We start from the raw sequence: 56,080 nt of genomic DNA on the forward strand, positions 1-56,080 counted from the left end.
AGAAACTGTTGTATATTTCAATACATATTTTTTACCTGGGTTTATGATTCCGTATGCAGCCTGGCACATTAAAGTTGCTTCGTGGAAACCACAAAGAATTAACTTTAATTTTCCTGGGTAAGTGTTGATATCACCAATTGCGAAGATTCCCGGAATGTTAGTTTGGTAATCTAATGCGTTGTTTACTTTAATTGCATTTTTCTCTATTTCTAATCCCCAGTCTCCAATTGGACCTAATTTTGGAGTTAATCCGAAAAGCGGAATAAAGAAATCAGTTTCGATTTTACGGTGTGCACCGTTTTCTTCGATATCTAATGATTCAACATGCTCAGCACCATTGATTCCGATAACTTCTGCCGGCGTAATTAATTTAATTTTCCCGGCTGTTTTTAATTCCTGTACTTTTTCTACAGAATCTAAAGCTCCTCTAAATTCGTTTCTACGGTGAATTAAAGTTACTTCTGAAGCTACGTTTGCTAAGAAAATTGACCAGTCTAACGCTGAATCTCCTCCTCCTGCAATTACAACTCTTTTATTTCTGAATTTCTCAGGATTTTTGATAAAGTATTTTACTCCTTTATCTTCATAAAACTCGATATCTTCGATAAGTGGTTTACGAGGCTCAAAACTTCCTAAACCTCCTGCGATTGCAATAACAGGCGCGTGGAATTTAGTTCCTTTGTTTGAAGTTACAATAAAAGATCCGTCTTCTTGTTTGTCAATGGTTTCAGCACGTTCTCCTAATGTATAACCTGGCTCAAATTGCTTAATTTGTTCTTGCAAATTATCAATTAAATCTCCTGCTAAAACTTCTGGGAATCCCGGAATATCGTAAATAGGCTTTTTTGGATATAACTCTGATAGTTGTCCTCCTGCTTGTGGCAATGCATCTAAAATGTGACATTTTAATTTTAACAATCCTGCCTCGAAAACGGCAAATAAACCTGTTGGGCCTGCTCCAATTATAAGTATATCTGTTTTAATCATTATGTTTGTTGTTTATAATCATTCTTAATAATACAAAGAAACGAATAATTTATTCTCCTGACAATGATTTTTATCATTATTCATTTCTTCTCATTCATCCATCGGGTTGAAACCCGACGCTACAATATAAATCGTTCCTTCGAAATCATCGGGTTAAAACCCGACGCTACAATATGTAACGTTCCTTCGGAACTTTTTTATTATTCTTTATTCTTCAATGAATCGGTTATTTCGTTCATCCTTTTTACCTTTTCTTCAAAATTTCCTTTTAAGGTTTTGCGATATTCATTGAGATTTTCTACCATCTGATTTATGTCTTCCGGAATTACTTCTTCAAAAAATTCCCGAAGCCTTTTTGCCGTTGTCGGCGATTTTCCATTGGTTGAAATAGCAATCTTTACATTTCCTTTTGTTACTATTCCGCCTAAATAATAATCACACAAATCTGGCGTATCGGCTATATTGCAAATCAAATAACGCTTTCTCGATAATTCGTAAACCTTTTTATTCACTTTCAAATCGTCAGTACAGGCAATTACCATGTGACGTTTTTTGAGCATTTTCTTTTTAAACTTCGATTTTGTCAATTTTATCGAAGGATGGTTTTCTGCTAAAACTTTAATTTCTAAATGAAATTCTTTTGCTACTACCTCAACATTTGCATTCGGACTTGATTTCAACAAGAAAGAAAGCTTTTCCAGACCTACATTTCCTCCGCCTACAATCAGTACATTTAAATTGTGAAGCTTTAGAAATATTGGATATAATTCGTTTTGTTCCATTTTAATTTATTTTCATCTAACCAAAATTAGATGATTTTTTGATGCATATTGAATTAAATATCCATGCGTTCCCGAGGTTGAAACCTCGGGCTATGTTTTCCAATCTCTCGTTTATTCCCCGGATTAAAATCCGGCGCTACAATATGAATCGTTCCTTCGGAATTTTATCTTGAAACTTCTTTTGATAAAAATTCTTCGTAAAATCCTTTTAGTTTGCTGCTTTCGCGGACAACTTCGCCTAAAACAATAATGGCTGGTGAACCTAATTCTTTTTCTTTTACAATATTTAGAATAGAATTTACTGTTCCTACGCCTACTTTTTCTTCTGCTGTTGTTCCGTTTTGAATGATCGCAACGGGTAAGCTTCCTTTATTTTCTTTCTGAAATAAATCGATGATTTGAGGCAATTTGTGCATTCCCATCAAAATCACAACTGTTGCAGAAGATTGTGCTGCCAAAGCTACATCTGAAGATAATTTTCTATCAGAAGTTGTTCCGGTAATTGCCCAAAAGCTTTCAGAAACTCCTCGTTTTGTAATCGAAATTCCCTGACTTGCAGGAACAGCAACTACAGAGGAAATTCCGGGAACTACGATGGTCTCAATTCCGAAGCTTTCTGCAAATTCCACTTCTTCGCTTCCTCTTCCAAAAATAAACGGATCTCCGCCTTTTAGCCGAACTACATTTCCGTAAGTCAAAGCATTATCGACAATCAGTTGATTGATTTGATCTTGCGTATAAGCATGATTTCCGATTCTTTTTCCAACAAAAATTCGGATGGCATTTTTAGGCGCATAATCCAGAATTTCTTCGTTGGCCAAAGCGTCATATAAAACCACATTTGCTTCAGCCAATGCTTTTACAGCTTTTAGCGTAAGTAAGTCAGGATCGCCCGGACCTGCACCGACTAAAGTTATTTTGGGTTTGATATTAAGCATTTTCTAATTCCTGAGCTCTGAATGTTTCGATTTTGTCAAAGAAAACTACTGCCTGAGCAATGTAATTTTTAGCGAAAGCTTCTGATGGTTCTTTTTTATTGATTTGGTAAACCAAATTTTTAAAAGTTGAGTTTAATTCTATTTTATTAGTATCGATAAAAACAGTGTCAAACAAATCTACAATTCCTGCGTGGTGGTTTGTTTTTTGGTTTTCTGCCAATAACAATGCTTTTGCACCGTTTACAAATCCTGCGTAAGCATGATAGATTGCATCTGACCATTTTTTCTCGTCGAAAGATTCCTGAGCTAAAAACAATTTTTCTTTAGCTTCAAACAATAATGTCGCTACTAAATCGATCACCACTCCGGCACATTCTCCAACTCCAACTGCTTTTACGTAATTGTCTGCATTACCCCAATCTACAAAATCAGCTTCTGTTAAATTGGTTACATCTGCGAAAGGTTTCAAAATTTCGTAGAAATATTTCTCTCCTTTTAGATCGTAATAGTTTAGGAATTTTTCTCCGTTTGCATTCGCATTAAAATCATTTAAAATTGTACGCAAAGCATCTGGACCTCTTCTACTCGGAATTTTAATTACTTTATCAGCAAAACGTCCTGCTCCATTTCCTAATCTTCCTCCGCCTAATAAAACCTGCAATGCCGGAGCAACCAGTTTACCTGAGTTGATAGACATTCCCTGGAATCCAATTGCCGACATATTATGTTGTCCGCAGGCATTCATACAACCTGAAATTTTAATTTCGATTTCGCGGTTGTTTAAATACTGAGGATATTCAGCAGTTAAAACTCTTTCTAATTCTTCTGCAATACCGGTACTACTTGCAATCCCCAAATTACAAGTATCAGTACCCGGACATGCCGTAATATCTCCTGTAGAATTATATCCTAATTGAACAAAATCCAGTTTGGCTAATTCCTGATAAAAGAATGGTAAATTCTCTTCTTTTACGTGACGTATTACAATATTTTGACGCAATGAAAAACGTAATTCATTTGCTGCGTAATTTTTAATTAATGCGGCTAATAATCGTGCCTTATCAGTATAAAAATCTCCTAATAAAACTTTGATTCCAATTGCATAATAACCATCTTGTTTTTGCTTGATTACATTCGATTTTTTCCAAGCTTCATAAGCTGCAGTATCTTCGATTGTAACTTGCGGAACTTCTAATAATGGCTCTGTAATTGGTCCGTCAAAAGCAGTTGTATCTATTTCATGTGTTTCAAAAGCAATGGCTTTTTTCTCTTGTTCAACCAAATCAAGGAAAACATCTCTTCCCATTTCTTTGATTAAGAATTTCATACGCGCTTTCATTCTTTTTGCACGCTCTCCATATCTGTCGAAAATACGAATGATTCCTTCTGCTGTTGGAATGATTTCGTTTACCGGAACGAATTCTGAAAGCAATTCTGCATGTGCCGGCTGAGATCCTAAACCTCCTCCAAACATGATTTTAAATCCGCGTTCACCGTCTTTAATTTTCGGAATAAATCCTAAATCGTGTAAATAACTCAAAGCCGTATCTTCGTCTGAAGAAGAGAACGAAATTTTGAATTTACGTCCCATTTCCTGACAAATTGGGTTTCTTAACAAATATTGAAAAAGTCCGTGTGCATAAGGCGAAACATCAAATGGTTCGTTTACGTCAACTCCAGCCAATTCGCTTCCTGTGATATTTCTAACGGTGTTTCCACAAGCTTCGCGAAGCGTGATATCGTCTTTAGCCAAATCTGCCCAAAGTTCTGGTGTTCTGTCTAAACTCACGTAGTGAATCTGGATATCCTGACGCGTCGTAATGTGCAAACGTCCTGTAGAATATTCATCAGAAACTTGCGTGATACGCACTAATTGCTCGCTGGTAACTTTACCATATGGCAATTTGATACGGATCATCTGAACGCCTTCCTGACGTTGCCCATAAATTCCACGCGCTAAACGAAGACTACGAAAACGCTCATCATCAATTTTTCCTCCACGGAATAAATGAATCTTTTTTTCTAATTCGATAATCTCTCTTTGAACTACCGGATTTTCTATTTCTGTTCTAAAACTTTCCATTTGTTTTGATGCTTTAGGCTTTAAGCTGTAGGCTATAAGCTTTTTAAACTTTGTGTCTTTCCTCATTTAAGCTTAAGGCTTATTGCTTAAAGCTTATTGCAGGTTTACCTAATAAATCCTACTCCTGCTGTTGTGTTTGTTGCTGTATCAATTAAGATAAAAGCTCCGTTTGATTTGTTTTCGTTGTAAGCGTCAAAATATAAAGGTTTGCTTAATTTGATGCTTACTTCTCCTATTTCGTTGATGGCTAATTGTGAAGCTTCTTTTGTTCCGGAATAGTCTGTTGAGATGGTATTTTTGATACTTTCTACTTTGGCTAAAACCGAATTTGTATTGTGCTGTACAATATATTTTGTTCCTGCAACCAGTTTTTTGCTGTCCATCCAGCAAACTGTTGTTGTGATCTCTTTTTCAATTTTTGGAAGTTCTGATGATTTTACAATCATGTCGCCTCTCGTTACATTGATATCATTTTCTAATTCGATGGTAATTGATGAACCTGCAACGGCTTCGTCAAATGTTTTATCGAAAAAGTGAATTTTAGATACTTTTGATTCTGTTAAAGAAGGAAGAACTGTTACAGCATCTCCAACTTTAATAGAGTTTCCGTATAATTTCCCTGCGTAACCTCTAAAATCGTGGTATTCTTCTGTTTTTGGACGAATCACAGTTTGAACTGGGAAACGTGCTTTTCCTGCTTCAAAAACATCATGAGCATGTAATCCTTCTAAATGTTCTAAAACCGTTTGACCTGTATACCAAGGCATATCTTTTGACTGATCAACTACGTTTCCGCCATTGATTGCGCTTAACGGAATGTAACTTACGTTTTGTTCCTTGAAAGTACTTTTTGCATTTAATGCCTGAAAATCAGCTTTGATTTTATTGAAAACTTCTTCAGAATAATCCACTAAATCCATTTTATTAATCGCAACAATTACTTCTTTTACTCGCAATAAATTATTGATAAAAAAATGACGGTACGTTTGCTCAATAACTCCTTTTCTGGCATCAATTAAAATAATCGAAACCTGAGAAGTCGAAGCTCCTGTAACCATGTTTCTAGTATATTCTACGTGACCTGGAGTATCGGCAATAATGTAACTTTTCTTTGCTGTCGAAAAATAAATGTGCGCAACATCAATCGTGATTCCTTGTTCTCTTTCAGCCACTAAACCATCTGTTGCTAATGAGAAATCCAGATAATCATATCCTTTTTGTTTACTGCTTTTTTCGATTGCTTCTATCTTATCAGTCGTCAATGATTTTGTGTCATACAATAATCTCCCGATCAAAGTACTTTTTCCGTCATCTACACTTCCTGCTGTTGCTATTTTTAAAACTTCCATTCTTGTATATTGTTTCAGGTTTAAAGTTTCAGGTTTCATGTTCTCTCGAAACTTATAAATCTGTATGTTTTTGTTTTTTTGATTTCCTTTTTAATTACTTCCTGAATTGCCTTCATAATTCACAATTCATAACTCATAATTATTAAAAATAACCTTGTTGTTTTCTCTTTTCCATTGCAGCTTCAGAACGTTTGTCATCGATTCTGGCTCCTCTTTCAGAAATCGTTGATTCTCTAATTTCGCCTACAACTTCTTCGATTGTTGCTGCGTAAGATTCAACCGCTGCTGTACAACTCATATCTCCAACGGTTCTGAAGCGAACAATTCTTTCTTCGATTTGTTCGTCTTCTTCTTGGTACACAAAAGGAGAATGCGACCAGATTAAACCGTCTCTCAAAAAAACTTTTCTTTTATGTGAAAAATAGATTGACGGAATTTCGATGTGTTCTTTTTCGATATAACTCCAAACATCTAATTCTGTCCAGTTTGAAATTGGGAAAACACGAACGTTTTGTCCATTTTCAATTTTTCCATTTAAGATATCAAACAATTCTGGTCTTTGATTTTTTTCGTCCCATTGTCCGAAATCATCACGAACTGAGAAAATACGTTCTTTAGCTCTTGCTTTTTCTTCATCACGACGCGCACCGCCAATACAAGCATCAAACTTAAATTCTTCAATTGCATCTAAAAGTGTTGTCGTTTGCAGGCTGTTTCTACTAGAATATTTTCCTGTTTCTTCAACCACTTTTCCTTCATCAATAGCATCCTGAACATTACGAACGATCAACTCTAAACCTAATTCTTCTACCAATTTATCTCTGAAAGCAATTGTTTCTGGGAAATTGTGTCCCGTATCAACGTGTAAAAGAGGAAACGGAATCTTAGCAGGAAAAAATGCTTTTTGCGCCAAACGCACTAATGTTATAGAATCTTTTCCTCCTGAGAAAAGTAAAACCGGTTTGTCAAACTGTGAAATTACTTCTCTGAAAATGTATATCGCTTCACTCTCTAAAGCGTTTGTTTTTAATACTGAACTCATTGTTTTTTGTTTGATATTTTTTAGTTTCAAGTTTCAGGTTTTAAGTTGTGAGTTACTCTAAAACTTTCCGCTATTTATTCTGTTTTCTATTCTTCCCCGGATTAAAATCCGGCGCTACAATATGGATCGTTCCTTCGGAACTTTAAATCTATATTCTTTATTCTATTCTCTATTTTCTTGTCTCTTGCTTCTTGCCTCTAAAAATCTAGACTTACTCTTTTTTAGCGCTATGCAAACCACACTCTTTATGGCTTGATTCCCACCACCATCTTCCGGCTCTGATATCTTCACCCGGAAAAATTGCTCTTGTACAAGGTGCGCAGCCAATACTTACGAAACCTTGTTTGTGTAAAGCATTTTGAGGTACATTATTTTCTGAAAGATACGTTTCAACTTCTTCTAAAGTCCATTTTAGTAACGGATTGAATTTTATAATTTCGAAGTTTCCATCGTATTCAAACAAATGCAAATCCTGTCTGTTTTCTGATTGTTCGGCTCTTAAACCTGTAATCCAAACTGAATTTCCTGCTAAAGCTTTTCGTAACGGAACTACTTTTCGAATAAAACAACATTCTTTTCTGTTTTCAACTGAATCGTAAAAGCTGTTTGGTCCTTTTTCTTTTAGAAGATTTTCTACCGCTGTTGCTTCTGGAAAAAAAACTTCAATAGGTCTTTTATACTTTTTTAATGTTTTGTGAAAAACGTCGTAAGTTTCCTGAAATAATCTTCCGGTGTCTAAAGTAAAAACAGTAATATCAGTATTGCTTTTTGCAATAAAATCTGTAATTACCTGATCTTCCTGTCCAAAAGAAGTGGAAAAAATTACTTTTCCCGGAAACTCTTTTGCTAAAAAAACTAAGGTTTCGTCCAGCGAAAAATCTTTTGTTTTCTCTAATAATTCTTGTACAATAATCGCACTCATAATCTCTTTCTCCTAATCTAAAGAATTATAATAATTTAGATAATGTTTTTAAACTCAATAATATAATTAGAATTCCAACGGCAACCATCATTGGTTTTCTTTTGATTTTATTTACCAAATATGCTGCTAATGGCGCTGAAATAACTCCTCCTAAAATCAATCCGATGATTACCTGCCAGCCATGAATTCCTCCAAAAAGCATAAAAGTAATACCACTTGCAAATGAAATTGCAAACTCCGCTGCATTTACTGAACCAATTGTATATCTCGGGTTTCTTCCTCTTCCTAATAATGTTGAAGTTACGATTGGTCCCCAGCCTCCGCCGCCAACCGAATCCATAAAACCTCCAAATACAGCTAAAGCGCCTAATCTTTTCGTTTTCTTCTTTACAATTGTTTTTTTCAATGCTTTTCTGATGATAACAAGTGCTAAAATAATCATGTAAACTGCAATAAATGGCTTAATAACATCTCCATTAATAATATCAGATAATAAATAAGCTCCTGTAATTGAACCTAAAACACCTGGGATTAATAAATGTTTTGTCAATTTTTTATTGATGTTCCCAAATCTATGATGTGAAAGTGCCGATGCTCCCGTTGTAAACATTTCAGATACGTGAACTGCCGTACTACTTACAACCGGCGGAACTCCGTAAGCCAATAAAAATGACGTTGAAGTTGCTCCATAACCCATTCCTAAAGTTCCGTCAACTAATTGAGCGAAAACTCCAATGGCGAAAAACACTAAAAATTCTTCATTAAATCCTTCTACAAATCCATTCCACGAAAATTCAGCGTGGTGATTGTATATTAATACAGTTAATAAACTTACTAGTAAAACAACAGGAATTCCAATCCATAGCTTTTCTTTAAAAGAATCGGCGGTATTTATTTTCAGTTCTCTTTCCATATTAAATGATTGAATTTGTTTTCAAAACCTATTACCCTATCGGGTTAATAGATTACTTTGCAAAAATACTATTTATTTCTAAAAATCAAAACAAATATTATCGTTTTTTTAAACCTTTAACTTACTCTGGATCACGTTGAAACAAATAATTGAATTAATTTCACAAATAATGATCTATAACACCATATTTAAACAATATATTCCTCTGAAATGTTTGGTTATATAAATATATCTTAATCTCTACAATTTCCATAGGATAATTATAAAAATGTCGTTATTTTAGCGATAAATTTTTTTATATGGATTTTCAAATAGGTCTTGTAATTGCAGGATTAGCAGTAGGTTTTATTGTTGGATTGACTGGAGTTGGAGGCGGATCTTTAATGACTCCAATTTTATTATATTTCCGTATTTCTCCAACAACAGCTGTAGGTACAGATTTGCTTTATGCTGCTTTTACCAAAATGGGAGGCGTTTTTGTACATAATAAAAAAGGTAACATCAACTGGAAAATTACAGGCTGGTTAACACTTGGCAGCGTTCCTGCTTCCTTACTAACTTTATGGATCTTAAACAGTATTAAAACAGATATTGAGACTATTAATGCTGTTATTAAATACAGTTTAGGCTGGGCATTATTATTTACATCGGTTGCTATTATTTTCAAAAAGAAACTTCTTGTTTTTTCTCAGAAACATGCAGGAGATAAATTTCATAACGAAAGCACTACTCAAAATATGCTGACTATAGGAATTGGAATTTTATTGGGTGCAACCGTAACTTTAACTTCTATTGGAGCCGGAGCATTGGGAACGGTAACTTTGTTTTTCCTTTATCCCCTTTTGCCAACACCTCGTTTAGTAGGGACTGAAATTGCTCACGCTGTTCCGTTGACTTTAGTTGCAGGAATTGGCCACGCTTCTATGGGAAATTTAGATTTAATGCTATTAGGACAATTATTACTAGGATCTCTTCCCGGAATTTGTATTGGAAGCAGTTTAAGCGGAAAAGTACCGGATCTATTTCTTAGAAATGCTATCGCTGTAATGCTTTTCCTGGCAGGATATAAATTGATTTTTTAAAATATTTTTTTTTCACCATATAAGTTATATAAGTTCATTTTAGTAGAGACGCATAGCAGCGTGTCTAAATTTAAACGATGATAAATTAAATGAACTTATATAACTTATATGGTGAAAAATTAAAATGCAATATCTGCAAGCGAATTACTTTCTAATATTTTAAGTGTATTATCTCTTACTTCTGTCATTAAACGTCGTGCTGCGCAGGTAGATTCATCATCGCAGTCATCGCATTTTTCGTAGAAATTATGACTTGCGCATGGAAGCAGTGCAATTGGTCCTTCAAGAATTCGGTATACTTTGGCCATACTGATATCTTTTGGATCTTTTATCAGATAATAACCGCCGCCTTTTCCTTTTTTTGCTCCAAGAAATCCGGAGTTTCTCAATAATAATAAAATACTTTCCAGAAATTTTATCGAAATATGTTCACTTTTTGCAATTTCTGCTATTTGTACAGGTTCGTTATTTTCTCGTCTGGCTAAATAGGTTAAAGCTTTAATTCCGTATTTTGTTTTCTTTGAAAGCATCTTTAAATTTTAGATTTCAGACTGTAAATTTTAGATTATTTCTAAAATAAACAAGCTTCATATTATTCTGCAACAAAAATAGGCTTTTTAAATGAGAAAAATAACAGAACAAAATTATATTCTACTTATTCTATCAATTTAGTTCGGTGTTTCCTATTAAATTGAATTCGTGAAATAGTTTTACTTCGTTTTCAAGATCTTTTTTATTGACAACGTAGGTGTTAGAAATAGAATCATGCCAGTCTCTGGACGGACTGCCTAAAAAAGAGAATATCTCAAAAGGAATCAATCTGCATAAACTTCTTTTCAAAATAATTCCCCAACCGGGTTTGTTTCCGTTTTCATCAACTACCACAGTTCCTGTAATAAATTTTCCCACGGTACTTCCAAACACACCTTCTGCCACAACATAATAAGCTGTGATCATCAAAACACTTAAAAATATTATCATCCAGCTTCCTGCATTAAAAACCCAAAATCCAAATCCTGTTAATCCAACAGAATCTAAAACTTTTACGAGTGCAGGTATAACAAGACCTAATACCGTTGAGGCTGCATATGTAAAAATGTAATCTATCAAATAATTTAAAAATCTTATTTTTCGAGAAGAAATCAAGTCTTCTTCTAAAACATAAACAGATTCACTCATAGAATTTATTTTTTTGGTTTCTTTAAATTCTATTTTATTAAATCGTTTCGGTGTTACCGATTAAATTGAATTCGTGAAAAGTTTTCATATTTTCTTCTAATCCCTTTTTACTAACAACATATGTATTAGAAATTGAATCATGCCAGCCTCTTGAACCGCCTAGAAAAGTAAATGCATCAAAAGGAATTAAACGGCATAAGCTTCTTTTAAAAGCAACGCCTAAAGTTGGTTTTTCTCCATTTTCATCTACAACAATAGTTCCTGTAATAAACTTACCAATTGATCTTCCAAATAAGCCTTCCGTTAAAGTATAGTACATCATAGATACGGTTATAACGATAACATTCCAGCCTAAATCGCCTAAATTATCAACCCATACCCCAAGCCCATTCAGTCCAAATAATGCAATGAGAATACCAAGTAAAACTCCAATTACAATTAAAATGATCACAAAAACGGCCAGATCAATTATATAGTTTAAAAAACGCGCTCCTGCGGATGCTAATAATGTATCATCTAAAATGTAAGTAGAGTTACTCATGGTTGGTTAGTTTATTAAATTGATTATTATAGATTTAAATTTATAACGAAAACAAAAATATATTTTTTGTTCAAATAACCATCAAAAAAGAATGACGATTTTTAACAGTAATAAATTTACAGTCAAAAATCGTCATTATACGGTTTAGAAATCTAATATCTAAAATCAGAAATCTAAAATTATTTAATCCAGTGCTTGCTTTAAATCGGCAATTACATCTGCGACTGTTTCTAAACCTACAGAAACACGAACCAGACCTTGTGTGATTCCAACTGCAAGTTGATCTCCTTCAGATAATTTGCTGTGTGTTGTTGATGCTGGATGTGTTACAATCGTTTTTACGTCACCAATATTTGCCGAAAGAGAACATAATTTAATCTTATCCAAAAATTTTCTTCCTGCTTCAAGACCGCCTTTAATTTCGATCGCAATAATGTTACCGCCTAAAAGCATTTGTTTTTTGGCAATTTCATATTTTGGATGTGATTTCAAGAATGGATATTTCACACTGTTTACGTTTGGGTGACTTTCTAAAAATTCCGCCACTTTTAAAGCATTTTCACAATGTCTGTCCACACGAACAGCCAATGTTTCTAAACTTTTTGACAAAACCCATGCATTAAATGGCGACATTGCCGGTCCTGTATTTCTTGAAAACAAGTATATTTTACGAATTAACTCCGCTTCTCCAACTGCAACTCCTCCTAAAACACGACCTTGTCCGTCTATTAATTTTGTTGCTGAATGAATTACGATATGCGCACCGTATTTAATAGGCTGCTGAATGTATGGCGTAGCAAAACAGTTGTCAATTATTAAAATCAAATTGTGCTTTTTTGCAATTTGTCCTAACAATTCCAAATCTACTACATCTACACCAGGATTTGTTGGTGTTTCAGCATATAAAATTTTAGTGTTTGGCTTAATAAAACTTTCAATTGTTTCCGGTTTATTGATATCAAAATAAGAAGTTTCAATTTTCCATTTTGGGAAATACGTCATGAACAATGCATGAGTTGATCCAAAAACACTTCCTGCAGAAACAATATGATCTCCAGATTCTAACAATGCTGCAAACGTAGAATATATAGCTGCCATTCCGGTTGCAAAAGCATAACCGGCTTCGGCTCCTTCCATTGCACAAACTTTGTCTACAAATTCTGTTGTATTTGGGTTGCTGAAACGAGAGTAAATATTGCGGACTTTTTCTTCCGTGAAAGAAGCTCTCATATCCTCTGCATCTTCAAATATAAAACTTGATGATAAATACAAAGGAGTTGAATGTTCCTGAAATTGTGTTTTTTCTAAATGTGTACGTATGGCTTTAGTTTCAAAACCAAATTCTTCTATATTCATTATGTTGTGTGTTTAAAAGAGTTATTTCGCAGAGTTTCACAAAGTGATCACAGAGTTTCGCAAAATAATCTTTCATTATTTAATAGTTAGTCCAAAGAATTATCTAATTGACTAATTTTCTAATTGAATGTTGTTTAAAACAACTTTGTAATTGATTGTTGCTGTTGGTTCTACAGTTTTGGCAACGGAACAGTATTTCTCGAAAGAAAGCTGTGCGGCACGTTGTGCTTTTTCTGGATTGATATCACCTTCTAAATAAAAAACCACATCGATTTCTTTAAAAGGTTTTGCTTCGTCAATCTGTACGCGCGTTCCATCAACCTCAGCGTTAAAAGAAGTGATTTCCTGACGCTGCTTTTTCAAAATCGAAATCATATCAATTGCACTGCATCCGGCAACGCCCATTAATACCAACTCCATTGGACTTGCGCCTAAATCGCTTCCTCCAAATTCAGCTCTGCTGTCAACATCAACTACATGTCCGCGTTCATTTTTAAGTTTAAAATGAAAAGCGTCATTTACTCTGTTCAAAGTTACTTTCATGTTATTTTTCTTTTTTTTATTTGTTAGAGTTCAGCAATCTAAACTCTAAAATCTGCAATCTAAAATTCTAATTATCCTTTATCAGATAATCTCAAAATATCTCCAAAAACTCCTCTTGCCGTTACCGCAGAGCCTGCACCAGCTCCCTGAATAACAATTGGACGATCTCCGTAAGATTCTGTGTAAATTTCGAAGAAAGAATCAGACCCTTTTAAACCGCCAAGAGCAGTGTCTGAAGGAACAGAAACTAATTTTACTTCTAGATTTCCTTTATCATTTTGTAAATCACCAGACAATTCACCAATGTATCTTAATACATGATTTGGTTTTTGGTCGGCTTTAATTTTCTCGTAAATTGGGTCGAATTCTTTTAATTTCGTTAAGAAATCAGCAACATTTCCTTCGCGTAAATGTTCCGGAATCAGGTTTTGAATGGAGATTTCTTCAAACTCATTTTGTAAATCTAATTCTCTTGCCAAAATCAATAATTTTCTTCCCACATCATTTCCGCATAAATCCTCACGCGGGTCTGGTTCTGTATATCCGTTATCAATTGCTTCTTTCAGAATTTCGCTAAACGGAACATCTTTTGCAGAGAAATTATTGAATAAATAACTTAATGTTCCTGAGAAAACGCCTTTAATTTTTGTGATGTTTTCACCAGAAAGATGTAATAATTTAATCGTATCAATTAATGGCAAACCTGCACCAACATTAGTTTCGTACAAATAATTCTTTTGGTTTTCTGCCAAAGCTTTTCTCAATTCTTTATAAAAACCATACGTCAATGTATTCGCCACTTTATTTGAAGAAATTAAGTCGAAACTGCTTTCTACAAGCGGAACATAATTTTCTACGAATGATGCACTTGCCGTATTATCAATCGCAATTAAGTTTTCTAAATGATACTCATTTGCATAAGCGATAATGTCTTTGATTGTATACGGTTCACCTTTAGTTTCAATGTCATTTTTCCAGCTTGAAGTTACGCCATTTTTATTTAAAAGAAGCTTTTTAGAATTGGCAATTGCAAAAACATTCAGCTTAATATCTTTACGTTTTTCAATTGATGAAGCCGATTCTAAAATTTGATTAATCAAAGTTCCTCCCACTAATCCGTGACCGAAAATGGCGATGTTGATTTTTTTAGAAACTCCAAAAATCTCTCCGTGAATTACGTTTAAAGCTTTGTTTAGTTCTTCTTTCTTCACAACTAAACTCACGTTTTTACCCGTAACAGTGTTGTTGAATAAAATGGGAACTATTTTATTTTTGATTAAAGCTGTATAAGGTTTATGAAACGTACTTAAATCCTGCCCGATAATTGAAATTACCGAAACATTATCTGTTACTGTTATTTGGTTTACATCTTTAGAATAAAAGTCGTTTTCAAACTCTTTTTCTAATTCAACCATTGCAAGCGTTGCTTTTTCTTTTGCCACAACCAATCCAATTCCTCTTTCTGAAGAACCTTGCGAAATGATGCTTACACTGATATTGTGATCACCCATTACTTTAAAAATACGGGCATCAACGCCAGATTTCCCTAGTAATCCACGGCCTTCAAGGTTTACAAGCGAAACATTTTCTAAAACAGAAAGTGTTTTAATTCCTTCTTTTTGAGAATTTGAAGTGATTAATGTTCCGTGGTTTTCGTGATTGAATGTGTTTAAAATACGAAGTGGAATATTTTTTTCCAATAATGGAATTATCGTTTTGGCGTGCAGAATTGTTGCGCCAAAATTGGCTAATTCGTTTGCTTCATTAAACGATAAATATTCGATTTTTTTAGCATCAGCAACTAAATCCGGGTTTGCTGTGTAAATTCCGTCAACGTGTGTAAAGTTTTGAAGTTCTTCGGCATCCAGATAATTAGCAATTAACGAAGCGGTATAATTGCTTCCGTTTCTTCCTAAAGTTGTGGTGTCGTTGTTGTTATTTGAACCAATGAAACCTGTAACGATATTTACTGTTTCACCGTTATGAAGTTTGAAATAGTTGATAACGTTTTTCTTTGAAAGTTGTTCCAAAGGCTGAGCGTCACCAAATTTAGAATCGGTTTTTAATAATTCTCTTGTGTCAACGAAATTGGCAGGAATTCCTTTTTCTACTAAAATTGAAGTCAATAATTTAGCCGAAAGCAATTCGCCTTTAGACAAAATCTGATCTTTGATTTTGTTGCTATAATCGCCAATTAAGCTTACTCCTTCGAATAATTTATCTAAAATATTAAATTCTTCAGATAAATCAACTTTCGGATAATCTGAAGTCTGGTATGCTTTAAAGCTTTCTAAAAGCGGTTTGTAGTTTCCGTTTTTGGCAGCAATTCTTAAAATATCTTCTAATTCATCTGTCGCATTTCCGCGTGCAGAAACAACCACGGCAATTTTTTCGCCTTGATTTACTTTATCAGAAATGATTGAAACTACTTTGTTAAGCCCTTCTCCGTTTGATAATGATTTACCACCAAATTTTAATATTTTCATTTTATTTTGCTATTGTTTCTGCCTTAAAAATATCGGCAAGTAAATGATCTAATTGTTTGTACTCGATTAAAAAAGCGTCATGTCCGTGAACCGAATCAATTTCGCTGTAAAAAACATTGTTTTTAAATTTCTTTAATTCATTGTAGGTTTCCAGATTTTCTTTTGGCGTAAAAAATAAATCTGAATTAATGGCTACGATATGAATCGCAGCGTTTGATTTGGATATTAACGTTTCAAAATCCTCACTATTTCTCGTAATATCTATGGTTTTAAGCAGCTGATTCATCAATTTGTATGATGCTAATTGATAGCGCTGCTGTAGTTTTTTTCCGTGATGTGCCAGCCAGCTTTCAATATTAAAAATCAAAAGATCCTGATTGATTGTTCGTTGGAATTTTTCTTTGAATGATTCCGGAGATCGATAACACAACATGGCGTGAATTCTGGCATCTTCAATTGGTTTTGAAGAATTATTCAGAATTTGTTCTTGCAGAAAACAGTTTGCAATCATCCAATCAGTCGATTTCCAGTCGGTTGCAATAGGAATTAAATGTTCTGTGATGTTGGGTTCCAAAGCCAGGATTTCCCATGCAATTCCACCACCAACAGAACCGCCGATAATGGCAAATACCTGCTCAATACTTAAAGCTTTTAATCCTTTGATGAAAAGTTTAGCAATGTCTCTGGTTGTAAAATCCTGATAATTTTCGATTATAAACGAATCGTTTCCGTTTCCGGGAACATTAAATGCCAGAATGGTGTATTGATTGGTATCGATGGTTTTTGCTTCGCCTATTAAATCATTCCACCAGCCGTTTTCTCCGGTAACATCAGCGTTTCCGGTTAAGGCGTGATTTACCAAAACAATTGGCGCTGTATACAGTGGTTTCCCGGAAAGTGTAAAACTTAACGGTAACGACGGATACAGTGCACCACTTTCGGTGATGAAATCTTGAATTATAATGGGACTTGGTATATTTTCCAATTTCAAATCTATTTATTATTGATTTGTATGTGGAAATATTAGAAAGAAAGTCTAGAGTTGAAACTAGAAAAATTCTTGTTGTTATCTTTCCACGTTTGGGCGTGGTAGAATGCAGCACCTTCTTCGAATTAACGAAGGGTTGCTAAGGATTCATCGGGTCTAATCCCTCGTCCTTTCTTTATAACATTTCAATACGTTTTTGAACTTAACGGTGCAAATTAACTACTAATTTCTTAAACTAACAAATTTTAATGAAACTGATTACTCAATTTCTTAAACATAATTCAATCAGAAACTTTTGTACGCACAAAAATACCGAACGTTATGCCCAGTAAAGTCATGCAGGTTTTAACCTATTTTATGGCTGCTTTTCAAGTTAGATGAAAAGGGTTTCATTTTCTTTTGAATACATCAAAAACAATAATGAATTTGGTGCTTTTTTCTCCGCTTTTTTATCTGTTTCAGTTACACCGAAACTTGGGTGGATTAATTCGTTAACAGGCGGCGGGTTGTTTCTTTCAGCTTTTGCACTTCTGAACCCTGTAAGTTTTTTTCTTAAGTAAGTTATTGCGCTCATATTATTAAGTTTAAGTTAGTTATTGTAATCTTTATGTTTCCTTTAATTCTTTGTTATGTTTACCAAATGGAATAAAAAAACCCTTTTGGATTTTAATACCAAAAGGGTTTAAGTTTTTATAGAACTTATATATACTTTTAGTATCAACAGACGTGTACACAAATACGTGCGACATTAAACATCATGTTCATCTGTAAGGACTTATTCATTTGCGATTTGACAGTTATTTTAAAAAAATCTTGCATTTACTTTTCTTTAAAAGCTTTTTTTTAGATGTGATTAGGATCTCAAAAGCTGTATTTATTTTAACAATTAATCATCTGTTTTAGCAGATTTTACTTGTCTTACAAATGTGCGAATATTTTTTCAATATTCCAAGTTACAAAACCTTATTTTTTCTTAAAAAACGTTAAAAAACAGCTTTTTATCGTTAAAAAACATCTTACAAAATCACAATTTGAATCAAAAGAGGTATAATCTTACAAAAAATAACTTTACTTTTAGTTTCAATCTGTCAAAGAACTACTAATATTACAACCACTTATAGCCAGACTGCTTCCTTATTTTTAATCTTTTCAGCTACTTTTAAAATATCTGTAATTAAACCTCTAGAAATAGCCTGTTTGCATGGCGACGCACTTTGAAGTACAATTGGTGTACTGGCATAAGATTGGGTATAAATCTCAAAAATAGAATCGGAACCTTTTAATTGTCCTATTGCTGAAGTTATAGGTTCTGAAACTAATTTGACTTCTAAGGTATTTTTCTCGACATCAAATTCTCCAATATATCTTAAAACATGATTGTCTTTCTGGGTTATTTTGGCAATTTTAAACGATCGGTCAATGGCATCTTTATTAAGGATTCCGTTTTTCTCTAAATGCTCTTCTCCAATAAGCGGATTAATTTTAATATCAGAGAGTTCGAATTCTTTACCAATTTCACGGGTTAAAATCAACAATTTTCTGGCGGTATCATTTCCTGATAAATCTTCTTTAAAAGTAGATCGCATTAATCCGAGAAGGCTTGCATCTTTTAAAATAGATGAAAATGTGTTTTCTTCGGAAGAAAAACGATTAAAGACATAACTCAGATTATCTGAAAATACGCCTCTGATTTTGGTAATTTTTTCTCCTGAGAAATACAAATCCCTTAAAGTCTGCAAAACAGGAAAACCGGTATCGACTGAGGTTTCATACAAAAACTCTTTGTCGTACTTTTTAAGATTTTCTCTAAGCTGCTTATAAAGATCAATTGGAAGTGTATTTGCCTTTTTATTGACGGCAACAATATTAAATCCGTTTTCGATCAACGTATTATAATGACCAATAAGTTCATCACTTGCGGTTGCATCAACAGCGATTAGATTTTCGAATTCGTTTTCTTTTGCAAATTCGATAATATCCTGCACTCTAAAAGGAACAGCCAATTCTCTAAAATTAGTTTCCCACGCATATCCTACGCCTTCTTTCTCGAAAAAGGCAACGGTAGAATTGGTAATTATTGGAAAGTGAAAATCGACGTTTTTACTTTGCAGAAAAAACTCCTGACTTTCGATAATCTGATTGATTAATGTACTTCCTATATTTCCAATTCCAAAAAGGATAATATTTATTTTAAGCTTTGACATAATTTTAATTTTTTAAAACATATCTGTAATTAGTAAACCATATAAGTTATATAAGTTCATTTAATTATCAACGTTTATAATTTTAGACGTACCGTGTTTTCGAGTTAGACGCACTGCTGTGCGTCTCTACATCGGTGCATCGATTAGACGCACTGCGGTGCGTCTCTACTAAATGAACTTATATAACTTATATGGTGAAATCTTTTTTCATAAAAAATCACCTCTAGCAGAACTCACGCTGCTAAAGGCAATTTTTCAAACAAAAAACAAAAAAACCTAATTTTTATTAATACTGTACTGTGACTGAGTTACGCTTTCAAAAACCGATTGTAAGTCGGCAATTAAATCCTCTACATCTTCTATTCCAACAGAAAGTCGGACTAAATCTTTTGAAACTCCAGTAGCCAATTGCTCTTCTTCTGACAATTGCTGGTGTGTCGTGCTCGCCGGGTGGATAATCAGCGATTTTGTATCACCAATATTAGCCAGAAGTGAGAACAATCTTGTTTCGTCTACCACTTTTTTAGCGGCATCAAAACCTCCTTTTAACCCAAAAGTGATCACGCCGCTTTGTCCTTCAGGAAGATATTGTTTCGCTAAATCATAATATTTACTTGATTTTAAACCTGGGTAATTTACCCAAACCACCTCATCTTGTTTCTCTAACCATTCGGCCAGAACCAAAGCATTTTCGCTGTGTTTTTTAATTCGGATTGGTAAGGTTTCTAATCCCTGAATAATCTGGAAAGCATTAAATGGACTTAAAGCTGCTCCAAAATCACGTAATCCTTCAATTCTTGCTTTTGCAATAAACGCGGCATTTCCTAAAGCTTCGTGATATACTAATCCGTGATATCCTGCAGAAGGTTCTGTAAATTCAGGGAATTTTCCGTTAGACCAGTCAAAAGTTCCGGCGTCGATAATCGCGCCTCCTAATGAAGTTCCATTTCCGGCAATATATTTTGTCAAGGAGTGAATTACAATATCGGCACCATATTTAATTGGGTTTAATAAATAAGGTGTCGCAACTGTATTATCTACTATAAATGGCACTTTGAATGCTTTGGCTTCCGCCGAAATTCCTTTTAAATCTAATACATCCAGTTTTGGATTCCCCAGTGATTCTACAAAGAATGCTCTGGTATTTTCTTTTGCTGCTTTTGTGAAGTTTTCAGGCTTTGAAGGATCTACAAAAGTGGTTGTAATTCCTAATCGCGGTAATGTTACACTTAATAAGTTGTACGTTCCGCCGTATAAACTATTTGATGCTACGATATGATCGCCAGTTCTTAGCAAAGTCAAAAAAGTTGTTGAAATTGCCGATGCTCCAGATGCTGTAACTACAGCTCCAATTCCGCCTTCGAGTGCTGCTAATCTCTGTTCTAAAACATCATTTGTTGGGTTATTTAATCTAGTGTAGATAAATCCGGCTTCGGCAAGACCAAATAAATTAGCTGCATGATCTGCGTTATTAAATACGTATGATGATGTTTGATAAATAGGCACCGCTCTTGTTCCAGAATTTTTAGTTACATCATGTCCTGCGTGTAATGCGTTTGTTGCAAATTTTTGTGTACTCATGATTTCTTAGTTTTTAAATATTGTTAATACTATATATAAAGTGGTATTTGACTTTGAAATTGATTTTTGAAATTGAAATGATCAATTGATTTATGCAAAAGGAAGTTCTCCTTCTATTTCAAGATCATACATTTGAAACAATAATGATTTTTGACTTTTTCTATCTTGCTCCGTTTTTATTCTGATAACTTCTTTTGTGATCTCTTCTGATCTATTATTGTTTGTTTGAGAATCGTTTCTCAATAAATACTCTATGGCGATTGAATTTAGTGTTTTCATGATTTTAAAATTTTAAGTGTGGAAATGAAAAAAGCCCTTTCGGATGGCGACCAAAAGGGCTTATAGGTTAACTATAACAAAGATTTTATCTTTCACTTTTGGCAACAGCAAGGTTGGATGCACATTTGCATCATGCTACAACACATCATATTATTTCTTGCTATTGTTTTCATTTTAATTTAAAATTTAATTCTTTTTTAAACTCGACTAATTCGATAGAGTAAATGTAATATTTATTTATTTAACTGCCAAATAAAATTTTGATATTTAACATTAAAATTTTTATAGGTCGCGTAAATACTGGCTTTCTTTTTAAAAATTGACCACAGATTTTACGGATTAAACGAATTAGCACGGGTTTTCTTTTTTATTTAATGTAAATACTAAACCTATTATTTACATCAGTTCAAAACTTTAGCCACAGATTAAAAAGATTACATTGATTTTTAAAAATCAGTGCTAATTCGTTTAATCCGTATAATCTGTGGCCTATTCTTTTTAGAATTTAAAGCTCAAACGAGCAAATCCAAATCTTCCGTTTAATCCAAATTGCGATACGGCTCTTGAATACGCAAATTGATTTGCATTTGTCAAGTCTGTACTTGGCGCTGGAGATAAAGTTGGAGTTGTGTTAGTGAAAGCCGGAGTTGACGGATTATTTCTGTCCGGATAAACGTCTCCTATATTATTAAAACCAACTGTTGCTCTAAAATGTTCGTTGATTTGATATCCGAAAGATAAATCGGTAACCAGTTTTGCGCTGTATTCTGGATGTTCGTAAACAGAAGCAAATCCATCTAAATTAACATCAGTTGCTCCCGGATCCGTTACTTTTCCGAAATAACTGTTTCTTAAATAAATATCCAGTTTTTTAATACTGAAAGTTGTAGTTAAGTTCGCTTTTAATTTCGGAATTGCTTCTTCTAAATAAACTCGGCTTGACTCCGGAAAAAATGAATATATATAAGGATCTCCTCCTGCATTCACAATAGACTGCGGAATATGTAAATCTCCTACTCTTTTGGTTTGATTATAACTTAAAGCAAAATCATTTCTGATTACAAAATCCTGAATTACATCATATTTTTGAGAAATTACGACATCAATTCCTTTCGTTTCAGAGTCAATTCCGTTTGTCCAGAATGAAGCTCTTTCTACACCTTTCAAATCAAATGCTTGTTGAAACAATGTCAAGGCATCTTTTTGTGTTTGCGATGTAGCAGCATTTATCTGCGCATCTGTAGGTCTTGCATATTGTCCAGACAAAACAATTCTGTCGTTGATTCTTGTAAAATAAGCATCGGTTGCGATTGTGATATTGGCTTCCGGGATTTTAAATGTAAATCCTGTGCTGATACTTTTTGATTTCTCTGGTTTTAAATTTTCTACACCAATACTTTTTGCTGCCTGAGAATCGTTTGTAAAATATCCAACCTGATATGGAGATCCATTAATGAACTGAGTTGAACTTGCTTCAAAGTATTTTTGTTGTAAAGATGGCGCTCTAAAACCTGTTTGTCCAGAAATTCTCCAGTTGATATTATCGTTTAGTTTTAAAAGAGAAGCTAATTTAAAAGTAACCGTGCTTCCGAAATCTGAGTAGTTTTCATAACGTGCCGCTCCGTTTAAAAGCCAGTTTTCGGTTGCATTTAATTCTAAATCAATGTAAGCTGCACCACTTCGTCTGTCTCTTTCTTTAGCATCCGAAGGCTGAAATCCTGAGAATCCCTGCGCTCCTGCCCCGCGTTTGTTTCCAAAGAAATCAGTTACGATTAAAGGTGAAGTAGTTGGTAAAACTCCCGAAACTAAAGCTCCGTTTACATCATATAATCCGTATGAAGCTTCTTCTCCTTGTTTAATTTGATAATTTTCATATCTGAATTCTCCACCAAATGCAACGTTTAAACCTGCAAGGAAATCAAATTTTCTGCTGAAATCTAAATTCGTTGTACTTTGTAAAAAGGAAACTTTTCCGGCATCAAAACTAGATGGAGAATTTACGCCCAAAGTTGCATTTATGGTATTATTTACATCATATTTAAAAGAGTTTGTTCCAAGGTTTGAGCTCAAATCAGTATCAAATCCAAACAATTGTGTATTTACTCCAAGTGCTGCAGAAGCATCTAAAATTCCTGATTCTATTTCTGGTAAAAATCCGTTTTCATACACTTGCGTGAAAGTTCCTGAACCATTTGGAAGTCTGTTGAAAGCATACGATTTTCCATCTCTATACGATACTCCACCAAAAGAATACAATGAAGTTGTTTCTGTTAAAGGATATTTTGCATTATAATACGCTTGTCCCGAAGCCAGTTCTGACTGACCAACACTCATATTATAATCTGCTCTTTCTTGTCCGCGGTATGCTAACTCATTATTCGTAACATCAAAATTAAGCGCTGTCTGCAATTGCGTAATTGTTGTTGCAGATGAAATAGCAGTTTGCTGTGCCGGCGTGAAATAACTTACCTGTGGCGCATATTGCTGAATCGAACTTATAATTTGTGCCGAATTTGGAGTAGTATTAATATTACTGAAAAGTGAGTTGATCTGAACTCCGTTTTGAGCCGCTCTGTTTTCTACGGCATTATAAGCATTAAAAATTCCGTTATTTCTAATTCCTGCACGGCTTGTTGCTTGTCTTGTTACGGCAGTTCCGGTAACATTCAAGAAACTTCCCGGTTTACCTAATGAAGTTCCGTAGTTTAAATCGACTTGTACCGTTTGTCCATCGGCTCCGCCTTTAAAATTATTAGAGCCTGATGATAAATTAGTTCCGTATTGAATTCCTCCCGAAAGATATTTGGCATTCTTTTTCAATACTATATTAATTACTCCGGCAATGGCATCAGAACCGTATTGTGCCGCGGCACCATCTCTTAAAACTTCGATTCTTTCAATGGCAAAAGATGGAATTGCATTTAAATCTGTTCCTACAGATCCTCTTCCCGGCGATCCGTTTATGTTTACTAAAGCACTGGTGTGTCTTCGTTTTCCGTTTACTAAAATTAAAACCTGATCTGGCCCTAAACCTCTTAATTGTGCCGGATCTACGTGGTCTGTTGCATCGGCAGTTGATGTTGCGTTACTGGTAAATGATGGTGCAACGTAATTTAAAATTTGAGTTACGCTGGTTTGCGGCGCTCCTTTTGTTATTTCAGAAATATTAAAAACATCAACCGGAACCGGTACATCTGTTTTTACTCTATTTTTATTACGGGTTCCAATTACGGTAACTTCCGATAGTTCATTATTCTTTAAAGTATCCTGCTCAGTCTTATTATCCTGAGCATACAGGCCTGAAAATGTCAAAAGACCTAAAACGATTAGTACATTTTTTTTCATTTCTTTTTTACTGATTAATTAGTGTTTTTGGCTTAAAAAAAATTCTTACAAGTTTAATTTTGGAACAAAAAAAACCTCTGCGGCTGGCAGAGGTTCTATATATGTTGTTGAAAATAAACTACAATAGAGTCTCTGCGGAGGATTCCGGCATCTTACAAGACATCATATTGCAAATTGTAATTTTCATTTTGTTCTGTTATTTTAACGAGGCAAATGTGCAAACTATTTTTTAACTGACCAAACAAAAACAAAAATATTTTCTATTACCCTATCAAATTAGTATGTTACTGTTAAATTTCTGCTATAAAAAATAAAAAAAGTTGAACTTTAATTTGCAAATCAAAATGGTTTTATACCTTTGCACGCGAATACAGAGGAAAAATTTGAACTGATTGCAACCTCTTCATAATGAAATAATTCGTTATGAATACCGAAACCAAGATTTCGGTAGTAAAAAATGCTAAAGCAGGAATTCTCCTTTAGCACTTTCAGCAATTACTTTTCCTCGCTTAATGTTAATTTAATAAATTATTATGGCTTATTTATTTACGTCAGAATCTGTTAGTGAAGGGCATCCAGACAAAGTTGCAGATCAAATTTCGGATGCTTTAATTGATAACTTTCTGGCATTTGATGCTGACTCAAAAGTAGCTTGCGAAACTCTAGTTACTACAGGTCAGGTTATTTTAGCAGGTGAAGTAAAATCGAATACTTATCTTGATGTACAACAAATTGCACGTGAGGTAATCCGTAAAATTGGATATACTAAAAGTGAATATATGTTTGAAGCGAATTCTTGTGGAATTCTTTCAGCAATTCACGAGCAGTCTGCAGACATTAACCAAGGTGTTGACAGAGCTAAGCCAGAAGAGCAAGGTGCAGGTGATCAGGGAATGATGTTTGGTTACGCTACAAACGAAACTGAAAACTACATGCCTCTAGCTCTTGATTTATCTCATAAATTATTACAAGAGTTAGCTATTTTAAGACGTGAAAACAAAGAAATCACGTATTTACGTCCAGATGCTAAATCTCAGGTAACTTTAGAATACAGCGACGATAACAAACCAACTCGTATTGATGCGATTGTTATTTCAACTCAGCATGATGATTTTGATGAAGAAGCTGCAATGCTTGCTAAAATCAAAAAAGATATTATCGAAATTCTTATTCCTAGAATTATCGCTAAAAACCCAACTCACGCGCATTTATTCAACGATAAAATCAACTACCATATTAACCCAACAGGAAAATTCGTTATTGGAGGACCTCACGGAGATACTGGTTTAACTGGAAGAAAAATCATCGTTGATACTTACGGTGGAAAAGGTGCTCACGGTGGTGGTGCATTCTCTGGAAAAGATCCAAGTAAAGTAGACAGAAGTGCTGCTTATGCTACACGTCATATCGCTAAAAACTTAGTTGCTGCAGGTGTTGCTGACGAAATCTTAGTTCAGGTTTCTTACGCTATTGGAGTTGCTCAGCCAATGGGTATTTTCATTGAAACTTACGGAACTTCTAAAGTAAACTTAACTAACGGTGAAATCGCTAAAAAAGTAGAAGCTATTTTTGATATGCGTCCTTACTTTATCGAGCAGCGTTTGAAATTAAGAAATCCTATTTATAGTGAAACTGCTGCTTACGGACACATGGGACGTAAACCAGAAACGGTTACTAAAACTTTTTCTGCTCCAGGTGGAAACGAAAAAACAGTTACTGTTGAATTGTTTACATGGGAAAAACTTGATTTTGTTGATAAGGTTAAAGCTGCTTTTGGACTATAATTCATAGCTGATACGATTAATATTTTTTAATCTTACTTATATATTACCCCGAATTCTATTCGTTTAGAGTTCGGGGTTTTTATTTGGTTATTTGATGGTATTTGCTTTTCTTAGTACAAATTAACTGACCAAAAAATGAGTAAACTTCCTTCGTTACAAAACGTCCTGAATGCGACGAAAAAAACTATTCTGAGATTTCCTTTAGAAATTATAACCGCTGTTTTAGGTACTGTTTTCGCTATTTTATTTATTAGACAAGATCGTGTATATGATGACAAATTCTATATAAAAGCCATTATGAGCTGCTCATTGTGCCTTGTATGGTTTGTTTCTGCAAGTTTGTTTTTTGCTGCAAAACACAAAAACGGTATAATACGGTTTGTCGTTAGTTTATTGGTTAGTGTACCATTAGTCGCTTTTGTATTCAATTTTGGAGAAAGAATCTCAGATGTAGAAGCGCAGCAATTTTTTGTATTCAGCCTTGCTTTGCATTTACTGGTTTCTTTTGCAGGTTTTTTACCAAGAACTTATAATCAGGAAGAATTTTGGGAATTTAACAAACAGCTTTTTCTACGAATACTTACCTCAGGGTTATACAGCATCGTTCTTTACGGCGGTTTAGCTTTAGCCATATTAGCTGTAGATCAATTATTTAAAGTTAAATTAGATGATAAAATCTATGGATATCTATTTTTTACTATTGCCGGAATATTTAATACTATTTTCTTTTTAAGCGGTGTTCCTGAAACTAATAATAAAGAATATCCGCTTCGTTTAAGCTATCCTAAAGGACTTAAAAATTTCACTCAGTTTGTATTATTACCTTTAATAAGTATTTATTTAGTGATTTTGATTTGTTATGAAACCAAAATCCTTATCACGCTTTCACTGCCTGTCGGCTGGGTTTCTTATCTGGTTTTGGCGTTTGCTATTGTTGGAATTCTTTCTTTTTTACTGGTTCATCCTATTGCGAACGAAAACGGAAATTTATGGATGCGAACTTTCAATCGCTGGTTTTATTTCTTATTAATTCCGTTGTTAGTATTATTGTTTTGGGCGATTTTATATCGAATCAATCTTTACGGATTTACACACGAACGTTATTATGTTTTACTGTTGTCAATTTGGCTCACGATTGTTGTGGCTTATTTCCTGATTTCAAAACATCCAAAAATAAAATTCATTCCCGTAAGTATGTGCCTTGCCGGATTGTTTTCTATTGTGGGTCCGCAAAGTGCCAGTTCTGTTTCAAAATACAGTCAGTTATCCCGATTTGAAAGTTATCTGCAAAAAGGTGAAAACAAAAAATTGACTTTTGAACAAGAACAGGAATTAAGCAGTATAGTTGATTTTTTAGATCGAAATTATACACTTGAAGATATGCTTCCGTATGCAGATAAGAAATTAGATGCGTTATACAAAAAAGATAAAGATCCCGGATCATATAAGATTATGGAAAGCTTAGGCTATGAGTACCGATCCAGATATGATCGAAAAGATGATGCTGACGATATTTTTAATTATTATTTCTATGAAGATACTGATGAAATAGTAGATATACACGGTTATGATTTCATAATCGTTTTATACAAAAATAGTCCATACGAGTGCAAAAGCTGTTTAACTATTGATAAGACTATTTATTCGATTAAATCAAAAGCTAGGGATTATGGTCAGGATTTAATAATCAATCAAGATATTATTCCGCTGAAAATAAACGATTTCATCAATTCATCTTCTGGCTTTACTAACAATAACTCAGACAAAAAAATTGAACAGCGAATTGAGAATTCAAAATACACTATTTTACTAACTTATTTGAGTGCAAATGGGGATATTGAAAACAAGAAAAAAATTCCTGAAAATTACCAGATCAAAGTAATGGTAGGAATTAAAAAATAAAAAAAGAACCCGACAAAATTTAAAATCTTGTCGGGTTTTCTTTTTTAATGGAATCCAAAGTTTAATACGTTCCGTTTTGCATTTTTGAAAGCGTTTCTTTTATATCGCTTGCCGTTACTTCTTCAACTTCCGGAGTTAAATATTTTACTGCCAAAGTCTGCGTTGCAATTGCTTTTTCTTTTTGACCGTCTTTATAATATAACTGCGCTAAAGTGTCTAAATAATACGGATTGTTTTTTGTTACTACCAAACTGTATTCTGACCAAACAATAGCACTTTTTATAAATGAAGCATTCTGCGGTTTTAAAACCACAGTCCATGCCGTAGAATTACAAAGATTTGAATGATAATCTTTAAATGAATTCCATCCGTCATAAGAATAACTTGAAGTTGGATCTAATGAAGTGTATATGGCATCTAATTTTTCAATTGGACTTCCTTTTTCTGAAGCTAAGTTGGAGTCAAAATAGCTGCTGAAATCTTTTAGGAAATTCGTATTTGAACCGTCTTTATCTTCAATTTGGCTTAAATAATCAAAATAGTTTCGGTACGATTCAAAATTTCCTTTTCCTAAAGCAATGATCTTTTTATAAATAGAAATATTCTTTTCCTTATTTACTTCTCCCGAAGTTCCTTCCTGAGAAATATAAGTGTTTTGCTGTAATGCAGAAGAAATCTCAGAAACTACATTTCCTAAAACATGTATTTCTCCTTCTTTACTATTGAACGCTGTACGTTCAGCTTCAATTGCATCAGAATGTTTTAAAAGATAATCTATCGCTAAATAATCTGTATCGTTTAAGATTCTGTCTTCACTAAAAAGCTGTTTTGTAAAACCTTGGTTTTTGATTTCTTTTACAATTGTTTCAACCAAATACAAGTTTGGTTTTGCATCTTTTTGATGTGCTTCAATTAGTTTTTTCCAGGTTTGAGCAATCTCTTTTTTATCTACAGCTGTTTTTGTTATTGTAAACTCCGTTGGATTATCTTCAGTGACAACATAATCTGAATCATAATCATACGAAGATTCTAAAACCGAAGCTCTGTTAAAAGCTCTTATCAAATCTGCATCGGCCGCTTTTTTGTTTTTGAAGATTTTATCAATCGTTACAAAAGCATCTGCACGCAAAAGTTTTCTGTAAAGGTCTCCATAATAATTAAAGTGATATGATTTGTCTGATAAATCAGATTTTGCAATGGCTAATACATCTCCGTTTCCGTTTAAAACAACTACGCTTGGGTCGTTTGTAATTTTATTGTTTTTCAACCACTTTTTATCATCGGCTCCAGCCAGATAATAATTATAAACATCATATTGCGGATTATATGCTTCGTACATATTATATCCGGTTTGCGTTTCCTGATCTTTTACAAAAGCATCGAAACTTTGTTTTGCCGATTTATTTTTGTCATTTGCCAAAACAACTAAATACTTATTGGTACTTGCTCCTTTAGTAGATTCAATTGCTTTTTTAAGGTTGTTTTCGATCTTTAATTTAAAATCAAATTTTACAACAGTTGGATCAACTGTATAATCAATCGTAGCCGCTGCAGTATCAACAGCAACACCGGTTCCAAAATCTTCGTTTAAATAATCAACTTTACCCGGATAAGTCCATTTTGAAACGGTTTGACTTTCAAGAGGCGTAACTTTTGATTTTTTTACAGGCTGCGGCTCTTTTTCATTTAAAAATACCAACGGATTTTTTCCTCCTTTTTCAGAGATTTTTAATTCATTTGTTTTCTTGTCATAAAATCCGGCAAGTTTTAAATCGCCTAAAACTTCCAATTCGTAATTAATCGTTATTTCGGCAGCATCTTTTGGTAAAGCATATTTTTCTATATTGCTATTTCCATCATATTCCTCATAAACTAAGTATAAAAAATCTGCTTTGTCGATTTCAAATTCTAAATCCGTTTTTGTCCATTCAGGGTCCTGTTTCGTTTTAATATCCGAAATTCTTTGGTATTGAATTTCCTCTGTACCGTTTTGAGTTCCTATATAAAAAGAATAATACGAAGGATCTAAAAATTTAATCTTGATGTTTTTTGCTTTTTTATCAGTAACAAATGACAGATCAAATCGGTTTTCTGCAGTTGGATTTCTACTAAAAACTAACGAGTCGCCTTTAATTTCATAACCTCCTGTATAAAAAACCAGTTCGTATTTATTATCGTTTAATAAGTTTAGCTTGATTTTCTGACCTTTGTTGGCAGACAAATAAGTCCCTTTTTCGATGCCTTTCGTTTGAGAAAAAGACATAAAAATTCCCGAAGTAAATAGCAATAAACTCCAAATAGAATTGCGCATAATATAAAAATTTGGCTGTTAATATTCATGTAAAGATATTCTATTCTTACTAAAATAAACTCCTAAATTTTAAATTAAGTCAATCTATTATAAATTATATTTCATTGAAAAGATGATGTAGCGAGGCTGAACCGTATATTGAGAAACTCTTGTGGAGAACTGCGTAAAGTTATCATCATTAAGATATCTGGTGTTTAATAAATTGGTTGCCGATACTTTATATTCCCATTTGCTGTTTTTCTTTTGATAAATTAAACTGGCACTTAAAAAATCATATTCGTTGTCGACCGTTTTATCTCCGTTATAATAATGGTAGAATTCATATTCTGAAACAAAAGAAAAACTATCTAAAAAGTAATAATCTAATCTGGCAAAAGGTTTGTCTGTATAAAAGGTAGAACCGCTGTATTTGTTAACCAAAAGATTATAACCAAACTCAATATTCGGCAGGTTTTTGTAATTTGTCGAAGCTTTAACGGTATAACTCTGCACGAAACTTTCAGTTGTTCTTTGTTCGTTATTTTGAATGTTATTGAACTTTGACCAGTTAATACTTCCATTTACAGAAGCTTTGTAGTTTTTCAAAAACGAACGCCCGTAAGCTCCCATTCCAGAAAAAGTTTCATCGGCTAAATTGGAATTATATGGAACCGAAGACTGATTAATTCCATCAAAATTAGCTTCTGTTTTAATCGCATCTACTTTTCTTGTATAGGTTGCGTTGGCAAAAATGTTCTCAAAATTAAACATGTTATATTTAAAATAGCGGAGAGAATGCACTTGTGATGTTGCATTTTCTAAAGTACGATCTCCACGAAATAAACTACTGTAATCAGACAAAACGTAACCAGCAGCCAATTGATTAATATCGGTAAAATCATTTGTCAAAGAGAAATTATACGTCAATGTTTCTGATTTTTTGATTTGATATAACGCAAAAAAGTCTGGCAGTATTTTAGTGAAACTTTGAGAATAATTTGAACCCAATTGTCCATTTGTCATTTGATAAGAATGCAGACTAACTCCAGGCGTCAAAGTAAATTTTCCTGTTAGAATTTTATAATGGAATCCTAAAAAAGCATCGTTAAAACGATAATCTACATCATTATTATTTTCTGAATTATTCAAATCATTTCTGTCTCCATTATCCAACATTTGAAAAATATGAGAGTTGAAGTTTTGATACGAATAGGTATTTCCCACTGTAACATTGAAATTACTTTTTGGTGTTACCATATAATAGTAATCTAGTTTTGCGTCTAGTTTATTGGTTTTCACAAAGCGATCTTGATTGTAATCGTTTCGATCCTGACCCGGAATATATCCTGACAAATTAAAAGGAAGTGTTCGCAGATTCGCATTATAAAATGGATTTTCGTCTTGATATAAATGCTGCATTTCAAAAGCAAAAATATTCTTTTCGCTTTGTGTATAATACAAACTCAAATTTTGATCAACCGAAGTTGGATCTTGTTTCTTAGTTGTAAAAATAGTTTCTGAGTCAGGAATTTTATTTACAACTTGTTCACGAAGTAAATCGGTATCTTCTTCCTGCTTTGATAATTTGGTCAGAATATCATAATCAAACTGAAATTTATCATTTGGCTTATAAGTTGAACTTAGTTTAAACAATCCTAAATTGTTTTTTTGATGCGTTAATTCGTCTCTTTTCTGCTGATCTCCAGAATCTAAAATCGTAGTCTGAGATTTGGTTTCTAAATCTGTTTTTGAAGTCGAAAGAATTCCGAAACCGCTTATATTCCATGTTTTTGTTGGAGAATAAGAGAAATTTGTTGCGCCAAATTTGGTTTCAATTTCTTTTGCCCGATTATTTCTTAAAACCGAAATTCCTAAATCATTGGAGGAAACATTAAAAGAACTTCCGCCTTTTTTCATCATATTTTTAAATCCACCCGTAAACTTAAAATAGTCCTGCGCAGTGAGAGGTAATTCTCCAATATTATTAAAATTGGTAATTAAATTAATACTGTATTTCGGACTGTAATAAAACAGTTTTGGATTTATAATATAACGGCTGTCGAGTTCTGCAACGCCAATTCCGGCTGTCATATCTCCAAACCAAAAGTTCTTTTTACCTTCTTTCAGTTTAATATTCATCGCCACATTTTCCTGATCGTTTTCAAGACCTTTTAAAGCACTTACTTCGTTGTAATTTCTTAAAACCTGAACTTTATCAATAGCATCAGCAGGAATATTTTTAACTCCGAGTTTGGTATCTCCGTCAAAAAAATCTTTTCCCTCAACCATCAATTTGCTTACTTTTTTGCCTTCAACTTCAATTTCTCCATCTGCATTTACCTCAACGCCGGGAAGCTTTTTCAGGACATCTTCAAGCTTTTTTTCGGTTCCCGATTTAAACGAATCGGCGTTGTAAACAATAGTGTCGCCTTTTATAGAAACCGGCATTTCACGAACGATTTCAACTCCTTCGAGTTCTATTCCGGTGCCGTCCATAACAATGTTTTGAACTATATTTTCTGTTTTCGTCGAAATGGCAATTTCTTTCGATTTCATTCCCAAATAACTTACTTTAACCGTATACGAAGCATTTGGTTTTAAAGTCAATTGAAATTTACCTTTATCATTGGTAATTCCGTACGAATCCATTGCTTTTGTGGCATTGTTGACTGCCATAATATTGGCCATCTCCAACGGATTTTTTTGCTCATCCTGAATAAATCCATCGAAACGAACACTTTGAGAAAAACATATAGAAGTAAAAAGTAAGGCAAATAAAAAAAGTGTCTTATTCATTATCAGAATATTGGAAGTTGAACCCGAGCGAAAGCGAACGGGCGAAGCAATTTTGGAATTTTAAATTTGAAACTTTATAGATTATCCCCCGATTGGCATTGCAGCGCCGGACGTACGTCCACGGCTCATTTCTCTAAATTCTTCCATTTTTTTAATCACCGTTTCATCGTACTCTTTTTGAGAAACTACTTTCCCTTTTTTAGATGGTTTTATTTCGACTTTATCTTTAGCATTCAAAACAATTTTAGAACATAAAATAACCGTTTTTCCATCATTTACTTCTAAAATCAAACCTGGTAATCCCCAATAATTTTCTGGCCCCTGATTAACCGGAATTTCCGGCGTATACCAAGCTGTAACAGTAATTTCTTTTGGGATTTCAAAATTGTCTTCAAAATTAGTTTTTGTCTCTCCGGATGTTTTTTTGGCTTCATCCTTTTTATCATTATTTTTAGGTCTGAAGTTTCTAAAATCGGTTTTGCTGGCTTCTTTTACAGCCGTTGCTTTGAAGCAATTGTAACCGCCAATTTGTTTGGTTTCCTGCTCCAGTTTCCAGTTTAATTTTGGAAGAGAATCAACAACAAGGAATTCTTTTCCCATAAATTCTTTATCAACGGTATAGGACTTTGCTTTTACATCTTTGTAAAAAGTTCCGCCGCCGCCCATCATCGAACTCACCATAACTCGAAAACCGCCTTGTTGTCCCGGAGTTTCCAGTTTTTCTTCTTCTTTATAAATCGAAGCTGTTTTATCAAAATTCAATATGAAAGTTTTCTCCAGCATTTGTTTCATACGCTCTTCCATACTTTTTTGCATTTCTGGCGTAATGTCCCGATTTCCAGCTCGCATTCCTTCAAATTTAGGAGGCTGAGTTTTAGATTCATAAACAGCCATTCCCTGAAAATCCTTTTGGGCGTGTACTTGTGCAAAAGCAAATATTAAGAGTAAATAAGATAGTTTTTTCATGTGGTTATATTTAAAAGATTGTGAAGTCTCGTAAAACTTACAATTCAAATTTATTACTAATTTTAAAATACTGAAAATTAAATATATCAATGCCAGAATGGTATCGACAAAATCTAATCTTTGTAAGACTACTCTAATTTACAAAGGTTTAAACTGAAAAAACTGCCAAAACTCTAATTTTAAGATATTCTTTAGCGTAGTTTTTGTACTTTGGCTTATGAAATTATACTATTATGAGTAAAACAATACGCCAAATTTTATTACTGCTGTTTATTGCGTGTTCGTTTTCGACTTTTTTTGGGCAAAGCCAAAAAATAAATGTTGCTGTAATTTCAAAATTCAAAATTGATGCCGATGAATTTATTGGTTACGACTCTTTTGGATATTCTTATCAAATAAAAAATAATGTTTTTAGCAAAATAAAAGGAAGTGAAGTCTTTGAATACAAGAATGTTTCGTTAGGAAATATTACAAAAGTTGATATTCAGAATCCGCTTAAAATTGTTTTGTTCTATGAAGATTTCAACATTGTTATTTTATTGGATAATCAGCTAAATAAAATGACGGAAATTAATTTTTCGCAAAATACAAATCCAATTGTTGTGAGCGCCATTGGGATGTCAACGCAAAACCAGCTTTGGATTTTTAATACTTTAAATCAGCAGATTTGTCTTTTTGATTATTTAAAAAATGAATACAAAACGGTTTCGATTCCGTTAACCGAAGGCATAAAATATTACCAAACCGACTTTAATACTTTTTATTGGATTGATAGAAAAAACAATTGGTTTTCATGTGATATCTTTGGAAAAATTTCAAGTTTGGGCAATGTTTCTGATTTTGATAAAATGGAAATAATTTCTTCTCAAAAATTCATTTTCAGTAAAGCTAACTCATTGTATTTGAGAGAAAATACTAACACAATTTCTGAAATTGAAGTTTTAGAAAAAACGTTTGACAAATTCTATTACAAAGACCAAATTTTATCTATTTTTACAACTAAAGAAATTGTAAATTATAAAATCGTAACACCATAATGCACATAGCAATAGCAGGAAATATAGGCGCAGGAAAAACTACATTAACTAAATTATTAGCCAAACATTTTAAATGGGAGCCTCATTATGAAGATGTGGTTGATAATCCGTACTTAGACGATTTTTACCATCAAATGGAACGCTGGTCGTTTAACTTACAAATCTATTTCTTGAATAGTCGTTTTCGTCAGGTTTTGCAAATTCGCGAAAGCGGTAAAAAAATCATTCAGGACAGAACGATTTATGAAGATGCGCATATTTTTGCTCCCAATTTATATGCAATGGGATTGATGACAAGCCGTGATTTTGAAAATTACACGTCTTTATTCGAATTAATGGAATCGTTGGTAAAAGCACCGGATTTATTAATTTATTTGAGAAGTTCTATTCCTAATCTTGTTGGACAAATTCACAAACGCGGACGCGAATATGAAAACTCTATTTCTATCGATTATTTAAGCCGTTTGAACGAAAGATATGAAGCATGGATTCAGACTTACACGAAAGGAAAATTATTGATTATTGATGTTGATAATATCAATTTTGTTGATAATCCTGAGGATTTAGGAAATATCATTAATAGAATTGATGCTGAATTGAATGGGTTGTTCTAGAACACGAATTTCACAGATTTGCACGAAATAAAAAAAATGCCTCTAAAATATTTTTAGAGGCATTTTTAGTTTTATGAAATTTTGGCAAAAATTTACAGTCAGGATTATTATTTAATATTTGTTAGATTGAATCGTAATGTATAGTCCCTACGGGACATTATTCCAACGGGTTTTTATTTTTTCTACCGATATTTAACTCCTAAAGGAGTATGATTTTTATTCTTTAAAATACTTAATTTTTAAATGAGTATGATCGTTTATCTTTATGTTTTCTCAAATATTAATCTCTAAAATATGTGTATCTCGTAGAGATTACATATCGGTAGAACATTATTGCACCTTCTAACGTTTGTCCCGTAGGGACTATACCAAACGAGATGATTCTTTATCAAATATTTTATTCCTAAAAGTATATATCTCGTAGAGATTACATATCGGTAGAACATTATCCCACCATCTAACATTTGTCCCGTAGGGACTATACCAAAGGATCAAGTTTCTTACTCAATTCGAAATTCATTAAATAAAAAAATGCCTCTAAATAATTTTAGAGGCATTTTTATTTTATAAAACTTTGACTAAGTTATTTTTATTTTGCAGTTGCTGCACTAATTTTCGCTTCAACTTCTTCTTCTGTTCCTTCGTAAACTTCTGTGGTTGTTTTACCATTTTCAGTTTTGGTTACAATTCCAGTCGTTTTTCCGTTGTCATTTCTTAGGTCAACGCGAACAGATTTTTTCTCGTATTTACTTGTATCGAAACAATCTGTTTTTTGATATTTTCCGGTTTTATCAAAATGCGCTAAACATTTTGCTGTTTCTTCTTCAGTACAGCCTTTTTCTTTACACATTTTAATACATTCTTCTTTTGTCATTCCTGATAAATCTCCGCATTTAGAAATTCCTCCAGCATGCATTTCAGTTTTCGCACAGCAAGACGCTTTTCCTGCAATATTTGATTCAGAATGTCCATCACCTAAAATTGGTGCAATTACTAATCCAATCAAACAAGTTAATTTAATCAAGATGTTCATTGATGGCCCAGATGTATCTTTAAACGGATCTCCAACTGTATCTCCGGTTACGGCAGCTTTATGCGCATCAGAACCTTTATAAGTCATTTCGCCGTTGATCATAACTCCGGCTTCAAAAGATTTTTTAGCATTGTCCCAGGCACCTCCGGCATTGTTTTGGAAAACTGCCCAAAGCACTCCAGAAACCGTAACTCCAGCCATATATCCTCCTAACATTTCAGCAATTAACTGATTGTTGTCTGAATAAACTAATTTTCCTAAAAGTACAATTGCAATTGGGAAACCTATCGTTAAAATTCCCGGAAGCATCATTTCACGTAAAGCGGCTTTTGTAGAAATTTCAACACATTTTCCGTACTCCGGTTTTCCGGTTCCTTCCATAATTCCCGGAATTTCCTTAAACTGGCGACGTACTTCATACACCATATCCATCGCTGCTTTTCCAACAGAATTCATCGCTAAAGCAGAGAAAACCACCGGAATCATTCCACCGACAAATAACATCGCTAAAACTGGCGCTTTGAAGATATTGATTCCATCAATTCCAGTAAACGTTACATAAGCTGCAAATAATGCCAATGAAGTTAGAGCTGCAGAAGCAATGGCAAAACCTTTTCCCGTTGCTGCAGTTGTGTTTCCAACAGAATCTAAAATATCGGTTCTTGTACGAACTTCTTTTGGTAATTCGCTCATTTCAGCGATTCCTCCAGCATTATCAGAAATTGGCCCAAAAGCATCAATTGCTAATTGCATTGCTGTTGTTGCCATCATTGCAGAAGCCGCTAAAGCAACTCCGTAAAATCCAGCCAAAGCATATGAAATCCAGATTGCACCAGCAAACAATAATACAGTTGGGAAAGTCGAAATCATTCCCGTTGCTAAACCTGCGATTACGTTTGTTCCTGCTCCTGTAGATGATTTTTGAACGATCGCCAAAACTGGTTTTGTTCCTAATCCTGTATAATATTCAGTTACGGATGAAATAGCTCCACCAACAACTAATCCGACTAATGTTGCATAGAAAACACGCAATGATGAAATGTCTTTTGATCCTTCTCCAAAGAAAGTCATCTGCATAGTTTCAGGAAGCATATATTGTACTAAAAAGAAACAAGCTACGGCCGTTAAAGCAATAGAAACCCAGTTTCCTATATTTAATGCTTTTTGAACTTGTGCTTCTTTTGCATTGTCATCTGAAATTTTTACTAAAGTTGTCCCGATAATGGAGAATAAAATTCCGAAACCGGCAATTGCCATTGGAAGTAAAATTGGACCAATTCCGCCAAAAGCGTCATTAATACTTCCGCCCATATCTTTTATCACATAGTTTCCTAGTACCATTGCTGCTAAAACCGTTGCAACATAAGACCCGAATAAATCGGCACCCATACCGGCAACGTCACCCACATTATCTCCCACGTTATCTGCAATTGTTGCAGGGTTTCTTGGATCATCTTCCGGAATTCCGGCTTCTACTTTACCTACTAAATCAGCACCAACATCGGCCGCTTTTGTGTAGATTCCGCCTCCAACTCTGGCAAACAATGCAATTGATTCTGCACCAAGAGAAAATCCAGCTAACGTTTCTAAAACAACCGTCATTGTTTCAGTATCTTTCCAAACTCCGTCAGAAAATAAATTAAAGAAAATTATAAAAAAAGTAGTTAACCCCAGAACTGCAAGACCTGCAACGCCCAGTCCCATTACGGTTCCGCCGCCAAAAGATACTTTTAATGCCTGTGGCAAACTTGTACGTGCTGCCTGTGTTGTTCTAACGTTTGTTTTGGTTGCGATTTTCATACCTATATTACCTGCATAAGCTGAAAATAATGCGCCAAAAATAAATGCAATTACGATCAATAAATGTGTTTTTACACCCGGAATAAAAGTAATTCCTGCCAAAGCTAAACTTGCAATAATAACGAAGATGGTTAATAGTTTATATTCGGCTTTTAAGAAGGCTAAGGCTCCTTCGTAGATGTAATCTGAAATCTCTTTCATTTTACCGTCTCCGGCGTCTTGTTTTAAAACCCAAGTCCTTTTTATTCCCATGAAAAGTAATCCTAAAACTGCCATGACAATTGGCAGGTAAATCATAAATGCATTCATAATATATTAATGGTTTTGGTTAATAGTCAACAATCTAACAAAAACGAATTTAAACAAAAAAGCAATACTCCTGACGGAGTATTGCTTTTTTTATAATAAAATAGGGTATAAATTATTTAATACTAAATAATCCCTCTGGTTTGTTTTCGATATCATCAAAACGCTTCGTACACTCAGCAATAATTGCAAATGCTTCGTTTACATCTCCCCATCCTTCTACATCTACTTTTTTGTTTTCAAGATCTTTGTAAACCTGGAAGAAATGCTCGATTTCTTTTACTAAGTGTGGGTTAATATCTGAAAGGTCAGTTAAAGAATTCCAGATTGGATCTGAAACTGGTACACAAATAATTTTTTCATCTGGTCCTTTATCATCTGCCATATGGAAAACACCAATTGGTTTTACTTCCATAACACATCCTGGAAAAGTTGGTTCGTTTACTAAAACCAATACATCAAGAGGGTCACCGTCAAGTGCTAAAGTTTCAGGAATAAATCCGTAATCTGCAGGGTACATCATTGAAGAGAATAACATTCTGTCGAAACGCATTCTTTTGATTTCAAAATCGTACTCATATTTATTTCTGCTTCCTCTTGGTATTTCGATTAATACATCGAAAGTTGTTAGTTTGTCTGCGGTCATTTTCGTTTTTTATTATATCTATAATTTCGACTGCAAAAGTAACTAAACAATCCTTTTTTACAATGAAAAAAGTATATTAATCTCTGTATTTATACATTAATTAATATACTTTTCTTTTTATATAACAGACAGTTAATATATAATTTTCCTATTTCGCTTACTTAGGTAATAATGCCACAGCAAATATGTCGCATAAGATCGGTACGGGCTCCATTGTTCTGCATGGATTTCCATCTCTTGTTTGTCATGAATATCAAGTAATTCTTTGATCGTATTTATGACTGCAATATCGCCCAGCGGAATCAAATCCGGCTCCTGAAGACAGAACATTAAATAGATGTCAATTGTCCAGTTTCCGATTCCTTTTAGTTTAATCAGCTCTTCGCGAACTTGTTTTGCCGATTTCGAAGCCAGACTTTCTACATCCAGTTCTTTGTTTAAAATTGCTTCGGACAAAATCTTGATGTATTTTGTTTTTTGACGGCTTACGCCAAGACTTCTATATTCTTCGTCTGACAAAATCGCCATCGTTTCAGGGTTGCAGGTTGTATAGGATTTTATTTTTAAGAATGTGGCTTTCGCCGAATCTACAGAAACCTGCTGTTCGAGAATTAATAATACTAAAGTCTCAAAACCCTGCGGTCGCTTTGGTATGGGCGGAAGCCCATATTTTTCGATTATTTCCCGAAATACTGGATTTTTATTGGTTAGAAAATCTATTGCTTCTTGCATGATGGAAACTTTTTACCCTGATATATATTTACCATAAGGTAATTTATTAATAGAATATATAATCACAGTAGAGATCAACAGACAAATTAAAGTTACTAAGGGAATTGCAAATACAGGATTTACAAAATCATAATCTATTTTAACTTTCCACATCAATCGTAAAATTAAAACATGGATCAAATAAATTCCATAACTATATTTACTAATAAAATTAGTGATTTGTACTACTACAGAATTAGTGATCTCCAGATTCTTAAAAAGAATAAAAAGACCAACTGAAACCATCAAAATGTTTAGAGAATTATAATTATAAAAATACTCTTCAAAACTATTGCTTTCGCGGGATAAAAAATAAGTTCCAAATATTGTAATACTAACTCCAATTAACACCAAAAATACAGCGGTCCCAATAATTATTGTTTTAGGAAACGAAAAAGATTTAATTGATAAATAATATCCTAAAACCAAATATCCTATAAACCCCGAAAAATAGGTTAAATCAACATTAATTCTAAATCTACATAAAGCTGGCTGATTAATAAACAGAGTGAATATCCATATAATTATAAAATATAAAATCTCTTTTTCTGTCGCATTTTGAATCCATTTACTCATGATTGGCACAAATAAATATATTCCAATAATCATATAAATATACCAGAGATGATAGGAACTGCCATTTAGTAATAGATGGATTACCCATTCAATAATTTCCCCAAAAGACATTTCATGACCTGCAGAAATATTATCGTTTAGTGCAAACATTGCATAAACAAAACTCCAAAATAAGAAAGGTAAAACTATTCGTGAAAATCTTTTTTTAAGGAATTCGCTTAATTCATATGTTCTGCTTAACATCAATACTCCTGTTAACATCACAAATACAGGCACACAAAAACGCACAAAACTATCATAAACATTCCCTGTCCACCAAACAAAATTTGAGACATAACCATATTGATATAAAATCTCCGCTGTTACATGTACAAGAATTACACTAATTGTTGCTACAACTCTTAGATTAGTTGTCCAGCTCATTTTATTACCCACTTGGTTTTCACTCATAAAATATTATTTGTTAATTATAATTATGAAAGCGAAGAATCTAAATGATGGTTAGAAATAAAATCCGAAAGATCCTTTTATAGCAAATTTATGGGCGTCAGGCATATCTAAATAATTTCCTCTCCATGAAAAATCAAGTCGGAAAACTTTGAAGATATTTCCAATTCCTGCATTGTATTCCCAGTATACATTTTCTGGAGCATTATAAGGAAGTCCAGAAGCATTTATTTCACGATTTGCTTTAGAAATTGTTCCATGAACTGCTCTTACTCCTATAAATTCTCTCCAATTCAATTTTCTCATAAATGGAACTCTGGCGAATAATCTTCCTCCAAAATCATGATTCCATTGTAATGTTGTATACTGATCCGTAACGAATTCGTAGAAATTCAGGTTGCTAAACGTATTTTCAATGGTAAAATAAGTCTGGTTACCCGGAATTACACTCATTAATCCTAACGGAATTGTTCCGAATGTTTTTCCTGTTTCTATAATAATGTTAGATCTTCCTAAAGGCCCAATAATAATAGGCTGCTTATAGAATATCTGTATTTTTTCGTAGGCAAAATCACTGTCAAAAACTCCTTTTAAACCATAACTAAAGTTAACAAAGAAATGACTAAACGGACTATCAACCAAATCTCTTTCTACTCCGTAACCAATAGTTTTACGGTTTGGCATATATTCAAACTGAATATTGGCTTCTGATTGTTTTACATCGCTTTTTACAACTCCCATAGGGTCTGCTGCGGTTGGCAATGTTGTATAATAATCTAAACTAAATGTTTTTGATGCCGATTCTAATGTTCGATAAGAAAACCCTGCCTGAACAACAAAATTCTTTTTAGGTTCCATTTCTACCGAAATATTACTCAAATTAATATTGGTCAATTTTCCGTTACTTCCCGTTGTAAATAAAGCAGAAGACGCAAAACTTCGTCCAAGAATATCATTTGTCGTGGTTAAACTGGCTCCAATCTGTTCAATATCACGCCTGTTTCCTCCAGAAATAATCACACGTTTTTTCTTGTCGACCATCCATTTTCCAGAAACTCCGTATTTGAATTTACTGTCATCAAATCCATAAGCTGTATAAGCTTGTATACGCCAAGGGTCGTTTGGTCCGAAATACGTTCGCCCTCCTACTCTCAGCCTTAAACCCTCGACTTCATTATATCCAAATGTGGAAAAAATAGGTCCATAATCGAAGTTTTTAAATTCGACATAACCACTTCCCAGAATAGAGACGAGATTATACAATTGCTTAAATCGCTTGACCGTCTGCAAAGTATCGAGCATTTTATAAATCCCCGCTTCGTCTTTATTTAATTTCTCAAAACGATTTTCTTCCCAAAATTCCGGCGGTCGTTCGTAGACCGCATTGTCTATAAAATTGACTTCTTCTTTATAGAATTTCTCCGGTTTTTGAATATTGAATTTATGGTTTCGAAATAAGGTCGTTCGTTTTCCATAAACTCCTTTTGATTTTTCTTTTTTATTTAAAGCAAAATCAGACATCATATAATCGCGGGTCAATAGAAAAACAGAATCGTTATCTACTTCAAATTCCTGTTCGATATAAATATCTTTTACCCAGTTAATATTGGCACTTTTAGTTACGCCCATATTAATTTTCTTGATCGCAAAAGTGGTATCGTTTACCCAAAAATCTCCTTTAAAAGTCAATTCGTTTTTACGCCTCGGATAAAAAACAATATTAAAACACCATTTTTTATCAATAAAAGCACTGTCTTTCAATACATAATTGTAAACATCAATTCCTGTTCTTGAAAGTGGACTTGTAAAACTTTTATCAAAAAATTTAAGGTGATTATCGTAAATATTATAATCTGAATAAAGATCTTTTACGAAAGCTAAAATCTGCTGATTTCCGTTGAAACCAGACATTTTATTTCCCGTAATATTTTCTTTTACTTTCTTTAATTTATTATCTCCGTAAACGTCATAAACAGATTCGTTGATAAAAATTGGCAGATATGTTTTTCCGGTAACATCTGAAGTATCAACATGATTAAACACAAACTCCATTCCTTTAAAGAGTTTGTTTTTCATAAAAGCACTATCAATCGTGTTCATGTCAAACTCGACTTTTTCGTACTTCTGCATTTGATATTGATTGAATTGGTAAAGTCCGTTTTTACGTTTTCTTTCCCATATTTTCCTCAAGATATCAAGTGCTGGATTGTTCTTTTTTGATGTTTTTCCGGTATAAATTACAACTTCGTTTAATGCCTGAGGTTCACTCAAAACAATTTTAAAATCATAATTTACTGCTTTTTCCAAAGGAACTTCTCTATCTGAAAATCCGGCAGAACTAACTAGTAAAGCGGTATAAGTATTTGGAGATTCGAGATAAAAACGACCATCTTCGTTAGAAACGATTCCGGTGTTTGATCCTTTAAAAACAACATTTGCAAAAGGTATCGGCTGATTAGACTTGTCTAAAACAATTCCACTCACTTTCGTTTGTGCAGTAGCAATAGCCGCAAATGCGAATACAAAAAATAGGCTGAGTAAAATTATTCTTTTCATTGTCTAAACAAAAAAAAACTTCATCAATTAACAGTGAATGATGAAGTTTTATGAGTATTCTAAATGTGTACTATTTGTATAACACTTTTTTAACTGCTTTTACTACATCACCTGCATTTGGCAACCAGTCTTTTAATAAAACTGGAGAGTAAGGTGCAGGAGTATCTGCAGTTGTAATACGTTGAATTGGTGCATCAAGGAAATCAAATGCTTGCTCCTGAACGATATATGTGATTTCAGAAGAAATACTTGCAAATGGCCAAGCTTCTTCAAGAATTACTAAACGGTTTGTTTTTTTAACAGATTTAAGAATAGCATCTTTATCCATAGGACGAACTGTTCTTAAGTCGATAATCTCACAAGAAATTCCTTCTTTAGCTAGTTCATCAGCAGCGATAAAAGCTTCTTTGATGATTTTCCCAAAAGAAACAATCGTTACATCTTTTCCTTCACGTTTAACATCAGCAACTCCTAATGGAATTGTGTATTCTCCGTCTGGCACTTCACCTTTATCACCATACATTTGCTCAGATTCCATAAAAATTACAGGATCATTATCACGAATTGCAGATTTTAAAAGTCCTTTTGCATCATATGGAGTTGAAGGTACGACAACTTTAAGACCCGGAGTATTTGCAAACCAGTTTTCTAAAGCTTGTGAGTGAGTTGCTCCTAATTGACCTGCAGAAGCAGTTGGTCCGCGGAAAACGATTGGCACATTAAATTGTCCACCAGTCATTTGACGCATTTTAGCAGCATTATTTATAATTTGATCAATACCAACTAAACAGAAGTTGAAAGTCATATATTCTACAATCGGTCTGTTACCATTCATTGCAGAACCTACTGCAATTCCTGTAAAACCCAGCTCAGCGATTGGAGTATCGATTACTCTTTTTTCACCAAACTCAGCAAGCATTCCTTTTGAAGCTTTGTATGCTCCGTTGTATTCTGCAACTTCTTCGCCCATTAAATATATGGATTCATCGTGACGCATTTCTTCGCTCATCGCTTCACAAATGGCCTCTCTAAATTGTATTGTTCTCATATTTTATATTGTATGTTGAATTTTCTGAAGAGCAAAAATAAATATTTTAAATAACTTAAAAGCATAAATTGAATTTAAAATCGCATGAAGTTCTTTCTCTCTTTAGCTTTTAACTTTTTAAAGATTATTGTGATATTTACGAAATCGATATAATAGACATGTGGCTCACATTTAATTTGCTAAATCTATTTTTTAGACAAACTTTAATCTATTTGTTTAATTCCTAATTTCTCCGAAATTCTTTCATAAGAACGAGGAAATTCAAAAATTAGTATTTATGAGGCTAAACTTTAACCATTGTTTAACCTTCGAAAATTGCAAAATTACTAACAATCAGGCAAAATGAATGCTTTTTCATTTTCAGATTCCGATGAAAACCACCTCAAAACATATAATCTTCGAAATCGTAATAGTTTTAAAAAATATTATGCATGCATAGTATAATTATTCCAAATTAAATTCTAAATTTGTAAAAGCATATTACAAATTCAAAATATATACTTTATGAAAATATTAGTTTGCATCAGCCATGTGCCTGATACTACTTCAAAAATTAACTTCTCCAATGGTGATTCAGAATTTGACACCAATGGTGTACAATATGTAATTAATCCTAATGATGAGTTTGGACTTACGCGTGCAATCTGGTTTCAAGAGCAGCAAGGTGCAAATGTAACAGTTGTAAACGTCGGAGGCCCTGATACTGAACCAACATTGCGTAAAGCATTGGCAATTGGTGCAAACGAAGCAATTCGTATTAATGCAAACCCAACTGACGGATTTTTTGTTGCAAAACAATTAGCTGAAGTAATTAAAAATGGCGGATACGATCTTGTAATTGCAGGAAAAGAATCTCTTGATTATAATGGTGGAATGGTTCCTGGAATGATTGCAGGAATTTTAGGTTCTAACTTTTTAAATTCTTGTACCTCTTTAACTGTTGATGGAAACAATGTAAAAGCAGTTCGTGAAATCGACGGTGGAAAAGAAACGGTAAGCACTACCCTTCCTTTAATTATTGGTGGTCAAAAAGGTCTTGTTGAAGAAAAAGATTTACGTATCCCAAACATGAGAGGAATCATGACTGCAAGAACTAAAGCTTTAACTATTCTTGAACCAGTTGATGCTCCTGTAAATACAAAAGCGGTGAAATTTGAAAAACCAGCTCCAAAATCAGCAGTGAAATTAATTTCTGCAGATAATTTAGATGAGTTAGTTAATTTATTACACAACGAGGCTAAGGTGATCTAAGATTGTAGAGTTTAGATTTTAGATTGCTGATTGAACACAGCTCTAAAATCTTCCTCATTCAAATCAAAAATCATTTAATCTGAAATAAGAATCATTTTTAGAATTCATTTTCAAAAATCTGAAATCTAAAATCTAAAATCTAAAATTGTTATGTCAATATTAATATATGCAGAATCTGCAGAAGGAAAATTTAAAAAAGTAGCTTTCGAATTAGCTTCTTATGCAAAAAAAGTAGCTGAATCTTTAGGTACGACAGTTACAGCTTTAACTGTAAACATTAGCGACGTAAGCGAATTGTCTAAATACGGAGTTGATAAAGTTTTAAAAGTAAACAACGATAAATTAGCTGGTTTTACTGCAAAGGCTTATGCCGATGTAATTAAACAGGCTGCTGAAAAAGAAGGAACAAAAGTAGTTTTACTTTCTTCTACAACAGACAGTATTTATCTTTCATCATTAGTTGCAGTGGCTTTAAATGCTGGTTTTGCATCAAATGTTGTTGGATTACCAATTAGCACTTCACCTTTTCAGGTAAAAAGAAATGCTTTTTCAAACAAAGCTTTCAATATCACAGAAATTTCTACAGATGTAAAAGTTCTTGGTTTAGCTAAAAACTCTTACGGAATTTTCGAAAACGCAGGATCTGCTTCTGAAGAAGATTTTAATCCAACAATTGGAGACAATGACTTTGGAGTAAAAGTAGAATCTGTAGAAAAAGTAACTGGAAAAGTTTCTATCGCTGATGCTGATATCGTAGTTTCTGGCGGACGTGGATTAAAAGGTCCTGAAAACTGGGGATTAGTTGAAGATCTTGCTGCTGTTTTAGGCGCTGCAACTGCGTGCTCTAAACCGGTTTCAGATTTAGGATGGAGACCTCACAGTGAGCACGTTGGACAAACAGGAAAACCAGTTGCAACTAACTTATATATTGCAATAGGAATTTCTGGAGCTATTCAGCATATTGCAGGTATTAACTCTTCAAAAGTAAAAGTAGTAATCAATAATGACCCTGAAGCTCCTTTCTTTAAAGTGGCTGATTATGGTATTGTTGGCGACGCTTTTGAAATTGTTCCTAAATTAACAGAGAAATTAAAAGCTTTTAAAGCGCAACATTCTTAATTAAAAATTCTCTTCAAAAATATAGCTGCCTAAAAACAAGATATTGTATCTTTGTTTATAGGCAGCTTTTTTGTTCCATATTTTTTGATTAAAATTGCACTTTTATTTTTCAATCAAAAAATCATAAAAATAAGGCGCTAAGTGCCTTTTTTACAAACATATATGAGTCTAGTTAAATTATCTATAAAAGGAATTTCATACAGTCAAACTCAAAATGGCGCTTATGCCTTAATTTTGAATGAAGTTGATGGTGAAAGAAAATTACCTATCGTTATTGGTGCTTTTGAGGCCCAATCGATCGCTATTGCCTTAGAAAAAGAAATAAAACCACCACGTCCGTTAACACACGATTTATTTAAAAACTTTGCTGAAAGATTTGACATAGTTGTAAAACAAGTTATCATTCACAAATTAGTTGACGGTGTTTTTTACTCGAGTTTAATCTGCGAAAGAGATAAAATCGAAGAAATTATCGATGCCAGAACTTCTGATGCAATCGCTTTGGCTTTGCGTTTCAACGCTCCAATTTTTACTTATAAAAACATTTTGGACAAAGCCGGAATTTATCTAAAATCAAATACTTCAGATTCTGATCAGGGTTCACAGGAAATTGACGATGTTCTTTCTAATCCTGAAACTTTTGGTCACGAAGAAGAAACGAATCAATCTGGAGACGTTTACGCAAAACATAGTCTGCAAGAACTAAACGAGCTTTTAGATCAGGCTGTTTCTCAGGAAGATTACGAAAAAGCAGCAAAAATCAGAGACGAAATCTCGAAAAGATAAAAATTATTGTTTAATCGTTGATTTGTTTATTCGTTAAATCGATTAAACAGTTAAACGAATAACCGAATAAACAAAACATGAAACAATACTTAGATTTAGTAAAGCACGTTTTAGAAAACGGCAATCAAAAAGGAGATCGTACCGGAACCGGAACAAAAAGTGTTTTTGGTTACCAAATGCGTTTTGATTTAAGTGAAGGTTTCCCAATGGTTACGACCAAAAAATTACATTTAAAATCGATTATATACGAATTGCTTTGGTTTTTAAAAGGCGATACCAACATAAAATATCTTCAGGAAAACGGAGTAAAAATCTGGGATGAATGGGCAGATTCTAATGGTGATTTAGGACCTGTTTACGGACATCAATGGAGAAACTGGAATAGTGAAGAAATTGACCAGATTTCTGAATTAATTACCGAATTAAAAACAAATCCAAACAGCCGTAGAATGCTGGTTTCTGCATGGAATCCTTCGGTTTTACCGGATACTAAAAAATCATTTGAAGAAAATGTTGCCAACAACAAAGCGGCCTTGCCTCCTTGTCATGCATTTTTTCAATTTTATGTAGCAGCTCCAGATTTAGAAAAAGGAGAAACAAAAGGAAAATTATCCTGTCAATTGTATCAGCGTAGTGCCGATATCTTTTTGGGAGTTCCTTTTAACATTGCTTCTTATGCATTATTTACTATGATGATTGCACAGGTTTGTGAGTTGGAACCGGGTGAATTTATTCACACTTTTGGTGACGCACACATTTACAATAATCATTTTGAGCAATTAGAATTGCAATTAACCCGCGAACCAAAACCATTACCAAAAATGATTTTAAATCCGGAGATTAAAAACATTTTTGATTTTGATTTCAATGATTTTACACTTGTAGATTATGATCCGCATCCTGCCATAAAAGGAAGTGTTGCCGTATAATTATAAAAAAATCCGCTGAAAATTTTCAAGCGGATTTTTTTATACAACTAAAACACCATTTTCACTTCCGGCATAATCATTCCATTTGTAAAAATCTGCTTCAGGATCATTCACATAAGTACCGTCGATTACGTATTTAAATTCGTAAATCGCGTCTTTAACCAAATCATAAGTAGCTTTAAAAGTTCCGTTTTTCAACTTGCTTAACGTTCCTTCTTCTACATTCCAGTTATTAAAATCTCCAACGACTGCTGCCGAATCAGCATCTTTGGCATCTATTGAAAATGTAACTTTAACAACTGGCTTCGTTTTAATAAATTGTTTCTTCAAAGACATAACTATTTAGTTTTTAGATTTCTACAATAAAATTACATAAATTCACCTGAACATTCGATAGCATTGTAATCGATTTATGATTATAGCAAAAACAGTATATTATTTTAATTAGATATGTAATTTAATGTACGATATTTTTCACATTTCTAATTCACAACAGATTTTGAAGGAAATATTCTGCAGCCAAAATATGTAGTTTTTTGAAAATAAATTTTAACTTTATAATCTCATTTTTATCTTATGGAAAAAGAAGCGCACGAACAATATGAGTATGCCAGAAGGCGATTAAGACAAAAAAAGATCTTATATTTTCATTTTGTTCTTTTCCTGCTGGGGAGTTTATTTTTATTTATTGCTAATAAATTTTTTGATTTTGGCGAGGGAACAACGCAAAACTGGTGTATTTGGGGTATTACTATCTGGCTCTTTATCTTTATTTTACATTTCATAAAAGTCTATATAACAGATCGTTTTATGAATAAAAAATGGGAAAGGGAGCAAATTGACCGACTTGTTGCTTTACAGCAAAAGAGAATCAGCCAATTAGAATCGAAAATAAACGAAGACACCGAGAATAAAATTTAGTTAAAATACAACATGATTATAATGATAGCGGCTGTTGCCGAAAATAATGCTCTGGGAAAAAACAATGATTTAGTCTGGCATTTACCCAATGATTTTAAAAGATTTAAATCCCTGACAACTAATCATCATATTATTATGGGAAGAAAAACTTTTGAAAGTTTCCCTAAACCTTTGCCAAACCGCACACATATTGTTATAACCCGTCAAACAGATTATAATCCGGAAGGATGTATTGTAGTAGACAGTATTGAAAAAGCTATTGCATTGTGTCCTGAAGATGAAGATTCGTATATCATTGGCGGTGGAGAAATCTATAATCTGGCTTTACCTTTTACGGATATAATTGAAATTACTAAAGTACACCACACTTTTGATGCCGACACTTTTTTTCCTAAAATCAGTAAGAGTGAATGGCAGTTAGTAGAATCTGAAGAAAATTTTAAAGATGAAAAACATCTTTTCGATTACACTTATGAAACTTACATTCGAAAATAAATAAAAAAACACCCTCTTTTGGAGGATGTTTTTTAAAAACGATTGATTTTTAGTCTTGACTTGCTCAAGAAATAGTCTTTGTAAAAATCTCAAATGGAAAAAAGACATTTGAAATAATGAATAACATTTAATGTTAATTGAGAACAAGTCTCAAAAGCGCCTTTAATAACAAATACCACTAAGATATTAAAGGCAAGAAAATTAAAATTTCCAAAAACAAATTTAATCCTAAGAACGTACTTCGCACTTTTTAAAATAGTATTCCCCCAAGAACAACACTTTAAAAACTACCACTTGAACAAATGACTGCCAGTGCAAAAAAAGCGGCCATCTGATTAAGTCAATGTGAAACTATCAATCATTAAAATTTCATCATTTTTACTTTGACAAAGTTGGGTATAAAATCAGCCGGACACAATACCCACTTTTGGTGATTTTTTAAAAATACCCACTTTTGGTGATGCTTAAGCAAGTCCAAAAAAGCGATTTAAGGCATCCTCTAAAACATTTAATTGACAATTTAAAAAACTCAATTACAGTTAAACTAGATTGTTTATATTTGCGTAAATTATAATAATGTCTGAGAAAATAACTCCATATAAAGACTCTTCTTTAGGTAAGAAAGAGCAGGTTGCCCAAATGTTTGACAACATCTCTGGGAACTACGACAATTTGAACCGCGTAATTTCATTTGGTATTGATACTAAATGGAGAAAAAAAGTATTGAAAATAGTTTCTGACTCTAAACCAAATGTTATACTTGATATTGCTACCGGAACTGGCGATCTGGCTATTTTAATGGCTAAAACTAATGCAGAAAAAATTATTGGTCTTGATATTTCGGCAGGAATGCTTGAAGTTGGAAAAAAGAAAGTTGAAGAAAAAAAGCTTTCTAATGTTATAGATTTAGTTTTAGGCGATTCTGAAAATATTCCTTTTGAGGATAATTATTTTGATGCGATTACAGTAGGTTTTGGCGTACGTAATTTTGAACATTTAGAAAAAGGTTTTGCCGAAATTTTACGGGTTTTAAAACCAAACGGCGTTTTTGTAATTCTGGAAACTTCTGTTCCGGATAAAACACCATACAAACAAGGATATAAATTTTACAGCAAAAATATACTTCCACTTATTGGAAAATTGTTTTCAAAAGACAATTCAGCTTACGGTTATTTATCTGAATCTGCTGCGGCTTTTCCTTATGGTGAAGCATTAAACAATATTTTGAGAAAAACTGGGTTTATAGATGTTGTAGCAATGCCGCAAACTTTTGGTGTAGCAACCATTTATTCAGCATCTAAAAAATAGTATGAAAAAAATTGTAATCGTATTTTTATTAGTCTTAACGACAAAAGGATATTCTCAATTTGCTAAAAGTATGTTTAGTAAAGATCCTATTATTAACCTTGAAAACTGGCAGAAACAACGTGTCTATTTCGGTTATTATTTAGGCTTTAATAGTTTTGATTTTAAATTTGATTACAAAGATGTAGTTCAAAAAGACATTCAGGTAAAAAAAACAACTGGTTTTAATGTGGGTGTTGTTGCCGATTTAAGACTGCAGGAATATATCAATTTGCGTTTTGAACCAGGTTTATACTACACAAAAAGAGATTTATATTTTCCTGGCGTTGGAAACTTAGAAAAAGATTATTTACGAGAAGTGAACAGTACTTACATTCACTTTCCGTTATTATTAAAATTCTCCTCTTTAAGAACCGGAAACATTCGTCCTTATTTAGTAGGCGGAATGTCAACGACTTTAAATTTATCAAGCAACTCAAGTTCTATTGATGATAACTTTGAAGGTAAATTCAGGGTTAAACAATGGACAGCGGCTTACGAACTAGGTTTTGGAATTGATTTCTTTACAGAATATTTTATCTTCTCTCCTTCTATCAGAGGTATGTTTGGTATTACTGACGAATTAATTCGTGATAATGTAACTCCAGAACATCCGGTAAGTCCGTATACGGATAATATAGATTCGATGAAATCGAGAGCTATTTTAATAAATTTCACATTTCATTAAAACAAAATCTTAACTATTTCGTTTAAATTCACTTAGAATAATTGCTGTTGCTGTAGCTACATTTAAACTTTCGGTTTTTTGCAGCTCTCCAAATCTTGGAATTGTAAGTCGGCTGGTCACTATTTTTTCAATTTCTGCCGAAATACCATTGGCTTCATTACCCATAATAATGATTCCGTTTTGTGGTAAATCAGATTGATAAATATTGCTGCCATCCATAAAAGTTCCAAAAACAGGAAGTTTTGTCTGACTTATAAAAGTTTTTAGATCAACATAATTTACGTTTACTCTGGCAATTGATCCCATTGTGGCCTGAACCACTTTTGGATTATAAATATCGACTGTTTCTTTTGAGCAGACAATTTGTTTGATTCCAAACCAGTCGCAAAGACGCATTATGGTCCCTAAATTTCCGGGATCACGAATATCGTCTAACGCCAGGATTAAACCAGAATTTATGATTTGATTTTCTACAGGCATTTTAAAAACTGCCAAACAAGAATTTGGAGTTGTTAAAGCACTTATTTTTTTCAGTTCTTGTTCATTAATAAGAGTTCGTTTTGCAGTTTGAACTTCTTCAAAATCATTTAACGTGGTGTATAAATGCTCTAATTCAAAATTGGATTGCAACAATTCCTGAATTACCTTTACTCCTTCGGCAAAAAACAATTGATTTGCAAAACGCTGTTTTTTTTGATGCAGGCCTGATATAAGCTTTATTTGGTTTTTACTAACCATAAAATAAATGTACTTTTGAATTAAATATTAAAAAACACTTGAAAAATAATTCCACAAAAATAACAGCATTTATTCTAATAGCAATACTTATTTGCGCTTGTAATGCTGTAAAAAGAGTTCCGGATGGAAAAAACCTTCTTGTAAAAAATAATATTGTTGTAAACGGAAAAAATACAAACGACGAAAACGCATCTAATCAATTGTACCAAAAACCAAACGGTACTTTATTAGGATACAAACTGCGTTTAAACTTATACAATCTGGCGAACTTAAATCCGGATTCGACTTATCAGGCAAAATTTAAAAATCACCCGGGCTTATACGAACGTCAGGCAAAACTATTATCTGCCAAACAAGTAGACAGACTTGGCCAGTCTTTTTTATATAAAGGTATTCATGAATTTTTAAAAAATACTGGTGAACCGCCTGTAATTATTGACACAGCAAGAACTAAAAAATCTTTACAGCGTTTAAAATTCTACTATTTCAATAATGGTTATTTTAATGTTTCAACAGATTATACAATTGATAGCATTGCCCGAAAAAAAGCCCATATAAATTACATTATCACCACAGGACCGGGTTATATTTTGGATACGATTAAAACCAAGATATTGACTCCTGCACTCGATTCATTATACAAAACAAATACTGATCCTTCATTTTTAAAATCAGGAAACCAATACAAAACTACTGATTTTGAAGAGGAAAAAAACCGCATAACTACTTATTACAGAAACCACGGTGCTTACTTTTTTCAGCCAACGTACGTAACTTTTGATATTGATACTATTGGCAAAAAACATAAAGCTGATGTTACTTTAATAATCAACAACAACAATATTCAGGAAAGAGATTCAAGCAGAACAGAACCGTTTAAATTGTACAAAATCAGCGATGTAAATATTTATACTGATTACTCTCCTGCTAACTCAAAAAGCAAAATCAACGACAGTACAACGTACAACAACTTTAATTTGTACAGTTATAAAAAACTAAAGTATAAACCTCGTGCTATTACAGATGCAATCTTTATTAATAAAGGAAGCACTTATTCTGACACAAGAACAACGCTTTCTTCAAGATATTTGAACAATCTTAAAATTTTCAATTATCCTTCTATACAATATGAAGTAGACAAACGTGATTCGACTGCACAGTCTTTAATTGCAAATGTGTTTTTAACGCCTAGGAAAAAATACAGTTTTGGTGCAACTCTGGACGTAACACATTCTAATATTCAGGATTTTGGTATTGGAGCGAGTATTTCTCAAACTATTCGAAATGTATTTAACAGGGCTGAAACTTTAGAAATTTCGGCACGAGCTAATATTGGTTCTTCAAAAGACATGGCGAATCCGAATAATAACTTTTTCAATGTTTCGGAATACGGACTTGACTTAAAGCTTAATTTCCCAAGAATTTTACTTCCTTTTGGAACAGAAAAAATTATTCCGAAGAGGATGATTCCTTATACGTCTATTACATCAGGTTTTTCGAAACAGCAAAACATTGGTTTAGATAAAGAAAATTTTACCGGAGGTATCTCGTACAATTGGTCGCCTAAAAGATACAATACTGCGAAACTGGAATTATTGAACGCTCAGTATGTTCGAAATTTAAATCCGAATAATTACTTCAATGTTTATACTTCATCTTATAATGAATTAAACGGTATTGCCAGCGATTATAATAAGGATGCCGGCAATATGCAAGATGGAGATTTAACAATTCCAACCGGAACTACAAATTTTACCAATCAGGTATTAACAGATCAAACCGATTTAAAACCCGGTATGGATGAATATAAAGATGTACAAAGTATTGAGGAAAGAAGAGTTCGTTTGACCGAGAATGATTTTATTCTTGCCACAAGTTATACGTTTACCAAAACAACAAAAAAAGACCTTGCCGATAATACTTTTTACCAGTTTAAAACAAAAATAGAATCTGCAGGAACCTTATTATCTGCCGTTTCAAGCATTGCAAAATTGGAAAAAAATGCAAATGGAAATTATTCGATTTTTAATTTAGAATATTCTGAATACTTAAAAACCGAATTCGATTATATCAAACACTGGGATTTTGGAAAAGAAAAAGTATTAGCGGTTAGAAGTTTCTTCGGAATCGCTGTTCCGTTTGGAAATTCAGATTACATTCCGTTCTCACGAAGTTATTATTCTGGAGGATCAAATGATAATCGCGCATGGCAGCCCTACTCTCTTGGTCCCGGAAGTACAAATGCTCTAAACGATTTTAACGAAGCCAATATGAAAATTGGCTTAAGTGCTGAATTTCGTTTTAAAATTTTTGGAGATGTTAAAGGAGCACTCTTCGCAGACGCCGGAAATATCTGGAATGTGTTCGATAATGTGATTGACGACAAGGCAAGATTCAACAGCTTAAACGATTTAGATGAAATTGCTTTGGGTTCCGGATTTGGTTTACGATACGATTTAAGCTTTTTTGTTATTCGTTTAGATTTAGGCTTCAAGACCTATAATCCGGCGCATGACGAGGGCGACAGATGGTTTAAAGAATACAATTTTGGGCACTCGGTTTTAAATTTTGGAATAAATTATCCTTTCTAATGCTAATTAATTCTTATTTTTGCAACCTAAAAACTAAAAACAACTA

The 56,080-nt window shown here is 33.3% G+C and carries 45 protein-coding genes and 1 riboswitch; of the genes, 14 read left to right on the forward strand and 31 right to left on the reverse strand.

Features of this window, described 5'->3' with window-relative positions; genetic code table 11:
• The 8 genes from B3C18_RS01510 to B3C18_RS01545 all read right to left on the reverse strand — a co-directional run.
• A partial coding sequence (locus B3C18_RS01510; protein ID WP_291141271.1) for an NAD(P)/FAD-dependent oxidoreductase occupies window positions 1–987 on the reverse strand: 987 nt, incomplete at its 3' end.
• A gap of 200 nt (window positions 988–1,187) precedes the next feature.
• Window positions 1,188–1,769, reverse strand: coding sequence for a precorrin-2 dehydrogenase/sirohydrochlorin ferrochelatase family protein (locus tag B3C18_RS01515; RefSeq protein WP_291141274.1), 582 nt, complete (start codon window positions 1,767–1,769; stop codon window positions 1,188–1,190).
• Window positions 1,770–1,933: 164 nt separating this feature from the next.
• Entirely contained in the window at window positions 1,934–2,707 is a 774-nt protein-coding gene (cobA, locus tag B3C18_RS01520; RefSeq protein ID WP_291141277.1) for a uroporphyrinogen-III C-methyltransferase, read from the reverse strand.
• Window positions 2,700–4,790: a HEPN domain-containing protein gene (locus B3C18_RS01525; RefSeq protein ID WP_291141279.1), complete on the reverse strand. Its 2,091-nt coding sequence runs from the start codon at window positions 4,788–4,790 to the stop codon at window positions 2,700–2,702. The genes cobA and B3C18_RS01525 overlap by 8 nt, the downstream gene beginning before the upstream one ends.
• 104 nt (window positions 4,791–4,894) lie before the next feature.
• Window positions 4,895–6,139: a sulfate adenylyltransferase subunit 1 gene (locus B3C18_RS01530; RefSeq protein ID WP_291141392.1), complete on the reverse strand. Its 1,245-nt coding sequence runs from the start codon at window positions 6,137–6,139 to the stop codon at window positions 4,895–4,897.
• 142 nt (window positions 6,140–6,281) lie between these two features.
• Window positions 6,282–7,181 (reverse strand): sulfate adenylyltransferase subunit CysD, encoded by a 900-nt coding sequence (gene cysD / locus B3C18_RS01535; RefSeq protein ID WP_035645595.1) that lies wholly within the window; start codon window positions 7,179–7,181, stop codon window positions 6,282–6,284.
• 211 nt (window positions 7,182–7,392) lie between these two features.
• Window positions 7,393–8,103: a phosphoadenylyl-sulfate reductase gene (locus B3C18_RS01540; RefSeq protein WP_291141283.1), complete on the reverse strand. Its 711-nt coding sequence runs from the start codon at window positions 8,101–8,103 to the stop codon at window positions 7,393–7,395.
• A 25-nt stretch (window positions 8,104–8,128) separates the two neighbouring features.
• Window positions 8,129–9,016: a sulfite exporter TauE/SafE family protein gene (locus tag B3C18_RS01545; protein ID WP_291141284.1), complete on the reverse strand. Its 888-nt coding sequence runs from the start codon at window positions 9,014–9,016 to the stop codon at window positions 8,129–8,131.
• A 299-nt stretch (window positions 9,017–9,315) separates the two neighbouring features.
• Between B3C18_RS01545 and B3C18_RS01550 the strand changes: the two genes are divergently transcribed.
• Window positions 9,316–10,098, forward strand: a complete 783-nt coding sequence (locus B3C18_RS01550; RefSeq protein ID WP_291141285.1) for a sulfite exporter TauE/SafE family protein — start codon at window positions 9,316–9,318, stop codon at window positions 10,096–10,098.
• Window positions 10,099–10,217: 119 nt separating this feature from the next.
• On the opposite strand, the gene B3C18_RS01555 is transcribed toward B3C18_RS01550, so the two are convergent.
• From B3C18_RS01555 to B3C18_RS01610, 12 genes are all read right to left on the reverse strand, one after another.
• Entirely contained in the window at window positions 10,218–10,628 is a 411-nt protein-coding gene (locus B3C18_RS01555; protein ID WP_012023576.1) for an RrF2 family transcriptional regulator, read from the reverse strand.
• Window positions 10,629–10,761: 133 nt separating this feature from the next.
• Window positions 10,762–11,277 carry an RDD family protein gene (locus B3C18_RS01560; RefSeq protein ID WP_291141287.1) on the reverse strand — a complete coding sequence of 172 codons (516 nt, stop codon included), beginning with the start codon at window positions 11,275–11,277 and terminating at the stop codon, window positions 10,762–10,764.
• 37 nt (window positions 11,278–11,314) lie between these two features.
• Complete coding sequence (locus tag B3C18_RS01565) at window positions 11,315–11,818, reverse strand: RDD family protein (RefSeq protein WP_291141290.1); 504 nt, start codon at window positions 11,816–11,818, stop codon at window positions 11,315–11,317.
• Window positions 11,819–12,001: 183 nt separating this feature from the next.
• Window positions 12,002–13,174 (reverse strand): trans-sulfuration enzyme family protein, encoded by a 1,173-nt coding sequence (locus B3C18_RS01570; protein ID WP_291141292.1) that lies wholly within the window; start codon window positions 13,172–13,174, stop codon window positions 12,002–12,004.
• 111 nt (window positions 13,175–13,285) lie between these two features.
• Window positions 13,286–13,717, reverse strand: coding sequence for an OsmC family protein (locus tag B3C18_RS01575; protein WP_073483332.1), 432 nt, complete (start codon window positions 13,715–13,717; stop codon window positions 13,286–13,288).
• A gap of 71 nt (window positions 13,718–13,788) precedes the next feature.
• Complete coding sequence (thrA, locus tag B3C18_RS01580; RefSeq protein ID WP_291141298.1) at window positions 13,789–16,203, reverse strand: bifunctional aspartate kinase/homoserine dehydrogenase I; 2,415 nt, start codon at window positions 16,201–16,203, stop codon at window positions 13,789–13,791.
• Between the two features lies 1 nt (window position 16,204).
• Window positions 16,205–17,188, reverse strand: a complete 984-nt coding sequence (locus B3C18_RS01585) for an alpha/beta fold hydrolase (protein ID WP_291141301.1) — start codon at window positions 17,186–17,188, stop codon at window positions 16,205–16,207.
• 78 nt (window positions 17,189–17,266) lie between these two features.
• A riboswitch (SAM riboswitch) is annotated at window positions 17,267–17,375 on the reverse strand.
• A gap of 189 nt (window positions 17,376–17,564) precedes the next feature.
• Window positions 17,565–17,765: a hypothetical protein gene (locus B3C18_RS01590; RefSeq protein WP_291141304.1), complete on the reverse strand. Its 201-nt coding sequence runs from the start codon at window positions 17,763–17,765 to the stop codon at window positions 17,565–17,567.
• Between the two features lie 541 nt (window positions 17,766–18,306).
• The gene (locus tag B3C18_RS01595) at window positions 18,307–19,395 is read right to left on the reverse strand and encodes an aspartate kinase (protein ID WP_291141310.1); all 1,089 of its coding nucleotides are present in this window, start codon (window positions 19,393–19,395) and stop codon (window positions 18,307–18,309) included.
• Window positions 19,396–19,671: 276 nt separating this feature from the next.
• On the reverse strand, window positions 19,672–20,976 hold the full coding sequence (locus B3C18_RS01600) for an O-acetylhomoserine aminocarboxypropyltransferase/cysteine synthase family protein (RefSeq protein WP_073483342.1): 1,305 nt from the start codon (window positions 20,974–20,976) through the stop codon (window positions 19,672–19,674).
• Window positions 20,977–21,066: 90 nt separating this feature from the next.
• Window positions 21,067–21,255 (reverse strand): hypothetical protein, encoded by a 189-nt coding sequence (locus tag B3C18_RS01605; protein ID WP_291141314.1) that lies wholly within the window; start codon window positions 21,253–21,255, stop codon window positions 21,067–21,069.
• Window positions 21,256–21,753: 498 nt separating this feature from the next.
• Window positions 21,754–24,600, reverse strand: a complete 2,847-nt coding sequence (locus B3C18_RS01610) for a TonB-dependent receptor plug domain-containing protein (RefSeq protein WP_291141321.1) — start codon at window positions 24,598–24,600, stop codon at window positions 21,754–21,756.
• Window positions 24,601–25,133: 533 nt separating this feature from the next.
• Between B3C18_RS01610 and metK the strand changes: the two genes are divergently transcribed.
• Together metK and B3C18_RS01620 are read left to right on the forward strand one after the other, a co-directional pair.
• Window positions 25,134–26,384, forward strand: a complete 1,251-nt coding sequence (gene metK, locus B3C18_RS01615) for a methionine adenosyltransferase (protein ID WP_291141324.1) — start codon at window positions 25,134–25,136, stop codon at window positions 26,382–26,384.
• Window positions 26,385–26,519: 135 nt separating this feature from the next.
• Window positions 26,520–28,286, forward strand: coding sequence for a DUF4153 domain-containing protein (locus B3C18_RS01620; RefSeq protein WP_291141327.1), 1,767 nt, complete (start codon window positions 26,520–26,522; stop codon window positions 28,284–28,286).
• Between the two features lie 61 nt (window positions 28,287–28,347).
• Here the strand turns inward: B3C18_RS01620 and B3C18_RS01625 are convergent, their stop codons facing one another.
• The 3 genes from B3C18_RS01625 to B3C18_RS01635 all read right to left on the reverse strand — a co-directional run bounded on the left by B3C18_RS01625 (window position 28,348) and on the right by B3C18_RS01635 (window position 34,338).
• Complete coding sequence (locus B3C18_RS01625; protein ID WP_291141330.1) at window positions 28,348–30,597, reverse strand: hypothetical protein; 2,250 nt, start codon at window positions 30,595–30,597, stop codon at window positions 28,348–28,350.
• An 87-nt stretch (window positions 30,598–30,684) separates the two neighbouring features.
• The gene (locus B3C18_RS01630; RefSeq protein ID WP_291141333.1) at window positions 30,685–33,372 is read right to left on the reverse strand and encodes a carboxypeptidase-like regulatory domain-containing protein; all 2,688 of its coding nucleotides are present in this window, start codon (window positions 33,370–33,372) and stop codon (window positions 30,685–30,687) included.
• 81 nt (window positions 33,373–33,453) lie between these two features.
• Window positions 33,454–34,338: a GLPGLI family protein gene (locus tag B3C18_RS01635; RefSeq protein WP_291141335.1), complete on the reverse strand. Its 885-nt coding sequence runs from the start codon at window positions 34,336–34,338 to the stop codon at window positions 33,454–33,456.
• A 233-nt stretch (window positions 34,339–34,571) separates the two neighbouring features.
• Between B3C18_RS01635 and B3C18_RS01640 the strand changes: the two genes are divergently transcribed.
• Together B3C18_RS01640 and B3C18_RS01645 are read left to right on the forward strand one after the other, a co-directional pair.
• Window positions 34,572–35,375, forward strand: coding sequence for a hypothetical protein (locus B3C18_RS01640; RefSeq protein ID WP_291141338.1), 804 nt, complete (start codon window positions 34,572–34,574; stop codon window positions 35,373–35,375).
• The gene (locus B3C18_RS01645) at window positions 35,375–35,989 is read left to right on the forward strand and encodes a deoxynucleoside kinase (protein WP_053470079.1); all 615 of its coding nucleotides are present in this window, start codon (window positions 35,375–35,377) and stop codon (window positions 35,987–35,989) included. The genes B3C18_RS01640 and B3C18_RS01645 overlap by 1 nt, the downstream gene beginning before the upstream one ends.
• Window positions 35,990–36,578: 589 nt before the next feature.
• On the opposite strand, the gene B3C18_RS01650 is transcribed toward B3C18_RS01645, so the two are convergent.
• The 6 genes from B3C18_RS01650 to B3C18_RS01675 all read right to left on the reverse strand — a co-directional run bounded on the left by B3C18_RS01650 (window position 36,579) and on the right by B3C18_RS01675 (window position 45,172).
• Window positions 36,579–39,131: a sodium-translocating pyrophosphatase gene (locus B3C18_RS01650; protein ID WP_291141344.1), complete on the reverse strand. Its 2,553-nt coding sequence runs from the start codon at window positions 39,129–39,131 to the stop codon at window positions 36,579–36,581.
• Between the two features lie 112 nt (window positions 39,132–39,243).
• Entirely contained in the window at window positions 39,244–39,774 is a 531-nt protein-coding gene (locus B3C18_RS01655) for an inorganic diphosphatase (RefSeq protein ID WP_291141347.1), read from the reverse strand.
• A gap of 132 nt (window positions 39,775–39,906) precedes the next feature.
• Window positions 39,907–40,506, reverse strand: coding sequence for a DNA-3-methyladenine glycosylase family protein (locus tag B3C18_RS01660; RefSeq protein WP_291141351.1), 600 nt, complete (start codon window positions 40,504–40,506; stop codon window positions 39,907–39,909).
• Window positions 40,507–40,518: 12 nt separating this feature from the next.
• Complete coding sequence (locus tag B3C18_RS01665; RefSeq protein ID WP_291141354.1) at window positions 40,519–41,571, reverse strand: acyltransferase; 1,053 nt, start codon at window positions 41,569–41,571, stop codon at window positions 40,519–40,521.
• Window positions 41,572–41,622: 51 nt separating this feature from the next.
• Window positions 41,623–44,124: a DUF5686 and carboxypeptidase-like regulatory domain-containing protein gene (locus B3C18_RS01670; protein ID WP_291141357.1), complete on the reverse strand. Its 2,502-nt coding sequence runs from the start codon at window positions 44,122–44,124 to the stop codon at window positions 41,623–41,625.
• A 70-nt stretch (window positions 44,125–44,194) separates the two neighbouring features.
• Entirely contained in the window at window positions 44,195–45,172 is a 978-nt protein-coding gene (locus B3C18_RS01675) for a pyruvate dehydrogenase complex E1 component subunit beta (RefSeq protein WP_053470073.1), read from the reverse strand.
• Window positions 45,173–45,676: 504 nt separating this feature from the next.
• On the opposite strand from B3C18_RS01675, the gene B3C18_RS01680 reads away from it, so the two are divergent.
• The 4 genes from B3C18_RS01680 (at window position 45,677) to B3C18_RS01695 (ending at window position 49,257) form a co-directional block, all read left to right on the forward strand.
• Window positions 45,677–46,423, forward strand: coding sequence for an electron transfer flavoprotein subunit beta/FixA family protein (locus tag B3C18_RS01680; RefSeq protein WP_053470072.1), 747 nt, complete (start codon window positions 45,677–45,679; stop codon window positions 46,421–46,423).
• Between the two features lie 150 nt (window positions 46,424–46,573).
• Window positions 46,574–47,542 carry an electron transfer flavoprotein subunit alpha/FixB family protein gene (locus tag B3C18_RS01685; protein WP_291141366.1) on the forward strand — a complete coding sequence of 323 codons (969 nt, stop codon included), beginning with the start codon at window positions 46,574–46,576 and terminating at the stop codon, window positions 47,540–47,542.
• Window positions 47,543–47,704: 162 nt separating this feature from the next.
• Entirely contained in the window at window positions 47,705–48,328 is a 624-nt protein-coding gene (locus B3C18_RS01690; RefSeq protein WP_053470070.1) for a bifunctional nuclease family protein, read from the forward strand.
• 77 nt (window positions 48,329–48,405) lie between these two features.
• Complete coding sequence (locus B3C18_RS01695) at window positions 48,406–49,257, forward strand: thymidylate synthase (protein ID WP_291141370.1); 852 nt, start codon at window positions 48,406–48,408, stop codon at window positions 49,255–49,257.
• Between the two features lie 39 nt (window positions 49,258–49,296).
• On the opposite strand, the gene B3C18_RS01700 is transcribed toward B3C18_RS01695, so the two are convergent.
• Window positions 49,297–49,593: an isoamylase early set domain-containing protein gene (locus B3C18_RS01700; RefSeq protein ID WP_056207766.1), complete on the reverse strand. Its 297-nt coding sequence runs from the start codon at window positions 49,591–49,593 to the stop codon at window positions 49,297–49,299.
• 240 nt (window positions 49,594–49,833) lie between these two features.
• Here B3C18_RS01700 and B3C18_RS01705 point away from each other — a divergent pair, with 240 nt between their 5' ends.
• The 4 genes from B3C18_RS01705 to B3C18_RS01720 all read left to right on the forward strand — a co-directional run bounded on the left by B3C18_RS01705 (window position 49,834) and on the right by B3C18_RS01720 (window position 52,705).
• The gene (locus tag B3C18_RS01705; RefSeq protein WP_291141374.1) at window positions 49,834–50,178 is read left to right on the forward strand and encodes a 2TM domain-containing protein; all 345 of its coding nucleotides are present in this window, start codon (window positions 49,834–49,836) and stop codon (window positions 50,176–50,178) included.
• Window positions 50,179–50,190: 12 nt separating this feature from the next.
• Entirely contained in the window at window positions 50,191–50,673 is a 483-nt protein-coding gene (locus B3C18_RS01710; RefSeq protein ID WP_291141377.1) for a dihydrofolate reductase, read from the forward strand.
• 576 nt (window positions 50,674–51,249) lie between these two features.
• Window positions 51,250–51,981 carry a bifunctional demethylmenaquinone methyltransferase/2-methoxy-6-polyprenyl-1,4-benzoquinol methylase UbiE gene (ubiE, locus tag B3C18_RS01715; protein WP_073483378.1) on the forward strand — a complete coding sequence of 244 codons (732 nt, stop codon included), beginning with the start codon at window positions 51,250–51,252 and terminating at the stop codon, window positions 51,979–51,981.
• A 1-nt stretch (window position 51,982) separates the two neighbouring features.
• Window positions 51,983–52,705 (forward strand): porin family protein, encoded by a 723-nt coding sequence (locus tag B3C18_RS01720; protein WP_180856439.1) that lies wholly within the window; start codon window positions 51,983–51,985, stop codon window positions 52,703–52,705.
• Between the two features lie 9 nt (window positions 52,706–52,714).
• Here the strand turns inward: B3C18_RS01720 and B3C18_RS01725 are convergent, their stop codons facing one another.
• On the reverse strand, window positions 52,715–53,443 hold the full coding sequence (locus B3C18_RS01725) for a TrmH family RNA methyltransferase (RefSeq protein ID WP_291141386.1): 729 nt from the start codon (window positions 53,441–53,443) through the stop codon (window positions 52,715–52,717).
• 38 nt (window positions 53,444–53,481) lie between these two features.
• Here B3C18_RS01725 and B3C18_RS01730 point away from each other — a divergent pair, with 38 nt between their 5' ends.
• On the forward strand, window positions 53,482–56,034 hold the full coding sequence (locus B3C18_RS01730) for a BamA/TamA family outer membrane protein (RefSeq protein WP_291141389.1): 2,553 nt from the start codon (window positions 53,482–53,484) through the stop codon (window positions 56,032–56,034).
• Window positions 56,035–56,080 lie beyond the last annotated feature (46 nt).

The organism is Flavobacterium sp. UBA7680 (assembly GCF_002482975.1).
Taxonomy (GTDB): domain Bacteria; phylum Bacteroidota; class Bacteroidia; order Flavobacteriales; family Flavobacteriaceae; genus Flavobacterium.

Bases quoted from the DNA above. Each gene is read 5' to 3' on its own strand.
- B3C18_RS01720 (WP_180856439.1), top strand. From the start codon at position 51,983: ATGAAAAAAATTGTAATCGTATTTTTATTAGTCTTAACGACAAAAGGA.
- B3C18_RS01725 (WP_291141386.1), bottom strand. From the start codon at position 53,443: ATGGTTAGTAAAAACCAAATAAAGCTTATATCAGGCCTGCATCAAAAA.
- B3C18_RS01590 (WP_291141304.1), bottom strand. From the start codon at position 17,765: ATGAGCGCAATAACTTACTTAAGAAAAAAACTTACAGGGTTCAGAAGT.
- B3C18_RS01690 (WP_053470070.1), top strand. From the start codon at position 47,705: ATGAGTCTAGTTAAATTATCTATAAAAGGAATTTCATACAGTCAAACT.
- B3C18_RS01665 (WP_291141354.1), bottom strand. From the start codon at position 41,571: ATGAGTGAAAACCAAGTGGGTAATAAAATGAGCTGGACAACTAATCTA.
- B3C18_RS01660 (WP_291141351.1), bottom strand. From the start codon at position 40,506: ATGCAAGAAGCAATAGATTTTCTAACCAATAAAAATCCAGTATTTCGG.
- B3C18_RS01705 (WP_291141374.1), top strand. From the start codon at position 49,834: ATGGAAAAAGAAGCGCACGAACAATATGAGTATGCCAGAAGGCGATTA.
- B3C18_RS01610 (WP_291141321.1), bottom strand. From the start codon at position 24,600: ATGAAAAAAAATGTACTAATCGTTTTAGGTCTTTTGACATTTTCAGGC.
- B3C18_RS01605 (WP_291141314.1), bottom strand. From the start codon at position 21,255: ATGAAAACACTAAATTCAATCGCCATAGAGTATTTATTGAGAAACGAT.
- cysD (WP_035645595.1), bottom strand. From the start codon at position 7,181: ATGAGTTCAGTATTAAAAACAAACGCTTTAGAGAGTGAAGCGATATAC.
- ubiE (WP_073483378.1), top strand. From the start codon at position 51,250: ATGTCTGAGAAAATAACTCCATATAAAGACTCTTCTTTAGGTAAGAAA.
- B3C18_RS01570 (WP_291141292.1), bottom strand. From the start codon at position 13,174: ATGAATATAGAAGAATTTGGTTTTGAAACTAAAGCCATACGTACACAT.
- B3C18_RS01625 (WP_291141330.1), bottom strand. From the start codon at position 30,597: ATGCGCAATTCTATTTGGAGTTTATTGCTATTTACTTCGGGAATTTTT.
- B3C18_RS01575 (WP_073483332.1), bottom strand. From the start codon at position 13,717: ATGAAAGTAACTTTGAACAGAGTAAATGACGCTTTTCATTTTAAACTT.
- B3C18_RS01685 (WP_291141366.1), top strand. From the start codon at position 46,574: ATGTCAATATTAATATATGCAGAATCTGCAGAAGGAAAATTTAAAAAA.
- B3C18_RS01540 (WP_291141283.1), bottom strand. From the start codon at position 8,103: ATGAGTGCGATTATTGTACAAGAATTATTAGAGAAAACAAAAGATTTT.
- thrA (WP_291141298.1), bottom strand. From the start codon at position 16,203: ATGAAAATATTAAAATTTGGTGGTAAATCATTATCAAACGGAGAAGGG.
- B3C18_RS01620 (WP_291141327.1), top strand. From the start codon at position 26,520: ATGAGTAAACTTCCTTCGTTACAAAACGTCCTGAATGCGACGAAAAAA.
- metK (WP_291141324.1), top strand. From the start codon at position 25,134: ATGGCTTATTTATTTACGTCAGAATCTGTTAGTGAAGGGCATCCAGAC.
- B3C18_RS01565 (WP_291141290.1), bottom strand. From the start codon at position 11,818: ATGAGTAACTCTACTTACATTTTAGATGATACATTATTAGCATCCGCA.
- B3C18_RS01640 (WP_291141338.1), top strand. From the start codon at position 34,572: ATGAGTAAAACAATACGCCAAATTTTATTACTGCTGTTTATTGCGTGT.
- B3C18_RS01710 (WP_291141377.1), top strand. From the start codon at position 50,191: ATGATTATAATGATAGCGGCTGTTGCCGAAAATAATGCTCTGGGAAAA.
- B3C18_RS01550 (WP_291141285.1), top strand. From the start codon at position 9,316: ATGGATTTTCAAATAGGTCTTGTAATTGCAGGATTAGCAGTAGGTTTT.
- B3C18_RS01670 (WP_291141357.1), bottom strand. From the start codon at position 44,124: ATGAAAAGAATAATTTTACTCAGCCTATTTTTTGTATTCGCATTTGCG.
- B3C18_RS01545 (WP_291141284.1), bottom strand. From the start codon at position 9,016: ATGGAAAGAGAACTGAAAATAAATACCGCCGATTCTTTTAAAGAAAAG.
- B3C18_RS01680 (WP_053470072.1), top strand. From the start codon at position 45,677: ATGAAAATATTAGTTTGCATCAGCCATGTGCCTGATACTACTTCAAAA.
- B3C18_RS01655 (WP_291141347.1), bottom strand. From the start codon at position 39,774: ATGACCGCAGACAAACTAACAACTTTCGATGTATTAATCGAAATACCA.
- B3C18_RS01595 (WP_291141310.1), bottom strand. From the start codon at position 19,395: ATGTCAAAGCTTAAAATAAATATTATCCTTTTTGGAATTGGAAATATA.
- B3C18_RS01635 (WP_291141335.1), bottom strand. From the start codon at position 34,338: ATGAAAAAACTATCTTATTTACTCTTAATATTTGCTTTTGCACAAGTA.
- B3C18_RS01530 (WP_291141392.1), bottom strand. From the start codon at position 6,139: ATGGAAGTTTTAAAAATAGCAACAGCAGGAAGTGTAGATGACGGAAAA.
- B3C18_RS01515 (WP_291141274.1), bottom strand. From the start codon at position 1,769: ATGGAACAAAACGAATTATATCCAATATTTCTAAAGCTTCACAATTTA.
- B3C18_RS01525 (WP_291141279.1), bottom strand. From the start codon at position 4,790: ATGGAAAGTTTTAGAACAGAAATAGAAAATCCGGTAGTTCAAAGAGAG.
- B3C18_RS01600 (WP_073483342.1), bottom strand. From the start codon at position 20,976: ATGAGTACACAAAAATTTGCAACAAACGCATTACACGCAGGACATGAT.
- B3C18_RS01645 (WP_053470079.1), top strand. From the start codon at position 35,375: ATGCACATAGCAATAGCAGGAAATATAGGCGCAGGAAAAACTACATTA.
- B3C18_RS01695 (WP_291141370.1), top strand. From the start codon at position 48,406: ATGAAACAATACTTAGATTTAGTAAAGCACGTTTTAGAAAACGGCAAT.
- B3C18_RS01700 (WP_056207766.1), bottom strand. From the start codon at position 49,593: ATGTCTTTGAAGAAACAATTTATTAAAACGAAGCCAGTTGTTAAAGTT.
- B3C18_RS01630 (WP_291141333.1), bottom strand. From the start codon at position 33,372: ATGAATAAGACACTTTTTTTATTTGCCTTACTTTTTACTTCTATATGT.
- cobA (WP_291141277.1), bottom strand. From the start codon at position 2,707: ATGCTTAATATCAAACCCAAAATAACTTTAGTCGGTGCAGGTCCGGGC.
- B3C18_RS01560 (WP_291141287.1), bottom strand. From the start codon at position 11,277: ATGAGTGAATCTGTTTATGTTTTAGAAGAAGACTTGATTTCTTCTCGA.
- B3C18_RS01675 (WP_053470073.1), bottom strand. From the start codon at position 45,172: ATGAGAACAATACAATTTAGAGAGGCCATTTGTGAAGCGATGAGCGAA.
- B3C18_RS01555 (WP_012023576.1), bottom strand. From the start codon at position 10,628: ATGCTTTCAAAGAAAACAAAATACGGAATTAAAGCTTTAACCTATTTA.
- B3C18_RS01650 (WP_291141344.1), bottom strand. From the start codon at position 39,131: ATGAATGCATTTATGATTTACCTGCCAATTGTCATGGCAGTTTTAGGA.